39 protein-coding genes and 1 tRNA gene are annotated in these 42,402 nt (G+C 65.5%); 24 read left to right on the top strand and 16 right to left on the bottom strand.

All coding sequences use genetic code 11. The annotated features are described in order from the left end of the window. Positions 1-153: 153 nt before the first annotated feature. Both NA11_RS38125 and NA11_RS38120 read left to right on the top strand, forming a co-directional pair. The gene (locus NA11_RS38125) at positions 154-672 is read left to right on the top strand and encodes a low molecular weight protein-tyrosine-phosphatase (protein ID WP_069166957.1); all 519 of its coding nucleotides are present in this window, start codon (positions 154-156) and stop codon (positions 670-672) included. After that, on the top strand, positions 672-1,538 hold the full coding sequence (locus tag NA11_RS38120; protein ID WP_069166956.1) for an SURF1 family cytochrome oxidase biogenesis protein: 867 nt from the start codon (positions 672-674) through the stop codon (positions 1,536-1,538). The genes NA11_RS38125 and NA11_RS38120 overlap by 1 nt, the downstream gene beginning before the upstream one ends. 318 nt (positions 1,539-1,856) lie before the next feature. Here NA11_RS38120 and NA11_RS38115 read toward each other — a convergent pair whose 3' ends face one another. Then, complete coding sequence (locus NA11_RS38115; RefSeq protein WP_069166955.1) at positions 1,857-2,795, bottom strand: cobalamin biosynthesis protein; 939 nt, start codon at positions 2,793-2,795, stop codon at positions 1,857-1,859. A 230-nt stretch (positions 2,796-3,025) separates the two neighbouring features. Here NA11_RS38115 and sigJ point away from each other — a divergent pair, with 230 nt between their 5' ends. Next, positions 3,026-3,988, top strand: coding sequence for an RNA polymerase sigma factor SigJ (gene sigJ / locus NA11_RS38110; RefSeq protein ID WP_069166954.1), 963 nt, complete (start codon positions 3,026-3,028; stop codon positions 3,986-3,988). A 417-nt stretch (positions 3,989-4,405) separates the two neighbouring features. On the opposite strand, the gene ald is transcribed toward sigJ, so the two are convergent. Then, positions 4,406-5,521 (bottom strand): alanine dehydrogenase, encoded by a 1,116-nt coding sequence (gene ald / locus NA11_RS38105; protein WP_069166953.1) that lies wholly within the window; start codon positions 5,519-5,521, stop codon positions 4,406-4,408. A gap of 201 nt (positions 5,522-5,722) precedes the next feature. Next, positions 5,723-6,493, bottom strand: a complete 771-nt coding sequence (locus NA11_RS38100; RefSeq protein WP_069166961.1) for an MBL fold metallo-hydrolase — start codon at positions 6,491-6,493, stop codon at positions 5,723-5,725. A 71-nt stretch (positions 6,494-6,564) separates the two neighbouring features. Between NA11_RS38100 and NA11_RS38095 the strand changes: the two genes are divergently transcribed. The 3 genes from NA11_RS38095 to NA11_RS38085 all read left to right on the top strand — a co-directional run bounded on the left by NA11_RS38095 (position 6,565) and on the right by NA11_RS38085 (position 8,532). After that, positions 6,565-7,554: a GlxA family transcriptional regulator gene (locus tag NA11_RS38095; RefSeq protein ID WP_069166952.1), complete on the top strand. Its 990-nt coding sequence runs from the start codon at positions 6,565-6,567 to the stop codon at positions 7,552-7,554. Between the two features lie 102 nt (positions 7,555-7,656). Beyond that, positions 7,657-8,172 carry a gamma carbonic anhydrase family protein gene (locus tag NA11_RS38090; RefSeq protein WP_069166951.1) on the top strand — a complete coding sequence of 172 codons (516 nt, stop codon included), beginning with the start codon at positions 7,657-7,659 and terminating at the stop codon, positions 8,170-8,172. Between the two features lie 150 nt (positions 8,173-8,322). Then, positions 8,323-8,532, top strand: coding sequence for a hypothetical protein (locus tag NA11_RS38085; RefSeq protein WP_245746514.1), 210 nt, complete (start codon positions 8,323-8,325; stop codon positions 8,530-8,532). Positions 8,533-8,556: 24 nt separating this feature from the next. Here NA11_RS38085 and NA11_RS38080 read toward each other — a convergent pair whose 3' ends face one another. Then, on the bottom strand, positions 8,557-9,552 hold the full coding sequence (locus NA11_RS38080; protein ID WP_069166950.1) for a GAF domain-containing protein: 996 nt from the start codon (positions 9,550-9,552) through the stop codon (positions 8,557-8,559). Between the two features lie 111 nt (positions 9,553-9,663). Further along, on the bottom strand, positions 9,664-9,840 hold the full coding sequence (locus tag NA11_RS46015; protein ID WP_167837820.1) for a hypothetical protein: 177 nt from the start codon (positions 9,838-9,840) through the stop codon (positions 9,664-9,666). 84 nt (positions 9,841-9,924) lie between these two features. Here NA11_RS46015 and NA11_RS38075 point away from each other — a divergent pair, with 84 nt between their 5' ends. After that, positions 9,925-10,551, top strand: coding sequence for a TetR/AcrR family transcriptional regulator (locus tag NA11_RS38075; RefSeq protein WP_069166949.1), 627 nt, complete (start codon positions 9,925-9,927; stop codon positions 10,549-10,551). Here the strand turns inward: NA11_RS38075 and NA11_RS38070 are convergent. After that, complete coding sequence (locus NA11_RS38070) at positions 10,548-12,296, bottom strand: Eco57I restriction-modification methylase domain-containing protein (protein ID WP_069166948.1); 1,749 nt, start codon at positions 12,294-12,296, stop codon at positions 10,548-10,550. The two genes, NA11_RS38075 and NA11_RS38070, sit on opposite strands and share 4 nt — an antisense overlap. Before the next feature lie 139 nt (positions 12,297-12,435). On the opposite strand from NA11_RS38070, the gene NA11_RS38065 reads away from it, so the two are divergent. Then, positions 12,436-13,131, top strand: a complete 696-nt coding sequence (locus NA11_RS38065) for a nitroreductase (protein ID WP_069166947.1) — start codon at positions 12,436-12,438, stop codon at positions 13,129-13,131. Here NA11_RS38065 and NA11_RS38060 read toward each other — a convergent pair. The 8 genes from NA11_RS38060 to aceE form a co-directional block, all read right to left on the bottom strand. Then, positions 13,104-13,595: a winged helix-turn-helix transcriptional regulator gene (locus NA11_RS38060; RefSeq protein WP_069166946.1), complete on the bottom strand. Its 492-nt coding sequence runs from the start codon at positions 13,593-13,595 to the stop codon at positions 13,104-13,106. The genes NA11_RS38065 and NA11_RS38060 overlap by 28 nt on opposite strands. 26 nt (positions 13,596-13,621) lie before the next feature. Beyond that, positions 13,622-15,022: a C4-dicarboxylate transporter DctA gene (gene dctA / locus NA11_RS38055; protein WP_069166945.1), complete on the bottom strand. Its 1,401-nt coding sequence runs from the start codon at positions 15,020-15,022 to the stop codon at positions 13,622-13,624. Positions 15,023-15,177: 155 nt separating this feature from the next. Continuing rightward, positions 15,178-16,611 (bottom strand): acyl-CoA carboxylase subunit beta, encoded by a 1,434-nt coding sequence (locus NA11_RS38050; RefSeq protein WP_069166944.1) that lies wholly within the window; start codon positions 16,609-16,611, stop codon positions 15,178-15,180. Between the two features lie 117 nt (positions 16,612-16,728). Next, positions 16,729-17,979, bottom strand: coding sequence for a KasA/KasB family beta-ketoacyl-ACP synthase (locus NA11_RS38045; protein WP_069166943.1), 1,251 nt, complete (start codon positions 17,977-17,979; stop codon positions 16,729-16,731). A 10-nt stretch (positions 17,980-17,989) separates the two neighbouring features. Then, positions 17,990-18,289, bottom strand: coding sequence for a meromycolate extension acyl carrier protein AcpM (gene acpM / locus NA11_RS38040; protein WP_069166942.1), 300 nt, complete (start codon positions 18,287-18,289; stop codon positions 17,990-17,992). 123 nt (positions 18,290-18,412) lie between these two features. After that, complete coding sequence (locus NA11_RS38035) at positions 18,413-19,327, bottom strand: ACP S-malonyltransferase (protein WP_084655429.1); 915 nt, start codon at positions 19,325-19,327, stop codon at positions 18,413-18,415. Positions 19,328-19,455: 128 nt separating this feature from the next. Beyond that, complete coding sequence (locus NA11_RS38030; protein WP_069166940.1) at positions 19,456-20,790, bottom strand: PucR family transcriptional regulator; 1,335 nt, start codon at positions 20,788-20,790, stop codon at positions 19,456-19,458. A gap of 11 nt (positions 20,791-20,801) precedes the next feature. Further along, entirely contained in the window at positions 20,802-23,714 is a 2,913-nt protein-coding gene (gene aceE, locus NA11_RS38025) for a pyruvate dehydrogenase (acetyl-transferring), homodimeric type (RefSeq protein ID WP_084655432.1), read from the bottom strand. A gap of 338 nt (positions 23,715-24,052) precedes the next feature. Here aceE and NA11_RS38020 point away from each other — a divergent pair, with 338 nt between their 5' ends. The 13 genes from NA11_RS38020 to NA11_RS37955 all read left to right on the top strand — a co-directional run bounded on the left by NA11_RS38020 (position 24,053) and on the right by NA11_RS37955 (position 38,137). After that, positions 24,053-24,610, top strand: a complete 558-nt coding sequence (locus NA11_RS38020; protein ID WP_069166938.1) for an Rv2240c family protein — start codon at positions 24,053-24,055, stop codon at positions 24,608-24,610. A gap of 126 nt (positions 24,611-24,736) precedes the next feature. Further along, positions 24,737-25,159, top strand: coding sequence for a DUF3052 domain-containing protein (locus NA11_RS38015; protein WP_069166959.1), 423 nt, complete (start codon positions 24,737-24,739; stop codon positions 25,157-25,159). Between the two features lie 72 nt (positions 25,160-25,231). Then, positions 25,232-25,696, top strand: coding sequence for a peroxiredoxin (locus NA11_RS38010; RefSeq protein WP_069166958.1), 465 nt, complete (start codon positions 25,232-25,234; stop codon positions 25,694-25,696). Positions 25,697-25,714: 18 nt separating this feature from the next. Then, positions 25,715-25,786 (top strand) — tRNA-Val (locus tag NA11_RS38005). Between the two features lie 392 nt (positions 25,787-26,178). Then, positions 26,179-26,688: a DUF4365 domain-containing protein gene (locus NA11_RS38000; protein WP_069166937.1), complete on the top strand. Its 510-nt coding sequence runs from the start codon at positions 26,179-26,181 to the stop codon at positions 26,686-26,688. Between the two features lie 10 nt (positions 26,689-26,698). Next, positions 26,699-27,763, top strand: a complete 1,065-nt coding sequence (locus NA11_RS37995) for a hypothetical protein (RefSeq protein WP_069166936.1) — start codon at positions 26,699-26,701, stop codon at positions 27,761-27,763. Between the two features lie 22 nt (positions 27,764-27,785). After that, a complete protein-coding gene (locus NA11_RS37990) occupies positions 27,786-28,391 on the top strand; it encodes a hypothetical protein (RefSeq protein WP_069166935.1) in 606 nt (201 codons plus the stop codon). Further along, a complete protein-coding gene (locus NA11_RS37985) occupies positions 28,388-31,513 on the top strand; it encodes an ATP-binding protein (RefSeq protein ID WP_069166934.1) in 3,126 nt (1,041 codons plus the stop codon). The genes NA11_RS37990 and NA11_RS37985 overlap by 4 nt, the downstream gene beginning before the upstream one ends. A gap of 666 nt (positions 31,514-32,179) precedes the next feature. Further along, the gene (locus NA11_RS37975) at positions 32,180-32,512 is read left to right on the top strand and encodes a hypothetical protein (protein WP_069166932.1); all 333 of its coding nucleotides are present in this window, start codon (positions 32,180-32,182) and stop codon (positions 32,510-32,512) included. Continuing rightward, positions 32,490-33,017 (top strand): DUF6879 family protein, encoded by a 528-nt coding sequence (locus tag NA11_RS37970; protein WP_069166931.1) that lies wholly within the window; start codon positions 32,490-32,492, stop codon positions 33,015-33,017. Before NA11_RS37975 ends, NA11_RS37970 begins: the two co-directional genes overlap by 23 nt. Further along, positions 33,014-33,850 (top strand): helix-turn-helix domain-containing protein, encoded by an 837-nt coding sequence (locus tag NA11_RS37965; RefSeq protein WP_069166930.1) that lies wholly within the window; start codon positions 33,014-33,016, stop codon positions 33,848-33,850. The genes NA11_RS37970 and NA11_RS37965 overlap by 4 nt, the downstream gene beginning before the upstream one ends. A gap of 354 nt (positions 33,851-34,204) precedes the next feature. Next, positions 34,205-36,601 (top strand): TOTE conflict system archaeo-eukaryotic primase domain-containing protein, encoded by a 2,397-nt coding sequence (locus tag NA11_RS37960; RefSeq protein WP_439957140.1) that lies wholly within the window; start codon positions 34,205-34,207, stop codon positions 36,599-36,601. A gap of 93 nt (positions 36,602-36,694) precedes the next feature. After that, positions 36,695-38,137: an ATP-binding protein gene (locus tag NA11_RS37955; protein WP_069166929.1), complete on the top strand. Its 1,443-nt coding sequence runs from the start codon at positions 36,695-36,697 to the stop codon at positions 38,135-38,137. 255 nt (positions 38,138-38,392) lie between these two features. Here NA11_RS37955 and NA11_RS37950 read toward each other — a convergent pair whose 3' ends face one another. Next, positions 38,393-39,091, bottom strand: a complete 699-nt coding sequence (locus NA11_RS37950; protein WP_141718077.1) for a hypothetical protein — start codon at positions 39,089-39,091, stop codon at positions 38,393-38,395. Between the two features lie 231 nt (positions 39,092-39,322). After that, the gene (locus tag NA11_RS37945; RefSeq protein WP_069166927.1) at positions 39,323-40,216 is read right to left on the bottom strand and encodes a M24 family metallopeptidase; all 894 of its coding nucleotides are present in this window, start codon (positions 40,214-40,216) and stop codon (positions 39,323-39,325) included. A gap of 132 nt (positions 40,217-40,348) precedes the next feature. Here NA11_RS37945 and NA11_RS37940 point away from each other — a divergent pair, with 132 nt between their 5' ends. The 3 genes from NA11_RS37940 to NA11_RS46460 form a co-directional block, all read left to right on the top strand. Further along, positions 40,349-40,948 (top strand): TetR/AcrR family transcriptional regulator, encoded by a 600-nt coding sequence (locus tag NA11_RS37940; RefSeq protein WP_069166926.1) that lies wholly within the window; start codon positions 40,349-40,351, stop codon positions 40,946-40,948. 528 nt (positions 40,949-41,476) lie between these two features. Further along, on the top strand, positions 41,477-41,938 hold the full coding sequence (locus NA11_RS37935; RefSeq protein ID WP_069166925.1) for a hypothetical protein: 462 nt from the start codon (positions 41,477-41,479) through the stop codon (positions 41,936-41,938). A 222-nt stretch (positions 41,939-42,160) separates the two neighbouring features. Next, on the top strand, positions 42,161-42,402 hold a 242-nt coding region (locus tag NA11_RS46460), incomplete at its 3' end, for a hypothetical protein (protein ID WP_218023462.1).

Raw genomic sequence — 42,402 nt, 5'->3', positions numbered from 1 at the left:
GTGGCGGAGCGGCGGGCCGCGCCCACGGCTCGTCGCGGCCGCGGGGCCTTGTTGCGGGTGGATGCAGCCGTCGGCGCCTCGACCCGCAGGCGGGTCGTTCTCGATCGTCGCGAGCGGGACCCTCCGTGGCAGCGCTTGCGGCGACCGGCAAGAATGGCTGTCGTGGGTGAGCTGCACGTGTCGTTCGTCTGTACCGGCAACATTTGTCGTTCGCCGATGGCCGAGAAGATCTTCGCTGCGCATCTGGTGCGCGCGGGACTCGCGGATCGGGTGCGCGTGAGCAGTGCGGGCACCGGTTCCTGGCATGTCGGCGACGAGGCTGATTCGCGCACGAACGCGACCCTGGTCAAGTACGGGTATCCGACCGGGCATGCCGCGGCCACCTTCGGTGACCCGCATCGGGATGCCGATCTGGTGATCGCCCTGGACACCTCGCATGAGCGGGAATTGGCGCGCCGCGGTGTGCCGTCGGAGCGGCGCAGGTTGCTGCGTAGTTTCGACGAGGACGCGGACGGTCCCGATGTGCCGGACCCGTATTACGGCGACATGGCCGACTTCGAACTGGTCCGTGAGCAGATCGAGGCGGCGGTGCCCGGCCTGCTCGACTGGGTGCGCGATGCGCTCGCCGCCAAGTCCGCGCCGCCCGACCCGGTTCTCGACGGACACGCATGATGCGACGGCTGACGTTTCTGCTCCGCCCGAGCTGGGTGATCCTGGCGGTGCTCGTCGTCGCCTTCGCCTACCTGTGTTTCACGGTGCTCGCGCCATGGCAGCTCGGCAAGAACAACTCCACGTCGCACCGCAACCAGCTGATCGCCGATTCGGTGCGCGCCGACCCGGTCGACGTCACCACGGTGCTCAACAGCCCGAGCGACACCCACACCGAATGGCGCAAGGTCACCGCCTCGGGTAGCTACATGCCGGATTCGACGGTGCTGGTCCGGCTGCGGCACCTCGACGGCGCCCCTGGCTATTCGGTGCTCGGCACGTTCCGGCTGGACGACGGCCGCCTGCTGCTGATCGACCGCGGGCTGGTGGCAGCGGTCGACGGTTCCCGCCCGCCGCAGATCGCGGAACCGCCCGCCGGACCGCAGCGGCTCGAGGCGCGCGTCAGGATGTCCGAAGGTGTCACGCCCGGCAAGGATCCGTCCGTCCAGGACGGCTACCGGCAGGTGTATTCGATCGACACCAACCAGGAGGCAGGCTTCCTGCAACAGCCGCTCACCCCGATCCCCACCGGCGAGCGCCCCGGCTACCTCCAGCTCGACGACAAACAACCCGGCGCCTTCACCCCCACTCCACTCCCCCAACTCGACGCGGGGCCTTACCTCTCCTACGGCCTGCAATGGTTGGCCTTCGGCATCATGGCTCCCCTCGGCCTCGGCTACTTCGTGTACGCCGAGATCCGCGAGCGCCGCAAGGAAAAGGTAAGCAGCCCAACCACACCCGCCGCATCGGCGACCACGCCGACCCCGGCTCCGGCAGCCCCGACAACCGAAGCCCGCCTGGCAGACCGCTACGGCCGCGGCCGCGACTGACCCGGGACGCTCGTATACGCGCCGACGAACAGCGACCCCAACCCGGATCGCCCCCGAACAACCGCCCCGGTGCGTGAAAAGGTCGGCACCACACCGGCATGGCGGGATGTTCGCCGATGAAGAAGTGACCGCCGGAAGACGTTGCACGGTCGAAGCTTCCGCTGGTGAACGCACGCCACTCGTCGGCCTGCCCCGGAACCCCGACTTCGGGAATCGATTCCGCAATTGCCGCCCGGCGGATCGAAGACGACGGCACGAACGGGCACTGTCCCGACGTCCGTCAGCAGACGTGTGCGAACCACGCGTGCGCGTGGCGACTCAGTTGGCTTGCCGCCGAAAGCGATTGCGGGTCAGCGACCACAGCGCCACCACCGCGACCGACGCGAGTTGCACAGCTTCTGACATCCGCACTGCGCGTTGCAGATCGCCGATCGCCGGGGCCGGTCCCTCGCCGAGCGTGGGACGCAGCTCCGTGCCGTGGCGATACTCGGTGACACCGCCGAGCGTGACACCCAGCGCTCCCGCCATAGAAGCCTCGACCACACCGGCGTTGGGGCTCGGGTGTTTTGCCGCATCGCGCCGCCACGCACGGAAGGCGGCCGCGGATCGCCCGCCGATCATTGGGGCGAGGGCGACGGTGAGCAGACCTGCGAGTCGAGCAGGGAGGAGATTCGCGACATCGTCGACACGTGCTGCGGCCCAGCCGAAGTTGCGGTACCGCTCATTGCGATACCCGATCATCGCGTCGAGGGTGTTGATCGCACGGTAGCCCAACAGGCCTGGCACACCGGCGATCCCGCCCCACACCAGCGGGGCCACCGTCGCATCCGAGGTGTTCTCTGCGATGGATTCCACTGCGGCGCGGGCCAATCCGTCCGCATCGAGCACCTCGGGGTCGCGGCCGCACAGCGAAGGCAGCAGCGCACGCGCGGCCGTGAGATCACCCGCCTCCAGCCGATCGGCCATGTCCCGGCCGACCCGCGCGAGGCTGTGTCCGCCGAGCACCGTCCACGTCGCGAGCGCCGTCGCGGGCCAACCACCCCGCCGAACCCCGAGTCCGAGCCCGACCGCCGCCCCCACCAGCAGCACCTCGTGCGCCACCCCGGCCACCCGCCGATCCGCATACGTCACCGATTCGAGCGCGCCTGCCGCCGAACCGAATCCGGCCACCGGATGCCACCGCCGCGGGTCACCGAATGCCCGGTCCAGCGCGAACCCGAGCAGCACACCGACTGCGGTGGAAGTCCCCTTCTGCACCCGGCGAGAGTAACCGACCCAACTCGAAACCGGACACCACCGAGACCTCTCGCCGGTTCCGGGGGCGATCATGTGGCGCCGGAATGGTTCGTGACCAAGAACTCGCCGAGGACAGGCATCGGGCGGGGCCGCGTGGTCGGCGTGTCACACTCTGAAGTCCTGCGTCGTCAACCAGGTGACGTACCAATGGACTCGCCCCGCCGGGGCGCAACGACCGAACGGCAAACAGCGTGACTTCCGAACAGCCTTCACCTCAGGAGCCCCTCGACCAGGCCGAATTGGCCAGGCGGTTCGAGGAGCACCGGTCGTATCTGCGCAGGCTCGCCTACAGCACGCTCGGCAGCTTGACCGACGCCGACGATGTCGTGCAGGAGGCGTGGCTGCGGCTGCAACGCCAGTACGAGGCGGGCACCGCGGGCGAGATCGAGAACCTGCGCGCCTGGCTCAGCACCGTCGTCGGCCGCTTGGCGCTCGATCAGCTCGGGTCGGCCCGCGCCCGCCGGGAACAGTATGTCGGCGAATGGCTGCCGGAGCCGGAGGTCACCAGCTGGGACGACCCCGCCGATCGGATCACCCAGGACGAACGGGTCACCACCGCGCTGCTGGTCGTGCTGGAATCCCTGTCGCCCGCCGAGCGCACCGCGTTCGTCCTGCAGGACGTGTTCGGGATGAGCGGACCCGAGGTCGCCGAGGTGGTCGGCCGCACGCCTGCGGCGGTGCGCCAGCTCGCATCCCGCGCCCGCAAGCGCGTCGAAGACGGCACCCCTCGCTTCCCCGCCTCGCCGGACGAACAGGAAAGGGTCGTCTCCGCTTTCGCGGTCGCATGGCGGTCCGGTGATCTGAGTGCGCTGCTCGGCGTGCTCGACGCGAACGTCAGCCTCACCGCCGACGGCGGCGGCAAGGTTCCCGCGATCCGGCAGCCGGTGCACGGCGCCGAGCTCATCGCGAAGATGCTGCTCGGTTGGTACCACGCGCCGTCCGCCGCGAACGGGTGGGGCCGCGCGGTGCTCGTCAACGGCGCTCCCGGCCTGGTCGTCTTCGACGGCAACCACACCGGCGTCTTCTCCTTCACCATCGACAACGGCCGCATCGTCGCGATCTCCGTCGTCCGCAACCCCGACAAGTTGCACGACCTCCCCACCACCGGCGAGCCGGACTGGTACCTCGGCGCAGGCCACACCGACGACAACTAGCTCGACGCCTGAGTCGGCCACACATCCTCCGACGATGTGCGGCCGACTCGCGGCACCTCGGCCGCCCGACCCAACCAGCCCGGCAAGCCCCGTACGGCCAAGCTCCGCGTAAGAGTGCGGCCCCAGCATGCCGAAATTCGCACCCTTTCTAGGGATCCGCACCCACTGCGGGGGATCCGCCACCACTGCGGGCCCAGAGACGGTGCGGATCCCTAGAAGGGGTGCGAATTTCGGCGGCGTGCGTCGGAGTCGGCCAACTCGCGCGCCTCAGCCGCCCGGCCCGGCCAGCCTCCGCGCAAGAGTGCGGCCCAGCATGTCCACATCCGCACCCCTTCTGGCGATCCGCACCGTCTACGGCCGTCCGCAGTGGGTGCGGATCGCCAGAAGGGGTGCGAATTTCGGCGGCGTGCGTCGAGGTCAGCCTGCGATGCCTACTGGGTGTGGCGTCGTATATCCGTGTGCTGCAGCCACTTCGGAGGACAGCAGGCTGCCCGCGTCGGCAGTGAGCCCCTGCGCGAGATCGGGGTGGGTGGCACATGCTTCGCGCCAGCCGACGGCGGCAATCGTGCGAACGTACGGCAACGTGGCGTTCGTGAGGGCGACGGTGGCCGTGTGCGGCACCGCGCCCGGCATGTTCGCGACGCAGTAGAACAGCGAATCGTGCACGCGGTAGGTGGGATTCGCGTGGGTGGTCGGGTGCGAACCGGCGAAGCAGCCGCCCTGGTCGATGGCGATGTCGACGAGCACCGACCCGGGCCGCATGCCGGCGACCAGCTCGTCGGACACCAGTTTCGGCGCCCGCGCACCGGGAACCAGCACCGAGCCGATGACGAGATCGGCTGCGGGAACGGCGCGTTGGATCTCGGCGGCATTCGACGCGACGGTGGTGATCCGGCTGCCGAAGCGAGCATCCAGTTCGCGGAGCCGATGCAAGTTGGTGTCCAGCACGGTAACTCGCGCACCCATCCCGGCGGCGACGGTGGCGGCATTGGTTCCGGCGACCCCGCCGCCGAGCACAACCACCTCGACCGGCTGCACGCCAGGCACTCCGCCGAGCAGCAGCCCCGCACCGCCCAACGGCGCCATCAGGTGGTAGGCACCCACTTGGGCGCCGAGCTTGCCTGCGACCTCGCTCATCGGCGCGAGCAGCGGCAGCGAACCGTCTGCCGCGCGCACGGTTTCGTAGGCGATCGCGGTGATGCCGGACCGCAGAATGGCGTCGGTGCATTCGCGGGACGCGGCGAGATGCAGATACGTGAACAGCACCTGCCCGCGCCGTAGCAGCGAGTACTCCTCGGCGATCGGCTCTTTCACCTTCAACACCAGTTCGGCGTCTCCCCACACCTGGTCGGCCGCGGCGACCACCTTCGCGCCGACGGCGGCGTAGTCGGCGTCCGTGAATCCGGACCCGAGGCCAGCGTCCGCCTCGATCAGCACCTGGTGTCCGTGCGCGGCCAGTTCCCCGGCGCCCGCCGGTGTCAGGGCCACCCGGAATTCTTGTTCCTTGACCTCTCGTGGAACTCCAATCCTCATACCGCCATCGTGGACCCCGCACCATGGTCTCGCCACGAACGACGCGCGGGTGACACATGATGATCACGAGACGCCCCGCCGACCGCAGGTTTTCTGCGCATGTTGATCAGTCCACCACCACACCTACCGGGCGGTTTCATGATCAACGGGAACGGTGGCGGCACGTCGACCGGTGCCGCCCCTGCGTCCCGTCGATCTCGACTAGACGGCAACCGTTTTGCCGAGTGGCGGAATCCGCAGCTGGCCTGCGCGCCCGCCGTATTCGAACTCCCGCTCCAGCCGCTCGAGGGTCTCACTGAAGTGCGCCCACCCTTCGCCGTGCACCGGCACGACCACCGCGTCGCCGAGCAGCTCGGCGGCCTTCAGCGCGGTGTGCGCGTTCAGGGTGATGTCGATGTCGCCGAAGCGGTCGACGTTCGCGGCGCCGACGAACAGCACGGCGATGTCGATCCGGCCGATCCGCTCGACGATCTGCCCGACCAGATCGACCGACGCGTTGTCGCCGGAGACGTAGACGGTGGGCTGCCCGTCGGCCTGCAACACGAACCCGGTGACGAACCCGGTGAGCGGTTCGCATCCTTCCGGCCCGTGCAACGCGGGCACTGCCGTCACCCGGATGCCGTCGATCGTCGCCGTCTCCCAACTCTCCAGCCCCCGAACACCTTCGATGCGCTCGGCGGCGCCGGGGGTGGACAGCACCGTCGGCACCGTCTTCAAGAATTCGCGCCCGCTGTGGTCCAGGTTGTCGTCGTGCTCGTCGTGCGAAAGCAGCACGATGTCCACCGGGCCGACCTCGGCCGCGGATACCGCGGGACCGACGAGCTTGTGCAGCGTGACCGGGCCCGGGTAGACGCCGGGCTCGTCGAAGGTGGGATCGGTCAGGAAGGTGCGGCCCGCGTAGCGGAGGCGCAGCGTTGGTCCGCCGACGAGCAGGGCTTCGAGCTGGGTGGTGCGTTCGATTGTCTCGGTCATGACATTGATCTTGTCGTCGGGACGACCCACCCAACAGTGGCCCGCGAGCCGCCTATCGCTAAAATCGGGCCATGCAGTCTCACCCACCCGCGACCGGCAAGCGCACCGTGGCCGTGCTCGCCTTCGAGGGCAACAGCCCCTTCCACCTGTCCGTGCCGAGCCTCGTCTTCGGCCGGATCGGCATCGGCGGGAAGGCGCCCTACCAGGTGGACGTGTGCGCCGAGCACCCCGGAACCCTGCACACGCCAGCCGGTTTCGACATCCAGGTACAGCACGGACTCGACCGGCTGGTCCGCGCGGACACGGTGGTGATCCCGAGCTGGGAGTTCGGCATGACGATGTCGGAGGAGCTGCGCGCCGCCCTGCACGAGGCGCACACCGCAGGCGCCAGGATCGTCGGCCTGTGCCTCGGCTCGTGGGCGGTCGCCGCCAGCGGACTGGCCGACGGCAGGGAGGTCACCACGCACTGGGCATCGGCGGACAAACTGGCCCGCGCCTATCCCGCGGTTCGGGTCCGCGCCGACACCCTGTGGACCGATCTCGGCGACGTCGTCACCTCCGCCGGCGTCGCCGCCGCCCTCGACTGCTGCCTGCACCTGGTGCGTGGCGATCTCGGCAGCCGGGCCGCCACCGAACTGGCAAGAGAATTGGTGACCGCACCGCATCGCAGCGGTTCGCAGGCCCAGTACATCCCGGTCGCAGTTCCCGAGCCCGCCGACGACGATTCGATCGAACGCGCAATGGTCTGGGCGCGAACACATCTCGGCGAGCCGATCGATCTCGACGGCTGGGCGCGCGTCGCACTGATGTCGCGACGCACCTTCACCCGCCATTTCCGCGAACGCACCGGAAGCAGCCCGCAACAATGGTTGCTGCACCAGCGGGCGGACCGCGCCAGACTGCTTCTGGAAACCACCGACGACACGATGGAACGCATCGCCGCCGAAACCGGCTTCGGCACCGCGGTCAGCCTGCGCCATCACTTCCATCGCATCCTCGGCACCAGCCCCGCCGCCCACCGCAGCCTGTTCGCCCCACGCGACGCCGCCCACGTGGGCTGAAGCAGGTTGCCGAGCACGCGGGTTGCTCGACCAGGCAGTCCACGCGCGCACAAGAACAGACCGGGAGCCCCGCATTCGATCGGCACCCGCTACGTTGCCACCATGAGGATTCAGATCGGCGAGTTCGTGCCGGAGATCGATGACGCTGCCTGGGTTGCGCCCAACGCAACCGTGATCGGGCAGGCGCGGCTCGCGGCCGAGGTGAGCGTTTGGTACAACGCGGTGATTCGCGCGGATCTGGAGGCGATCAGCGTCGGCGCGCGGACGAACATCCAGGACGGCTGCGTGTTGCACGCCGATCCCGGCTTCCCGCTCACCGTTGGCAGCGGAGTTTCAGTGGGGCACAACGCGATCCTGCACGGCTGCACGATCGGCGACGATGTGCTGATCGGCATGGGGGCCACCGTGCTCAACGGCGCGGTGATCGGGGCGGGCACGCTCATCGCGGCCAACGCGCTGATCCCCGAGGGCGCGCAGATTCCGCCCGGCTCGCTCGTGGCGGGCGTCCCCGGCAAGGTCCGGCGCGAGTTGAGCGAAGCCGAGCAGGACGGCATTAGACTGAATGGGGCTGTGTACCTTCACAACACGGCCAATCACCGGGCTGCCAAGGTGGTGTGACACAGCGCACACTGATCAAGCGTCCAGTAGGAATCGCTGATAACATTTTGCCAGCGTGCCCGGTGACTCGGGGTCTCCTGCCGAAACGGTAGTCGTGCGGCTTGTAGCGCAGTGGTGAGCCCACCTCGGGTCGGTGGGTGTGCGAGCAGCGTGCAGGCAGGAGGTAACACGGTGGTGGCGTACGTGCAGTCGAGTATGCACCGGCCGAAGGGGCGGATCAGCGTGGCCGACATCGCGGCCCAGCCGGGCGGCATCGAGGCATTACAGCGACGAGTCCACGAATTACGGTCCAGCGGCGTCGATTTCGCCGCGAACGCGATCGAGCAGGAAATGGCGGCATTGGATTTACCCCGCCGCTGACCCTCGGCAGGCGGTCACCGCGCGTCAGGACGCCGCGGTGACCGTGGCCAGTCCGGCCGTGGTGTGCTGATCCAGCACCATCAACGCGGCCCGCACGCGCACCGACTGCCAACCACCATCCAGTCGACGCAGCCGCACCGTCCCTTCGGTGCGCTGCCGCGCCAACTCTCGCGACATGGTCTTCGCGGTCACCAGATCGTCCGGATGAATCTGCGGCGGCGGCTCGCCGGGCAGCGCCGCCCACGCGATCTCCGGCATCGGCGGCCCGATCCAGCGAATCAATTGCAGCGAACGCAAATTGACGATCGCACGGTACTCCCCCGGCGCGGTCGCCGCCTCCAACAAGAGGTATTCCAGGATCACCGGCGGTGGCGCCGACGGCACCGCTACGGCCGCACCGATATCCTGTGTCACCCCGCGGAACAGCACCGCACGCGCACCCGACGCATCGACCTCGACGCTGATCCGGCAGGCGAAATGCCCGGCACGCAAAGCGTTGTCGTCGCGTCGGATGGTCCACACCGCCTGATGCTCGGTGCCAGGGGCCGAATTCACGATCTTCGCCAGCGCCTCGCTCTCGTCCCGGTTGGTGACCAATCGGGTGAAGGCACCAGCGATGGCCAGCTCGGCCGCCCGATCCTCGGGGGCGACGCCGTAGAGGTCGAGCAGCTCCACGCTGCGGACCGAGCGATTGGTGGTGAGGTTGAAATACCACGCGCCCACCGGTTCTCGCGGCGGCAACGGTTCCTGCTTCGGCCCGACCCACAGCCGAATCGCGTGCGCCCGTTCCGGCGTGATCAGCACCGGCTCCGCCCGCACGGTGCGCCGTCCGTCCGTCGAAGCGCGCACCACCAGCCCTCGCGTCCGACAGGCCTGCGCCAGCGCAGCTTCCGCGTCGGCAAGCGACGCCGGATTGCGCAGAATATTACTCAGCGGCACGAACGACTTCGGCGCGGCACCGAATGCGATCACTTTCCCCGGCATACCCGAGAAGCATTCGACCAGTAGCCATTTCGCCATCAATCGCACCCGACCGATCGCATCCGGTCGTTCACAATAGTGAGAAGTGTTCGACCAGTTAACATTTCAATCATCCATTCCGCACCGGTCAGCCGTACGCCGACCGTACGGTCAGGAACGAAATACCATGTCCAGCAGCCGTTCGTGCGAGGACCCGGCAATTCTTGTGACCAGCTCCACAAGAAGGGCGTCCAGTCCGACGAGCACCTTCGCGTGCCCGCGTTCGACCCCGCGCAGAATGGTCGCGGCCGCGCTAATCGGGCGATCCTCGGCCGCGCCGACCAGCACCGATGAAATAATGAAGGGCCATCACCCGCACCGTCGCGACGCAACCCGTACGCCCGGCGTCCGCGCGAATCGACTGGAGATTAGATGCCAACCGTCCCATCCATGCTGCAACGCATCCTGGACAAGCCCATCGCCGACGGCGAGAAGCTCCTGGAAAGCGCGCTCTCGGCCTTCTTGGACTTCGGCATCAAGCGGACAAGCATGGGCGAGATCGCCCGCCGTGCCGGCATCAGCCCCGCCACCCTGTATCGCCGCTTCGAATCGAAGAACGAGCTGGTCGAGGCGGTGAGTGTGCGGGAAGCGCAGCGCTTCGTCGCGATGATCGACAAGCAGGTGCAGGCGGTCTCCGGCACCGAGGATCAGCTGGTGGAGATCTTCGTCGCCTTCATCACCGCCATCGCGAACAACGAGCTGCTTCGTCGCCTGCTCCGCACCGAACCCGATCTGATCCTGCCGAAGCTGACGACCGACGCGGGCCCGATCGTCGCCGTCGGCCGCGGCTACCTGGCCGAGAAGTTACGCGAACTCCGCGCTACCGAGGTCACCCACGACTTCGACGCCGACCTGGTCGCCGAGATCATGGCCCGCCTCGCCCTCTCCCTTGCCCTCACCCCCGACGGCCTGATCCCGGTCAGCGACCGCGACTCGGCCCGCGAGTTCGCCCGCCGCACGCTGCTCCCCATGGTCGGCGTACACGTCAAGGTCTACTAGCCGCCGCACACTCCGAACGCCGCCGCCACCCGCTCATCCAATTCGACCGAAGCCGACACCCCCGACGCCCGGCCGTCGACGAACTCCCGCGCGAGCTCGATGATCGCGCGCGCCGCCGTCGATCCCGGATCGGGCAGCGGTAGTCGGGACACGTACTGGGTGATCCACCGACGTCGGCCCGAGTACAGCCGATTACCGCACACCGCATCGTAGAACCGCAGGCCGAGAGCCGAATTCGCCACGCCCATCAGCAGATACGCGAGCCGTTCCGCGTCGGCGGGCAGCTCGGCCAGCTCGGGCACCGCGATCCAGTAGCAGTCGCCGTTCACCACCGCGCCCGACCGATCGAGCGCGAAGCGCGGGCGGTCACTGATGTCGGGGAACACCAGCTTCGGCTCCTGCCACAGCTGCGGACGCTGCGGCACCCAGATCTCGAACCATTCGCGGCCGCTCGCGCCGACGTAGCTCCTAGCGGCCAGCGTGTCTTTGTTGGCACGCAGATATTCGGCGGCGCCGGGGTATTCGTGCAGGTCGATCGGCGTGCGCTGCGACTGAGTGCGATCGTAGGGGTACAGCACGCGCACGTCGCGCGACCGGGTGATCCGCCACGGCTCCAGATCGTGGTGGGTGATCAGGTCCAGCAGCAACTCCGGTTCCGGCGCGGGCTCGACATCGCACCACCGGTCCGAAATGAACACCCGATCGGCAGTGGTCTTGATGCCCACCCGGATTCGAGCGACCTCACCGAACGTCCGCCAGGTCGCCGCACCGATCTCGGCCAGCCAGCGATCGACCCCGGCATGCGACATCCGCCACACGGTTTCCGGTTCCCGCGCGCGACGCCGATTCGTCGCGCGCCGTTGCCCAGCAAGATCCGTCGCCACGACCCCGATTTCGAGCGACCGCCCGGCAGTACTCGTCACCAGCGTGCCGACTTCGATCGCGAATGTCCGCCCGTTGTGCAGGACCACGCCACCGTGCTCGCCGAGCAGCGCCGCGAAAAGGTCGGTCTCCTCGGCGATCTCGTCCCCCGCGGTCTCATAGGCGGAGACATAGCGGCAGTTGTCCACTCCTCCGCCGCGTCGCGCGATGGTGATCGCGGGCAGCACTGCGGCCTCGAACAACTTGGTGTCGCCCAGGTCGTACAGTTCGACCGGCACCAGCTCGGCGAGTAACAGCCGCCGGATATTCGCCCCCGCCTTCGTCGTGAGAAAGCGGTTGGCGCATAACAATCCGAGCACCCCGCCGGTAGCGAGTAATCGAGGCAGCGTCGCGACGAACGGATGCGTCAGGTCGATCCGCCCACGCAACCCGAACTGCTTGCTGAGCAGCTGCGCGGTCACCCCGCCCAGCTGCTGAGTGCGCACATACGGCGGGTTGGTGATCACCGCGTCGAACGACGCCGCCCCGAGTTCCGCTGCGACGGTGAGGAAGTCGCCGACATGCCAGTCGGCCCCGATCCCCGCCGCTTCGTCCCGCGCCCGCGCAACGGCCAGCGCCGTGGCGTCCAGGTCGTACCCGGTCAGCGCGACCCGCACTCCGGGCAGCACCGCCGCCGCTTCGGTCCGCAACGCGAACAGCAGCTCGCCGTCGCCGCACGCCGGATCGAGCACCCGCAACACCCCGGAATCCGGCCGCGGCACCTGCGCGAGCAGCCGTCCGGCCAGGAAGCGCGCCAGCGCGGGCGGCGTGTAGTGCCTGCCGTGCCGTTTGCGATCCCGCGCGGCGGGGGCTGCGGAAGCCATGGATCGGATTCTGCCCTGTCGGCGCGCAGTATTCCCGACAATGCAGCGCAACCCGACGGCGACCGAAAGACAACCGTTTCGCATCGCGCCGACGGCTGCTAGCGTTCAGTCTCATAATGGAACCAAGCTGGGAGCCGGTATGACCACAGCCGACGTACACACCGAGCAGTACACGACCCTGGCCCGGATACTCGACGAGCGCTGGACGTGTCGGCAGTTCCGGGCCGACCAGGTGCCGAGGGACGTCATCGAGTCGGTGCTGCGGCTGGCCCAGCGCTCCGCCTCCTGGTGCAACACCCAGCCGTGGCAGGTCGTGATCACCGAGGGCGCGGCCACCGATCGGTTCCGCACCGAACTGCTCGCCCACGTCCAAACCACCGCGCCCGCGCCGGATTTCGCGTTCCCGGCGCAGTATGCGGGCGTGTACCGGGAACGCAGGCGCGAGTGCGGCTTTCAGCTGTACGACAGCGTCGGCATCGCGAAAGGCGACTACGCGCAGTCGATGCGCCAAACGGTCCGCAACTTCGAACTGTTCGACGCACCGCACGTGGCGATCGTGACCACGGAGGCCGACCTCGGCGTCTACGGCGCCGTCGACTGCGGCCTCTACATCGGCAATTTCCTCCTCGGCGCACAGAGTCTCGGCCTCGGAGCGGCGGCACAGGCCGCACTGGCGTCGTTCGCGCCGTTTCTGCACTCCTACTTCGATATTCCCGAGCATCGCCGGGTGGTCGCCGGAATCTCCTTCGGCTACCCCGACACCGCGCACCCGGTCAACGGATTCCGCACCACGCGCGCGGATCTCGATCAGGTGGCGACCTGGTTCACCGACTGATCCGGTACCGCCGCCGCACCGAGCATGCCCGGCCCCGGGGCCGCAAGCACGTCCCGTGCGGTGAGTTCGCTGCCGCACCCGTCACATTCGAGTTTCGTGTGCGCCTCGCCCGTGCAGCCCTCGTGCCGGTAGTGCACGGGCGGGCCGTCCGGCGCCATGTAGGTATCGCCCCACTCCCGGATGGCCATCAGGATCGGGTAGATGTCGTGGCCCTTCTGAGTGAGCCGGTACTCCTCGTGCGCGCCGACCGCGGCCTTCTGCTTGACCAGGATCCCGTGCTCGATCAGTCGATCGAGCCGGTCGTGCAGCCTGCTGCGGGAGATGCCGAGCGCGGTCTGAAACGCGTTGAAGCGGCGCACGCCCGCGAACGCGAACTTCAGGATCAGCAGGGTCCAGCGGTCGCCGAAGATCACGAGCGGGCGCGTGATCGAGCACGGCACGTCTGCGAGCTCTTCATAACGCACCTATCGATGTTACCGACACAGCCTGCTCACGAGGTCACCTTGTCCATGGCAGCACTGGCCTCGTCCAGCGGCGGGATCGCCACACCATCGAGGACCTTGCGCATCCGGTCGACGTCCAACTGACCTTCCCAGCGAGCGACGACAAAGGTGGCCACGCAGTTTCCGAGCAGATTCACCGTCACCCGCATCGAATCCATGATCCGGTCGGCGCCGAGCAGTAGTGCCACCGCGGCCACCGGGATCGAGCCGTGCCCGATCGCGCCGATGGTGGCCGACAGCGCGAGGAACGACGACCCCGGCACGCCTGCCATGCCTTTCGAGGTGAGCATCAGCACACCGACCGCAGTGATCTGCTCACCGAGGCTCAGGTCGACGCCGAGCGCCTGAGCCAGAAACAGCACGCAGATCGACAGATACAGCGTCGCACCGTCCAGGTTGAACGAATACCCGGTCGGCACAACGAGTCCGGTGGTCGCCCTGGAGCAACCTGCCTCGGTCAGCTTGATCATGATGCGCGGCAGCACCACCTCCGTCGACGCGGTGCCGAGGGCGAGAAACAGCTCGTCCTTGATGTACCGCACGAACTTCCACAGGTTGACCCCGGCGAACACCCGCGCCAGCACCGCGAGGATCAGCAGAAACAGCAGTGCCGCACCGTAACAGCAGGCGATGAGCTTGCCGTAGTTGCCGAGCGAGGAAAGCCCGTATTGACCGACGATGTAGGCCATCGCCCCGAACGCGCCGAGCGGCGCAAGCCGCATGATCCAGCCGATGAGGGTGAAGAAGATCTGGCCGAGGTAGTCGACGCCATCGAGGATGAGCGCAGGGCCTGCCCGCCCCGCCTCGCCGGCCACCGTTCCCCTGCTCTCCCTGAACTTGGCCAGCGCCAACCCGAACAGCACCGCGAAGAACAGCACCTGCAGCAGTGCATTCTCGGCGAACGCCGAAACCACCGAGGCCGGAATGATATTCAGCAAGAAGTCGACGGCATGGGGCAGTTCGCCGTTGTTGGTCTTCTGTGCGATCTTCGCCGCGCCCGTCGCCAGCGTCTGCGGGTCGATCGCGAAGCCGGCACCCGGTTTCACCAGATTGCCGACCACCAACCCGAAGACCAGTGCGAAGGTGGTGACGACCTCGAAGTAGATCAGCGCCTTCACGCCGATCCTGCCCACCGCCTTCATGTCCCCGACATGGGCGATGCCGAGCACCACGGTGCAGAAGATGATCGGTGCGATCACCATCTTGATCAGCTTGATGAACCCGTCGGCGAGTGGCTTCAGATCGGCCCCGAGGCTCGGCCACAGCGCACCGACCACGATGCCCGCCACGATCGCGACCATGAGCTGCACGAACAGCGAGCGGTACCAGGGTGGTGTCCGGACGCCCTCGGTCGGCGGTGCGGCAGCGGGGTCGATCGTCGCGGTCATCCGCGCACCGTACGAATCCCCGGTATCGCACCTGTGTCGCCGGTGTTGCCGCGCGAAAACGCAAAAGATATATCGCCGCGGCCGCGCGACGGAACCACTTGCCCCACAACGACAGTAGGCCCCGGGAAGTCCCGGGGCCTACTGTGCCGCTCAGCTCAGAGCGGGATGTTCTTCAAATGGCTGGCCCGCGCGGGGGCGGACGCCAGCGCGGCGGCGATGATGCTCCGCGTCTTCGCCGGGTCGATCACCTCGTCGACCACGCCGATCGCGACGGCACGCTCGACACCGCCCGCGATGCGCTCGTGCTCGGCGGTGAGCCGCTCGTGCAGCGCTTCTCGCTCTTCCTCGGGCGCAGCGGCAAGTGCCTTCTTGTGCAGGATGCCGACCGCGGCCTTGGCGCCCATCACCGCGACCTCGGACCCCGGCCAGGCGTACACCGCGGTCGCACCGAGCGAGCGGGCGTTCATCGCGATGTAAGCGCCACCATAGATCTTGCGAGTCACCAGCGTCACCCGCGGCACTCGCGCCTCGGCGAACGCGTGCAGCAGCTTGGCGCCACGGCGCACGACGCCCTCCCACTCCTGGCTGACACCGGGCAAATACCCGGGCACGTCGGTGACCACGATGATCGGGATGCCGAACGAGTTGCACAACCGCACGAAACGCGCTGCCTTCTCGGCACTTTCGGAGTTGAGGCAGCCACCGAGGCGGATCGGGTTGTTGGCGAGCACGCCGACGGTGCGTCCACCGAGCCGACCGAGGCCGGTGACGATGCTGCGCGCGTAGCCGCCCTGCAGCTCCTCGAACGAGCTCTCGCCGTCCACATTGTCGAGCAGCTCGTGGATGATCGGCTTCACGTCGTAGGCGCGCTTGGCCGATTCCGGCAGCATCGCCTTGAGGTCGACGTCGCCGTGCGCGGCCGCGACCAGATCGAACTCGCCCTGCTCGGCGAACATCGACACCAGGCGCCGCGCGCGATGCATCGCGTCGGCCTCGTCATCGGCGACGATGTGGGTGACGCCGGACTTCTTGCCGTGCGTCTGCGGTCCACCGAGGGTGGCCATGTCGACCTGCTCGCCGGTCACGCTGCGCACGACGTCGGGGCCGGTGACGAAGATCCTGCCCTCGGGGGCCATGATCACGATGTCGGTGAGCGCAGGCCCGTAGGCGGCGCCACCGGCGGCGAAGCCGACAACCACGGAGATCTGCGGGACCAGGCCGGACGCGCGGACCATCGCCTCGAAGACCAGGCCGACCGCGTGCAACGCCTCGACACCCTCGGCAAGGCGAGCGCCACCCGAATGCCAGATGCCGACAACGGGAATGCCGGAGTCGATCGCGGTGTCGATCGCGTCGACGATATGCCTGCAGCCCTCGACACCCATCGCGCCACCCATCACGGTGGCGTCGGAGCAGTAGGCAACGGTGCGGACACCGTCGACCTCACCGATCGCGGCGAGCACACCGGACTTGTCGCGGGGATGCAGGGGAAGAACCGTGCCGGGATCGAAGAATCGCTGTAGTCGACCGAGCGGATCACGCGGATCGGTCGCCGTCTCTTGATAGGACGCGGGAGCCATGATTGTCATCGCGCTCTCTCCTCGCTATGGGTTCGCCGCAACCGCGGCTGCCGTAAATCGAAACGGCGGGATCGGACCACAAGTGGCCGACCCCGCCGGATCGTTGAGCAGTCTTGGTCGGAGCGGTTATGCCCGACCGAAGGCGAGCGCGACGTTGTGCCCACCGAAACCGAAGGAGTTGTTGATCGCGTACTCGATTTCCTGGCGGCGAGCCTCGCCGTGAACCACATCCAGATCGATGGCCGGATCCTGGTTCTCCAGGTTCAGCGTCGGCGGGACGATGCCGTCCCTGATGCTGAGCACGGTGAGCACGGACTCGAGGGCGCCGACAGCGCCGATCGAGTGGCCCAGTGCGGATTTCGGTGCGTACACCGAGGCGTGCTTGCCCACCGCGAGGGTGATCGCGTTCGCCTCGGCGGTGTCACCGATCGGCGTCGCGGTCGCGTGCGCGTTGACGTGGGTGATGTCCTTGGCGGTCAGACCCGCGGTTTGCATCGCCCTGGTCATCGCCCGTGCCGCACCGACACCGTCGGGTGCAGGCGCAACGAGGTGGAAGCCGTCCGAGGTGATGCCGGCACCGAGCAGGCGGGCGTGGATGGTGGCTCCACGTGCCTTGGCGTGCTCCTCGGTCTCGATGACCATCAGCGCACCCGCCTCACCGAAGACGAAACCGTCGCGGTCCTTGTCGAACGGACGCGAGGCACCCTTCGGGTCGTCGTTGCGGGTGCTCATGGCACGCATCATGCTGAACGCCGCGATCGGCACCGAGTCGATGTAACCCTCGACTCCACCGGTGACGACGATGTCGGCGTCGCCCATGACGATCATGCGCCATGCGTTGGCGATGGCCTCGGAGCCCGACGAGCATGCCGAGACCGGAGTGACCACTCCTGCCCTGGCCTTCAGTTCGAGGCCGACAACGGCCGAAGGACCGTTCGGCATGACCATCTGCACTGCCAACGGCGAAATCTTGCGATAGCCACCGTTCTTCAGCTTGTCCACCGAGTCGATGAGGGCGTCGCCGCCACCAAGACCGGTGCCGATGGCCACACCCAGCCGCTCCGGGTCGACTTCCGGGCTGCCCGCGTTACGCCAGACTTCGCGACCGAGCACGGTCGCGAGCTGCTCGACGTAGGCCATGCGCCGGCACTCGACTCGGGTGAGCAGGGTCTCGGGCCGAACCTTCAGGTGACCGCCGATGCGGACCGGAAGGTCGTATTCCTCGACGAAGGAATCCTCGAGAACGTCAATGCCGCTCTCGCCGTTGAGGAGTCCCTTCCACGTCGCATCGACGTCACCCGCGATCGACGTGGTCGCCGCCAGGCTAGTGACGACGACGTTGGGGAAATTCCCGTTCAAAGTGGAAGGAGTGGTCACAGTGTCGGCCCTACTCGGCGTCGAACTTGGCCTTGAGCTCCGCGGCGGCTTCGCTGTTCTCCGCCTCGAGCTTCTGGATGTAGGCGACTGCGTCGCCAACCGTCTTCAGGCTGGCCAGATCCTCGTCCGGGATCTTCACGCCGTACTTGTCCTCGGTCTGAACCGCGATCTCGACCATGGACAGCGAGTCGATGTCCAGGTCATCGACGAAGGACTTCTCGATCGTCACCTCAGAGGGCTCGATGCCCGTGACCTCTTCGATGATCTTGCCGAGTTCCTCGACGATTTGTTCCTGGGTCAGAGCGGCCACTTCGTGGCTCCCTTCTTGTTTCCTTTGTAGGGCTCGTACTTGTATTTTTCGGATCGAGACGGCCGGAAGTTACCGTCCGCTCGGTCACAACCGTGCATACCGATGCATGGCTGCGGAGGAAAGCTAGCCGGAGATGGTGAGCCCGGCCAACGCGGGGATGTCTTCCGGGGTCTTCAGGGCAAGTGTGCGCGTGCCCTTCAGCTCCCGTTTCGCAATGCCGACCAGGGTGCCCGCCGGCGGCAACTCTGCCACCATGGAAACCTCTGCCTGCCTTACGGTTTGAGTGCACAGATCCCACCGGACGGGCCGGGTGACCTGCGCAGCAAGCTTGGCGACCGCGTCGCGTCCCGAGGTGACCGGCTTGCCGTCGAAGTTCGAAAGCAGGGTCCTGGTCGGGTCGTTCGGCACGATCTGCGCTATGGCTTCGGTCACAGCTGCCTGTGCCGGGGCCATATACGCGGTGTGGAAAGCACCCGCGACGGGCAGCGCGCGAACCCGCGCCTTCTCCGGCGGGTTCGCGGCGAGTTCCGCCAGCGCGTCCAACCGGCCTGCGGCCACGATCTGGCCGGCCGCATTGCGGTTGGCCGGAATCAGATCGAGTTCCGCGAGCCGAGCGAGCACGGTGGCCTCATCGCCACCGAGCACCGCGGACATGCCGGTCGGCTCGAGCGCGCACGCCTTTGCCATCTCCGCACCGCGGATGGCGGCCAGCTTCACCGCGTCATCCGAGGAGATGACTCCGGCGACCGCCGCGGCGGCGAGCTCGCCGACCGAGTGTCCGGCGATGATGCTATCGGCCGGAATCGAATCCGCGGGGATTTGCGCGTAGGCGAGCAGGGCGGCGGCCACTACGAGTGGCTGGGTTACGGCAGTGTCGGTGATCTCTTCGGCCGTCGCGGTGGTGCCGAGACGAACCAGATCCAGGCCGGAGGCCATGGACCAGAGGATGAGCCGATCTGTCGCGCCGGGTACTTCGAGCCAAGGCGCGAGCATGCCAGGTGTCTGGGACCCCTGTCCAGGGGCGAACAACGCGATCACGTCTCTAAGAAAACACTGTGAGGCGGGCAGGACGAGATGTCGACGCGAATGAAGCTTGTCTACGCATTTTGTAAGGATCCCACAAACGGCCATGTGGGTCGACCGGATCGAACCGCCGACGATTTCCGTTACACGCCCTCGTGACCCAGGGCGTAATGAGTGGCCTCTGGGGTAGGTGTTGACGGTTCGTTACGGGTTCGTGTCAATCGGCCCACGGTAGCGGCGATTCTCAGCACATACGCGTCCCGCGGGTTCATCGGATCTCGACCCGTGATTTCGGCAATCCGTTTGAGGCGGTAGCGAACGGTATTTGGATGGACGTACAACTGACGCGCGCACGTCTCGACCGCTCCACCGCAATCCAGATAGGCCTCAAGAGTGTCGGCCAGCGACGACCCTGCCGCAGCCAACGGAAGCACAAGATACTCGTTCAACGCGTCGACCGCAGCTCGATCTCCCAACAATGCGCGTTCTGGGAGCAATTCGGTCGCATGCACCGGGCGTGGCGCGCCCCGCCAGCCCACAACGGCCTCCATTCCGGCCAGTGCTTCGACCGCGCTGGCGTGCGCGGCGCCCAGCGTGCGGGTGGTCGGGCCGATCACCACCGGTCCGTCGGAGAAGACCTCGGCGAGCAGGTCCGCCAGAAATGGCGATATATAAGAGGACTCGCCGAGATGCCCGCTCACCACCATCACCAGCCTGGTGCCCTGCACGACCGCGAGCGCCGCCCTGCCGTGCCTGGCCGCGATGGCGTGCACCGACCCCACCGACGACACGCCCTGCTCCCCCGGCGGGGTGCCGACCAGCACGGTCGCCGGCGCGGTGGCATCCCAGTTCAACGTCGCGGCCCTGGACAGCATGTCCGGGCCGGTGTCGCCGCGGACGACGGCGTCGACGACGAGCGCCTCCAGCCTGGTATCCCAGGCGCCGCGCGATTCGGCGGCGCTGGCGTACACCGAGGCGGCCGCGAACCCGAGCTCACGCCCGTATCGCAGCACCGCCTCGGTAAGCGCCACCAGCTGCCGGTCATTGCGCGCCAGCGCGGGCAGCCACTGTTCGAAGAACTCCATGGCCACCCTGACCATGTCCACGGTCTGGCGCAGCGTCAGCCGCCGCGCCAGATCCTGCGGAATCACTTGGAAGGCATCGAGACTGAACCGGATATCGCTATCCGGGTCCTGCAGCCATTCCAGGAAGTTCACCACCGCGGTCTGCACCAGCATCTGGACACCGGCGCGCTGCGCGGCATCCAGATCGGCGAAGAACGGCAACCGATCCTGCATCGACCCGACCGCCTCCGTGGAGAGGCGGCCCGAGAACTGCTTCACGCGTTTGAGCAGCGTGTCCGGAAGTGGGTCGCGGGTTTGCCGGTTCGGGGAGAGCGCGCCCGTCGGCAGATACACCTCGTGCTCGGACGAGCCCTCGGAGATCCGTCGCGGCCGCGGCGGTTTACGTTCCACCATGCAATCGTCCGCTACTCGCCGTCCCCATCGGAACTCGACGCGTTCTTCGGCGCGGCGTCGACGTCATCGATGCGGTACTTGGACGCGGCCTCGATCACCTTCTTGGCATCGATCTTTCCGGCCTTGGCGAGCCCGGAGAGCGCGGCGACCACGATCGACTGCGCGTCCACGTTGAACACGCGACGAGCGGCCGCCCTGGTGTCGGAGAAGCCGAAGCCGTCCGTGCCGAGGGTGATGAAGTCGCCGGGCACCCACTTGCGTACCTGATCCGGCACCGCGCGCATCCAGTCCGTCGCGGCGATGTAGGGGCCTTCGACCCGCGACAGCGCCTCGGTGATGTACGGAACGCCGTGGTCCTCGTCCGGGAAACGCAGCGCGGCGATCTCCTTGTGCAGCGCCTCCTTTCGGAGCTCGCCCCACGAGGTCGCCGACCAGACATCGGCCTGCACGCCCCAGTCCTCGGCGAGCAGCGCCTGCGCGCGCAGGCCGTCCGGCACGGTGACGCCGGACACCAGGATCTGGGCGCGCACGTCGCCCTCGCCCCCGCGCTTGTACAGGTAGATGCCCTTGAGCAAGCCCTCGATATCGAGCTCGGCGGGCTCGGCAGGCTGCTGGTACGGCTCGTTGTAGAGGGTGATGTAGTAGAAAACGTCCTCGCCGCCGAAGCCGCCGTCCGCCTTGCGGGTATCGGTGCCTGGCACCGAGTACGCCACCGGGTCGGGCGAGCCGCCGCCGTACATCCGGCGCAGGCCGTCGCGCACGATGTGCGCGATCTCGTAGGCGAAGGCCGGATCGTAGGTGACCACCGCGGGGTTGGTCGCGGCGAGCAGCAACGAATGGCCGTCGTTGTGCTGCAGGCCCTCACCCGTCAGCGTGGTTCGCCCTGCGGTCGCTCCGAGCACGAATCCGCGCGCGAGTTGATCAGCAGCAGCCCAGAGTCCGTCGCCGGTGCGCTGGAAGCCGAACATCGAGTAGAAGATGTACAGCGGGATCATCGGCTCGCCGTGCGTCGAGTACGCGGTGCCCGCGGCCGTGAACGACGCGGTCGACCCCGCCTCGTTGATGCCCTCGTGCAGGATCTGCCCGACCGAGCTCTCTTTGTAGGCAAGCATCAACTCGGCGTCGACCGACGTGTACAACTGGCCGTTGCGGTTGTAGATCTTCAACGAAGGGAACCACGAGTCCATACCGAAGGTACGGGCCTCGTCGGGGATGATCGGGACGATCCGCTTGCCGATCTCCTTGTCCCGCAACAGTTCCTTCATCAGCCGGACCAACGCCATCGTGGTCGCGACGTTCTGCTTGCCCGAACCCTTGCGCACCGACTTGTACGCCTCGTCGCCGGGAAGTTGCAGCGGCTTGGCCGTGGTGCGGCGTTCCGGCAGGTACCCGCCGAGCGCCTTGCGGCGATCCAGCATGTACTGGATCTCCCGCGATTCCATGCCGGGGTGGTAGTACGGGGGCAGGTACGGGTCCTTCTCCAATTCGGCGTCGGAGATCGGAATCCGCTGCAGGTCACGGAAGTCCTTCAGATCCTGCAGCGTCAGCTTCTTCATCTGGTGCGTGGCGTTGCGGCCTTCGAAGTGCTTGCCGAGGGTGTAGCCCTTGATGGTCTTGGCCAGGATCACCGTCGGCTGACCCTTGTGCGCCATCGCGGCCGCGTAGGCGGCGTACACCTTGCGGTAGTCGTGACCGCCGCGCTTGAGGTTCCAGATGTCCTGATCGGACAGGTCCTGCACCAGGGCCTTGGTCCTCGGGTCGCGGCCGAAGAAGTGATCGCGGACGTACGCGCCGTCGTTGGCCTTGTACGTCTGGTAGTCGCCATCGGCGGTGGTGTTCATCAGGTTCACCAGCGCGCCGTCGCGGTCGGCGCCGAGCAGCGCGTCCCACTCACGGCCCCAGATCACCTTGATGACATTCCAGCCCGCGCCGCGGAAGAACGACTCCAGCTCCTGAATGATCTTGCCGTTGCCGCGCACCGGGCCGTCGAGACGCTGCAGGTTGCAGTTGACGACGAAGGTCAGGTTGTCCAGACCCTCGAGCGCGGCGACATGCGCGAGACCACGCGACTCCGGCTCGTCCATCTCACCGTCGCCGAGGAACGCCCACACATGCTGATCGGAGGTGTCCTTGATGCCGCGGTCGTGCAGGTAGTGGTTGAACCGCGCCTGGTAGATGGCGTTCATCGGGCCGAGACCCATGGACACCGTCGGGAACTCCCAGAAGTCCGACATCAGCCGCGGATGCGGGTACGACGGCAAGCCGTGGCCGGGGCCACCGTGGCTGTATTCCTGCCGGAAGCCGTCGAGCCGGTCGGTACCGAGCCTGCCCTCGAGGAAGGCGCGCGCGTAGATACCCGGCGAGGCGTGACCCTGGATGAAGATCGAATCGCCGCCGCCGGAGTGATCCTTGCCGCGGAAGAAGTGGTTGAAGCCGACCTCGTACAACGCTGCCGAGGAGGCGTAGGTCGAAATATGGCCGCCGACACCGATGCCGGGGCGCTGGGCGCGATGCACCATGATCGCGGCGTTCCAGCGGATCCAGGCGCGGAAGCGCCGCTCCACCTCTTCGTCGCCGGGGAACCACGGCTCGTTCTCGGTGGGGATGGTGTTGACGTAATCGGTCGAAGTCAACGCGGGGATGGCGACACGACGTTCACCGGCCCGCTCCAACAGACGGAGCATGAGGTAACGCGCTCGGCCGGGACCCTCACGGTCGAGCATTTCATCGAACGACTCGAGCCATTCGCTGGTTTCCTCCGGGTCGATGTCCGGTAGGTAGGACGCCACCCCTTCGCGGATTACCCGAACGCGCCCGGCCGGCTGAGCAGACTGCGATCCGTTCGGGTCGCGGCCGGCGGCAGGTGCGGCGGTGTCGGATCCAGCGGGTTGCGCTGGAGCGGAAGAGTGGATCAGGTCGGTCAAATCTGCTCCTCGTGCAGGGGTGGACATGCTGATGGCGTCGGTATCCCCGGGTGGTCGCGCGTGGGTTTGCGCACCACCCGTTTCTACGAAAGGTTCTGGCGCACCCTCCATCCTCGCGGATGGTGTGCCCCAGGTCATCATGTCAGGGGCAAATCCAGTACGGTGCGACGGGCAACATGAGTCGAGGCCGCTGCATTTTCAACAAGAGTCGGCGCGCGATAGTTCCAGCGTCGGGCTGCGCGTTGGCCGGGCCAGCCAATCCAAGTTATAGCGCTTGCGCATGAAACTGCCACGTGCAGTGAAGCGTAGACATGAGTTAGCGGAGCGAGCGGAGGACGATGAGAACGCTGGACCCCCGCGGGTTCGGATTGATGTGCGCGACCGGCGCGGTCGCGATCGGCCTGGTCCTGGCGGGCTGCGCCAACCGGGTCGAGGGCACGGCGAATCCCAACAACGCTGATCTAGCGGCCTACAAAACGGAGGCCGCGGCCTCCTCCGTGGCGGCAACCTCGTCCAAGCGCGCGGCGGCGCAGGCGAAATCCGTCGCCGACAACTGCACCCAATTCCCGACAACCACGGGAGTCGGCGTCTCCAAGTACAACGAGTTCGTCGACGCGCACGACGCCAACGCGCCCGACTACGCCGCCAAGCGCGAAGCGGCCGTGTCAACCCTCGAAGACGCCGCCAACAAAGTGGAGGCCGGACTCAACCTCGGCAGAGACACGCTGCCGCCGGATCTTGCCGGAAAATTTACCGACTACGTCACAGCGGCGCGCGCGCTCGCCGACGAGACACGCAAGATGAGCTACACCGCGCCTGTCGGGCCGCTCAACGAGGCAAGTAAGCGGGTCAACGACGCGCGCAACGCCGTGCGGGACGCGTGCCCGAAGCGCTGAAACGGTCCGTGACACGACATTGTCACGCGACATTCCGGGCCTATTTCTGCGGATCGGCTTGCGCTGGAGGCCATAACCATGTTCGCTTGCAACTACCTATTGTCGGGAGTTGAGGAGGACACCACCGTGGTCGCCGCGGCGGACGCGCAGAACTACGCTCAGAAGCTTGGCATTACACACGGCTTGGTTGTCCAGGAATTGGGCTGGGACGAGGACGTCGACGACGACTTGCGGGCCGACGTCGAGGAGTCGATCGGCAGCGAAATTGTCGACGAAGATTCCGACGAAGTAGTCGACGTTGTGCTGCTGTGGTGGCGCGACGGAGACGGTGATCTGGTCGACGCACTGATGGATGCGATCGGGCCACTCGCCGACGAAGGCTTCGTCTGGGTCCTCACGCCCAAGACCGGACATCCGGGCCACGTCGAACCGAGCGAAATCGCTGAATCCGCACCGACCGCCGGTCTGACTCAGACCTCGGCGATCAGCCTGGGAACCTGGGCGGGCAGCCGCCTGGTGCAACCGAAGGCGCCCTCGAAGCAGCGCTGACCCACTTCGCTATGGTGTCGCCGGGCGGTGATTGTGCCGCCCGGCGAAACCCGACACGATGGAGGATTTGCGATGCCGCTCGAAGTTGGCACTGTCGCGCCGGATTTCACGCTCAAGGATCAGAACAACCAGGACGTCAGCCTGTCCGACTATCGGGGCAAGAAGAACGTCCTGCTCGTCTTCTACCCCCTCGCGTTCACCGGCATCTGCCAGGGCGAGCTGTGCAAGGTGCGGGACGAACTGCCCAAGTTCCAGAACGACGACGCCGAAATCCTCGCCATCTCCGTCGGCCCACCCCCCACCCACAAGATCTGGGCCGCCGAACAGGGCTACACCTTCCCCCTCCTGTCCGACTTCTGGCCGCACGGCGCCGTCGCCCAAGCCTACGAAGTCTTCAACGACAAATCCGGCTACCCCAACCGCGGCACCTTCGTCGTCGACCGCGACGGAACCATCCGCTTCGCCGAGATGAACGCCCCCGGAGAGCCCCGTGACCAGGCGGCTTGGGAGAAAGCGCTCGCCGCGCTAGATTCATAACCCGGCCGACAAGGTCGAGGGCGTATAGCTCAGCGGTAGAGCTCTGGTTTTACACACCAGCGGTCGGCGGTTCGAACCCGTCTGCGCCCACCCCTCTCATTGGGCGAATCCCGCTCGCGGAAAGCGCTCGCAGGATTCGCTCCGTCTGTTTTGTGGGGGTGCAACCCCCACGTCCCCGCCCCGGCGTGCTTCGCCCCCGGACCCCTCCCCTGGGGCGCCAGTCCCAAAGCCGTGCCCCCGGCCTCCCCCTCTCCACCGAACGCACCAAGCGGCATCAGGGTGATCGAGGAACTGCCGCAGCGTACTGGACGGCATGTGACGTACTGGACATACATTTGGAGTGAAAGAGGTTCTCCGCCAAAGGCTCTCGCTTCTCCAGAAATGGGACAAACCGGCCGAAATGGCCGCTTGCCAGCTGCCGCCTGGCTACAGTACAAGTGACACATCGTGGGCCGGTCGACACTTGCACAAGGGGGATTCCGGTGCTCGATCAGAACAATCACCAGGGAAAGTTCGGTGCCGACTATATTCGCGTTCTGGCGTCGGCAGCGGGGCTGCTCTGGTCGCAGGACGACGTAGACCTCGACACGGTAGATCTGTGCCTGAAGCTTCCTGGTCGGACACCACGTGGGTTCTCGCCGCGGATCGACGTTCAAGTCAAGACCGTACGCAACCCCGAGGCAAGCGACGGACTGATCAAATACAGCAGGCTCAACTACGCCCAGTTCAACAACCTCGCAGGCTCCGGCTTCACCGTGCCGAGGTACCTGTTTGTGGTGCACGTCCCTCCCGAAACCGATCGCTATACCGATCTGAGCACCTACGGACTGCTGCTGCGCCACATCGGGTACTACCTGTCGCTGAGCGACCAGGCACCTATGCCCACCCATGACCGAAACCGGCACACCAGCGTGAAGATACCGCTAAGCAATGTGCTGACTGTGGAAAGCCTGCGGCGCTTGGTAACCGACGACGCCGTGGTCTCGGTCTAGGACCAATGTGATGACGCTGCCGCCGCGAGTCGACCAGGTGACCGCATATCTGGCGGCGCGTGGATGGCGGGTAAGTGGCCGTTGGCGCAACGCGAGCGTCTGGAGCCAAAGCGAATTCGAGGTCCTCGTCCCTCCGGCAGACACTATCGCGGATGCCGCACCACGGCTGCGCGAGCTGGTGCAGTGTGTCGCCGATGCAGAAGGCCGCTCGCCGCAGGCAATTTGGCTCGATATGACAACTCCCGATTTCGATATCGTCTCCTATCGGACCCAAGATCACTCGAGCACCTTTACGCTCCCGATGGGCGCCGGCTTGCTGGTGGCCGTGCAGGATCTGATTGCGATCAGTGCCCGAGAGTCATTGGGAGACAATCGAACAACCCTACAGGGAAGACCGCCCGAAGCAGTGCGCCTGCTACTGGAGCGTTCATTGCTGTCGTTGAGCCAGGAGACTGTCGGACTCGATATCAGGCTTCCTTTCGACAACGACCCGGCACCCCTTGGGCGGCGCACCGCGCTGCGTGTCATGCATAGTTCGATGGCTGTGCTGCAGGCGGCGCGCTCGACCGACGAGGATGCCTTCCAACACGTACTTCAGCAAGGTATCTCCGAAGCGGTGTGCACTGCGCTGGCCGGGTTGGCCGGACCCGACCACACCGCCGCATTCGAATTGGGTTTCCGCTGGTCGCATTTGGCCCCGCTGGACGATACGACCGTGCAGTTCCCAGGTGAGGCAGGTGCGCTCATCCTGGCGCGCAGCCGAAACGCCGACCCGGCACCTTCCGGCACCGGTGTCGTCGAAGGTCTGGTAACCAGCCTGTCCGACGATGAGTCCGGTGACCGCTGGCGGATCAAGGTTCGCGGCATCCTGACCGTGAACGACAGTGAGTCCGAGAGGCGGCGGCAGCTAGTTGCGGTGCGACTCGCTAACGACGCGGACTATGCGTCCGCGCTGGCTGCGCATCGGGACGGCCGTATCGTGCGTGCGTCCGGCGCTCTTACGCGCACCAGAAGAACGAGCGAAATCACCAGCACGGCAAAGGGATTCGCTGCTATTGACCAGCCTGAACCATGATCGTGACAGAACGGGAACAAACATGTCCGACGACCAGCTGACCCTGACCGAACGGTGCGTAATGCTCGTGCTGATGGCGGAGGCGCGCGAGCTCACCAATGCCGAGCTGCTTGCCCTGGCCGGCATCAAGCTCGATGGCAAGTACCGTATTCGCCTGAACAGACTTGGACTGGTCGAGAGCACAAAGGTGAAACGTGCCTTCGTACACGAACTCACCGAGAAGGGCACGACGTGGTGTGCTGCAGAGCTTTTCAAGTCCCGTCCCGCTCGGTCCGGTGGTGTGGGTGGCGCACTGTATGTGGTCTTGGCCGGCTTGGGCCGGTACCTCGACGACACCGAGCACACACTCGTCGAGGTCTTTCGGCCTGATGTTGCGGGTCAGATGGCGGCGGCCTATGCCGATCTGACACGAGGTAGCGGCGCTCCGGTGCGGCTCGCTGTGTTGCGGGATCGGCTGAACGTGCCAGACAGCGAGTTCGACCGAGCCTTGAAGCAATTGGCCCGGCGCGAGGACGTCGATGTGCATGCCGAAGCCGACCAGAAGACGCTCACTGACCGCGATCGCGAGGCCGCAGTCGTACTTGGCGGCACGGCGCGGCACCTGCTGACCATCGAGGTACCGCAATGAATGAGGAGCAGCGTAGAGCCCTTTCGGCTATCCAGTTCAGCAGCGCACTCGGCACCGACGCGATCTGGAGTCCGCTGAGCTATCACGTCGAGGGTTTGCACGGACCCGCGGTCGCAGCGATCAAACGAGCAGTGGGGGCAGCCAAGGATCGACCGCGTAGCCAGCCGATCGGACTGGTGCTGAGTGGCGAACGCGGAGTCGGCAAAACTCATCTGCTCGGTTGGCTGCGACAATATGTACAGCAGCAGGGCGGCTCGTTCTTCATGCCCAAGTTGATCGTCGGAGCATCGTTCTGGTCTGGTGCGGTGCACGGTGTAGTCAACCAAATGAGCGGAGCTGATGGCGGACAACTCGGACGAATGATCGACGGGCTGAGCGAGTACACCAAATGTAGCAAGGAGCTGCGGATCCGGCTGCGCGGCAACATCCAGGTAGGCAAGGGTCAGCTCGACGAATTCGTCGACCGCGTCAAACAGTTCGATACGGAGTCGAGGCGAGACTACGACGATACTTTGCGGGCGCTCGTACTTTTCCGCGCCAATGACCGCGACCTGCGCGATATCGGGCACTCCTTCCTTCTGCTGGAGGAGGGAATCGACGAAGCGGACCGAACCACTTGGGGTTTTCGTAGTCGTCATCGCGATCCGCAGAAGATATTCAACGACTTGAACTGGCTGTTCGCGCTTACCGGACCAGTGGTGCTCGCGCTGGATCAAGTAGACACCGTGATAACGCAATCCGCGCGCGCGGACGAGGCTCTGCTGGTCGACAAACTGGCTGACGGTCTGATGAATATGCGCGAGGAGACAACCCGCACCATTATCGTAGCCGCCTGCATCCCGACGTCGTGGAGGCTGATCACGCAACAGGCAGTGAACTCGGCAGCCGACCGCTTCACCGTGCTCAGGCTGTTAACCAGGATGCCCGACGCGCAGGTGGCGCAAATGATTGTCGAGCGTCATCTCGCGAGTCAGTACGAGGAGATCGGTTTCGAGCCGCCGCATCCATCCTGGCCGGTGTCGTCCGGAGCTTTCCGTGACCGCGAAATCGACGACTACACTCCGCGGAAGTTGTTGAAGCAGGTTGAAGCACATGTATCGCGGTGCCTGGACAGCGATGCGATCAGCGAGCTCGCACACTTCGGCGACGCAATCGACGACATTTCGGTGGCGCTGCCACCACCTTCTACGGAGGACTTGGCCACCTTCGACGCCGAATTCGAGCGTCTGCGTGCAGCAGCGGACGTGATAGGTCCCCTCGATCCCGGGTGCGAGGACGAGCGCATGTTTGCCGTGCTCAACGCGGCACTGCACTGTTATGTAGCCGAACGAGGCGGCAACGGCCGGGATCTGACGATCGATCAACGAACGCAAGTTCAGCCTGCGTTGCATGCAAGGCTTCGTCACACCCTCGACGAGGCAAGCGAGGACGAGGAGCACTGGAGCTTTCGCGCCATAGGCCATACCCATGCCCGCGCTGTGCTGACTCGGTTACGTTCGGCCCGTTTGGAATCCGATATCCAGCCCGATCTCGACAAACGGCATCTCGTCGTGGTGCGCAACATTCCGTTCTCCGCAGGGCCGGTCACCACGCGAAGCCTTGGCGAGTTCGAGGCGGCAGGTGGTCATGCGTTGCCCATATGCGAGGACGATCTATGCACCTTCTCGGCGCTCGAGGAAATGGGGACCACTGCCCGGCAAGGGTTCATCAGCTGGCTGATCTCACGCCAACCCGCCAGTCGATCCCAACTGTTCAGCAAGACACTCGGCGCATTGACTGACACTCTGCAGTCAGAACCGGCAGGCAACCGGGACTCGGCGATATCAACGAGGGCCACCGAACCGCTCTCTGCAGAAGCAGCGCAACGCGACTCTGCTTCTCCCGACGATGGTGCTCTATCGCTTTGCCTGGGCCGAAACATTGATCACGGTCAGGAATTCCGGATCCCGTTGGCGTTGCTGCGCAAACACACGGCGGTATTCGCGGGTAGCGGGTCGGGGAAGACAGTCCTACTTCGCCGAATTGTGGAAGAAGTTGCACTGCAAGGGGTTTCATCGATTCTTATCGACAGCAACAACGATCTGGCGCGCCTCGGTGATCGATGGCCACAGCAGCCGAACGGATGGGGAACCGGCGATATACAACGCGCCGAGGAATACTTCGCTGGCACGGATGTAGTCATCTGGACACCGGGCCGACAGTCGGGTAGGCCGGTTGCATTGAATCCGCTGCCCGATTTTGCGGATGCAGGCGATGATCCCGACGACCTGCGGACCGTCGTCGCCGCCACTGTCGCGGGGCTGCTTCCGAAAGCGGGATTGCCTCGCACGAAACAGGATCGAGGTAAGGCGGTGCTCACCGAGGCCATGACGCACTTTGCCGGCCTGGGGGGCGGCGGGCAGTTGGAGGATTTCGTTGCCCTCCTCGCCAGCCTGCCGCAAGGCGTGAGCGCCATTCGTCGAGCAGGCGAGTTGGCCGGGGACATGGCCGATGCACTGCGTGCTGCGATGATTATCGATCCGGTCTTCAGTGGGGTCGGTGATCGGACAGATCCGGGCACCTTGCTAGAGCCCGTGTCTGGTAAGCGGGCAAGGGTTTCGGTGATCAGTTGTATCGGTCTTGCTGACGGGCAGGCCGAAACTTTCGTGAATCAACTGCAATTGGCGCTCTTCGCCTGGATCAAACGTCATCCGGCGAATGATCGGCCGCTGGGCGCTCTGCTTGTGCTCGATGAAGCGCAGACTTTCGTTCCGGCGCAGCAGACGACAGCATCGAAGCAGAGCACGCTCAAACTCGCCACCCAGGCGCGCAAGTACGGACTTGGCATGGTCTACGCCACCCAAGCGCCGAAGGCGCTACACAACCAGGTCAGCGGCAATGCAGCGACGCAGTTCTACGGAAGACTGGGAGCATCGGTGCAGATCCGTGTGGTCGAAGAACTTGCGCGGGCTCGAGGTGGGCGAATTGATGACATCTCCAGTCTGAATGCCGGCCAATTTTACGGCGCAACCGAAGGCGCCCCCTTCGCGAAGATCCAAACCCCGATGTGTCTGAGCCACCATGGCGCTAGTGCTCTGACCGAGGAGGAGGTGCTTGAGCGGGCGCGTTCGACAATTCACTGACCGGTCGACGCCGGTCTTTCGGGATCCGCTCGGGCAAGCAGATCGCGTAGATGCACACGATCAGCGGCAACCCGATTGCGACCGCGAACCCGACTGCGCCCCATCCGCCGTCAACCATCGTTATCGACCACCCGTCGGTGCCCAGCGGTGCAGCACCGCGACCGCGCCGAGCCCGAATGCCTGCCACCGCGTCATGCTGTTCCTCGATGTTCCGTGTCTATGACCGAGATCGGTTTTACGTCAATAGGTTCGGTGCTCACGATGGCAATCGCAGCGAACATGTCGGCGTACAAGGTTTCGGCACCGACAGGCCATCCGTCCGAGCTGACCACAGCCCACGACCCGTCCTCATGCTGGAGATACACCGGGCCGTCGTCATTCGCCGCCACTGCGAGCTTGTGGAGGTCTTCCTCATCCCATCGCACGGGTGACGCTTCCGTTCGGCCCACGGCCTCGCCCCTTCCGTCGCTCGGTTGGCTTGCACCCGATGCGGAGGACTCGACTACCCCGCATCGGGGCATGAATGCACGTTAAGCGTGTGCAGTTTGATGCTGGAACAAAAGTGCGCGTGAGTGCGCGACTGATTGCCAGAGTCCGTGTACGACAGTGAGAATCAGTCCGTGGACGCGCACTTGGCCCACACTCGCGCTACGAGAGGACCCCACAATGCGAGTTCGATTGATCGGCGGAGAATCCGGCGGCGACGGATCGCCCCGCGTCTATGTCACCGAGAGCGAGCCGCCTCGCTACGCCGTACAAGGCTGGCTGACCAACGACCCCGATACCGTCGAAATCCCGCACAGGCTGCTGTGGTTCACCGAGCCTGGTACCTGCATATCGGGACTACGCGACACTGGGCACGGGTCGTTCCTGCTCTCCGGCGAACCGCTCACCGATGCGGAAGCACTGGAAACAATGCAGATTCCTGCCCACGAAACGGCCGTGCTGGTACCAATCGGTCAGGAGGTACGTCAGGATGCGCCTGCTTCACGGCGCTGATGAGCTGCGGCCGGTGTTCGGCACCGCACAACGGTCCGCCTTCCACCTGGAAACGCACGACGACTACGCCAGCGAATCAGAATCCGAATCGCTCGCCGCGTTCCGTGCCGACGAAACCACCGACCCAGGCGGGGAATGGTTTTCGGGCTGGATGAACCACGTTGCCGCTACGGTGGCGCGCGGGGTGACGGTGCGCCGTGCTCGGGTCGTCACCGAGCCGCACACGCTCTACACGCGGTACCTGCTCGCGCTGAGTCGCCACAATGTCGCAGCCGGTGAGGACATCCGCTATCTAGCACGACACGATGCCGACTCCTCCGACGCGGTCACCGAAGATTTCTGGCTGTTCGATGAGCGGGCGGTGGCGTTCTCCCTGTTCGATTCGCACGGGTTCTGGGTCGGCGCAGCGCTGACCGGCGAACCCGCGATCGTCGCGCACGCGGTCGCAATTCGTGATCGCGTGTGGTCGGCGGCGATTCCGTTCGGGGAGTACGCGAACCGGTGAACGGAGCAGCACGAGCGAAGGCAGCTCTCGGGGCACGGCTCCGAGAGCTGCGCAAAGACGCCGGGATGGACGGGCGGCAGTTGTCCACTGCGGCAGGGTGGCATTGGTCCAAGACATCCCGCATCGAGCACGGCAAACAGATGCCGAGCGAATCGGACCTGGCAGCGTGGTGCCAGGTGTGTGACGCCACGCTTGTGCTCCCCGATCTGGTGGCGTCGCTGCGCAACGTCCGTGCGCAGTGGGCGGAGTGGCGGCGGATCACCGCATCCGGGCATACCCGCCGACAACAGCGCGGTCAGCAACTCGAATCTGAGACGCGGCAACTTCGCATCTACAACCCGACAATTGTGCCCGGCCTACTCCAGACCGAGCCGTACGCCCGCGCGGTACTCACCCAGTGCATCGGGTTTCTCGGCACCCTGGACGATCTGAACACCGCCGTCGCGGCGCGCATGGCGCGACAGGACATCTTGCGGACCGGCGGAACACGGGTAGCCGTGCTGGTCCACGAAGCGGCGTTACGCACCACGCTCGGCGACGACGAGGTGACCTCCGGGCAACTGCGGCATCTGCTCGACGTGGCATTCGGTAATCCCCGCCTGCACTGCGGTGTTGTCCCACTGCAAGCCGAGTTCGTGTACCTCTCCGGGAGCTTCCACCTGTTCGATCGTCGGCAAGCCCTGATCGAAACTGCCAGCGCCGAACTCAGCATCACCGCGCCGAGCGAGCTGGAGTTGTACGAACGGCTGTGGAACGGGCTGCACGGCCATGCCGTCTACGGCAGCGCCGCCCGCGCACTGATCGCGTCGGCGCTGGAGCAGCGCAGCGGGTAGGCGTCGCGCCCGCGCGCGAGCAACACACGTAATCCGTTGGTAGGCAGATGATTCCGAAACACAAGAAACCCGCATCTCGAGGCGGACGCTGTTTGTCGAAGGCAGCGGAGGCTGCGATGCCTACCGGATCGCCTTTCCCCAGGTCAGCGCATCTATCCAGCGTGCCGACAGTGTGCCAAGAAGCGCACGCACAGGCCGATATCAGTTGGAATGGCCGGACTGCATCATGCCCGCGACCTGCACAGGAAAGACGTTGACACACAAGGCAACACAGTTCGGTTCGGCTCTACACACCAGCGGTCGGCGGTTCGAACCCGCTGCGCCCACAGATCCCATTAGGTCCCCGTAGATGCCATAAGGTATCTACGGGGATCTCGTGATTGGGCCGCACTCGCAACTAACGGCACACTGGTTGGCTGTGGAACGCTTCCCTGGCGAATTGGATTCCTTGCGCACGGACAACGCGCGGCTGCGACGGCTTCTCGACCTCACCGAACAACAGGCGCGCGCTGCCGAACCGGATCAGACCGCGGCGGGAACACCGGTCGACATGAGCTCCTGCCCGGAAGACAAGGTGCGGTTCTGTTCCGATGCCGCCACGACGTTTACGCGATCCGCTGGGAGAACCAGCGAGACGGCCGATCTGGCTGGATGCCCGCGATCCGGGGTCGGTGGAGCAAGGGAATGTCCCGATCCGAGGCGCCCTACCTGCCGTTGACCGACGATGTCATCGCCGCCCATTTACGCGGGAAGCATCACGTTGGCCTGTATCCGCTCGCTGACGACGACACCTGTTGGTGGGTGACAGCGGATTTCGATAAGGACACCGCGATGCTCGACGCGCTGGCTTATCTGAAAGCCGCTCGCGCCAAGGACATTCCCGCCGCCCTCGAGGTCTCTCAATCGGGCCGGGGCGCGCACGTGTGGATTTTCTTCGCACAAGCCACCACCGCGCAGGCGGCACGCCGCATAGCCACAGGCCTGATCGCTGAGGCGATCCAATTGCGCGGCATCATGAACCTATCCAGCTACGATCGACTCTTCCCATCCCAGGACACCCATACCGGCCGCGGCATGGGCAACCTCATCGCTGCGCCCTTGAACGGAACCCGACGCCAACACGGCACCACCCTGTTCCTGGACCCAGCTACCCTCGAACCCTTCGACGACCAATGGGCATATTTGTCGAGCATCCCGCGGTTGTCCCCCAAACAGATCGGCTCACTCACAGCCACAGCCCCAGAGCCAAAGGTCGGACACGACGTCCGGCGCCTACAACTGCCGACTTCCTCGAAGATCGTGCCGAGGCCAGCACCCATAGTGCGTGCAGCGTTCGGCGCCCGTATCCAGCTGACATCAGCGGATCTGGGCCCTGCGATGATCTCGGCGGTCAAACACGCCGCATCCATCCCGAATCCGGAGTTCTACACTCGCCAACGCGCCCGCCGAAGCACCTGGGACACACCACGATTCCTGCGCAGCTACGACGAAACCCTCGACGGTGACCTGATCCTGCCCCGTGGACTTCTGCCGCTGCTGACGGCACTCGTCGATTCCGCAGGCAGCACACTGCATTTCGACGACAGCCGAATCGAAGGCAGCCCACAACAGTTCACGAACTCGGCGGAGCTGCGACCCGAGCAGTGCGGCGCTTTACACGACATCGAAACCGAGGACACCTGCGTACTGGTCGCCCCACCCGGAACTGGGAAGACCGTCATTGCCTGTGCCGTAATCGCTTCGCGCGCTACCACGACATTGATCCTCGTCGACCGCAAAGCCCTTGCCGATCAATGGCGGACCCGAATCGCTGACCACCTCGGCATCAAGTGCGGGCAGATCGGTGGCGGACGATCCAAAACCACCGGAATCGTCGACATCGCCCTGCTCCCCACTCTGGCCCGTCGAGCAAACGTCGACGAGCTCACCAGCGCTTACGGATTCGTCATCGTCGACGAATGCCACCACATCGCAGCCTCTGCCTTTACCGAGGTACTCAACCAGATCTCCGCGAAATACTGGCTCGGTCTCACCGCCACTCCGTACCGGCGCGATCAACTCGACGACCTGATCTACCACCAACTCGGCGCACGAACCCACACCATCGACGTACCAGAGCCAGGCCACCTTCCTACCGACGGCGACACACCCGCCCCACATCCCGTCCTGCATGTACACCCGACCGAGTTCACCTACAACGGCGATGCCGACCCCGCCCAGCCCGGTGGAATCGCCGAGATCTACCGCGCACTCATCGCAGACGACGCTCGTCTGCAGCAGATCGTCACCGACGTACTGACCGCGCACCGCGCCGGGGCCAACGTCCTTGTCCTCACCACCTGGGTGAAACACCTCGAAGCGCTCACCGAGCACCTCACCGCCGCCGGCTGCAACGACATCACCGTGCTCCGCGGCGGCATGAAAGCCCGAGACCGCAACGCACTTTCGGAAAGGCTTGCCACCGGCGCAGACAACCAACTACCGCTCTTGCTCGTGGGGACAGGCTCGTTCATCGGCGAAGGCTTCGACTGCCCCGCCCTCGACACCCTGTTCCTCGCAGCTCCAGTGTCCTTCAAAGGCCGCCTCGTCCAATACGTCGGACGCATCACCCGATCCCACCCCGGCAAGACCACCGCCACCGTCCACGACTACCACGATGTACTGACCCCGGTCATCGCCTCCTCGCTCTCGAAACGCGCACCTGGGTACACCTCCCTCGGATTCCCCGACCCGCGCAAACTCCGGAACTGACACCGGCAGGCTGTCCTGCCACGCCAGTCCGAACTAATGTAGATTCAATCTATGTAGATCTCATCTACATAGATTGCTACCGCTGGGAGTGAGATGACATCAGGGTTCGTCGGCCGAACTGTCGAGCTGGGACTGCTGCGGACTCGCTTGCAGCGTGTCACAGAGTCTCGCAGGGGTGTCGCCGTTGCCATCCGAGGACGCCGACAGGTCGGAAAATCGCGACTGGTTCAGGAGTTCTGCGACACGACACAAATGCCGTACCTGTACTTCACCGCTACCAAAGGCATGCCGGTCTCCGAATCACTCGCAATGTTTCTGGCGGAATTGAAGAGATCGGGGATCGCAGCTGATCCCGAGACCCTCCCCGAGAGCATCGGCGGCTGGCCCGACGCTTTGCGATCGCTCGCCACCGCGCTCGCTGACACACCGACCATCGTCGTGATCGACGAATTGCCTTGGCTGGCAGAACAAGACATCGTCTTCGATGGCGCGTTGCAAACGGCATGGGACAGGTTGCTGCAGCAACGCCCGGTTTTGCTGCTGCTCCTGGGCAGTGACATCCACATGATGGAACGACTCACCGCCTACGACCGCCCGTTCTACGGGCGTGCCGACAACCTTGTCCTCGATCCGCTCAACCCGGCCGAAGTCGGTCGCGCTCTCGGACTCGACGCAGCCGAGAGCATCGACGCACATTTGATCACCGGCGGACTGCCAGGCATCTTGCGCAGCTGGCCGCAGGGGCTGTCACCGCTCGAGTTCGTGCGACGCGAATGCGACGACCCTGCCGCACCGCTGTTCGGAGTGCCCGAGGCCACCCTCCTCGCCGAGTTCCCCGCACCCGACCAAGCGCGACGCGTGCTCGAAGCGATCGGCAACGGGGAGCGCACCCACGCCACCATCGCAGCCACGGCGGGCAGCCGCAGCGGCGCGTTACCCTCCGGAACGCTATCGCCTCTACTACACCGGCTTTCGGCAGATAAGCAGGTTCTTTCAGTAGACCAGCCACTGTCGGTCAAACCCGGGAAGCCAGCACTCTATCGTGTCGCTGACAGCAATCTTCGGCTCTACCTCGCCGCCATGCGCTCGGTTCAGGACCTGGTTCGACGGGGGCGAAGCGATGCGGCCTACGAGTTGTTCGCTCGGCGCTGGACCTCCTGGCGCGGCAAAGCAGTCGAACCCCTCGTGCGAGATGCGCTCGAACTGACCGCCCTCGCGGGAGCCCTGCCCTGGAAAGACGTCACCGCGGTCGGCGGCTGGTGGAACCGCGTATTCAACCCGGAGATAGACCTCGTCGGCGCCGACCGCGCTCCCGTCGCCGATCGGGTGATCTTCGCCGGATCTATCAAATGGCTCGGCACCCCGTTCGACCGCCACGACCTCGCCGAACTCACTCGCGGAGTCGCCAGTGTTCCAGGCGTCGTCCCGCACGAAACCGCATTGGTCGTAGTGTCATCAGCCGACATCGAACCCACTCTCACCGACACCGTCGACCTGGTGTGGAACGCAGTTGACGTGCTCGCTGCATGGAGTTGAAAGAAGCGTGCTACGGCGGCCTGCAGCGCGGTGGATGCTGCTTGCAGGGAATCTGATCAGCCTGCTGCAGGAGACCAGGGCTGGACCGTCGAGGGAGAGCTGTTCGGCGCGGTCGACTCAACTCCTCGACCACAGACTCGGACAACCGACGTTCGAGCCGCTGAGGGGTTCGGCAGGTGCGCGACCTTGTGGTGGTCGAGGCCGATTTCTGGACCCAGGTGGTGTTGGCGGCCAGGTGGCCGCTGCGAATCGGCGCTATTTGCTCAATCCAGGTTTCGACCAGTCCACCCTGAACGCCGCCTTGGCAGCCATTGCCTCAACGGCGTCGGCTTGCAGGCGCTCATCCAAGGTGTCGTTTTTACTCATATCCTGACCGCTCTCATACGCGGCCACCGCCCTGGACTTGAGCTCCTGCCACTTCATGGGCAGTTGGCTGTCATCGTGGATCAGGCCGTCACTTCTGGAGCCGCCGGCTTGGAATTCACACACGGCGTCTGGGTGGTCGTCCTTACAGGGAAAGCACAGGCTTCCCCCATGCTCTACCAACGCGAAGCAGTGAACGTATACCACTTCAGACGCCAAGGCCGCGTAGGCGTCTGCTCGAGAATCAAACACGGACTTGCGCGGCCTCCCGGTTACGCCCATAGTCCCTTCTATCTCGTAGGGTGAACGATCCCGCAGTTTCGCTGCGTTGGGTACGTTGTCGAAGCGAGCCTGAGCGCTGGCGAGACGCTTGTTATGACAGGCATCCACATCCTCCTGCTTGCCGTCAGCGGCTCGTTCCTCCTCCTCGGTGCACACCTCGGGCGCCGCGGCCGGAGCGGCGGTGACGACAGCCGAGGGGGTCGGCATCCCTGAACCGACACCAACAACACAGACCACGGCGGCAAGAACACGAGAACGAGCGAACATGGATCCTCCGGATTCGATGTCGAAGTTCCGTACCTGCGCCATCTGAGCACAGGAGCGCGCACCACCAGACAGGACACGCGGCGCCGCGACACAGTTGACATTCGTTCCGGTAGCACTGCCCGTGCGGCAACGCCGATGAGCCGTGCTCACGTGGTGACCGGAGGAACCTCCATCCCGAGCGGGCGCGTCCGAATCCAGCTGCAGGCGTTGAGGATTGAACTTGCTGTCGAGGAGCGGCAGTGGCTCGCTCGGTGGTGGGGCAGGTCGGCAAGGTCAGGGGCGGATGGTGATGCGCTGCTGGCTGATGTCGTCGAGCCAGTAGGCCTTGCCCTGCTCGACTACGAGCAGTTCCTCGAACTTGGCGCCGAAGCCGTCCGCGCGAATGTGCGGTTCGATGGCCCAGATGCCGGTTTTCGGCGCGCGATGCTTAGGTCCGAGCACTTCCGGGAAGATCATGCGCCTGATCTGCGTGCCGAGGAACCCGAGACTGTGCCAGCTCAGGACATAGCCGACGAGTCGTTCGGGCAGGAACCATGGGAGCCGGTCGTTGAGCCGACCGTGGTGGTAGACCCGGTGTCCGAGAACGTTTTCCGGGTAGCCTGCAGCGGCATTGCCGTAACCGGCGGCCCGGATCTCGTCGTCGACCCACTCGAATACGTTCCTGACTCGTTGCGGATCGGCGAAGCATGCGGGGATCTCGGCGCGCAATTGGGCGAGGAAGTCCAGCGCCTTGTCGACCTCAGGGTTGTGGCCGACGGTCACGGTATAGGCAACGTCGCCGGTGTAGCCCTCGACGACCGGGGCGCAGTCCAGGATGACGACGTCGGTGTCCTGCAAGATCGCACCGGCTCCCTTGGTTACCGGTCCCCATTGGCCGTCGGGGGCGATACTCCGCTCGTGGAATACCGCGATCGGCTTGTGCAGCATGGTTTTTACGCCGCGGTCGTAGAGCCACCCGATCATCCACTGACCGGTCTGAGCCTCGGTCCAGCCCGGGCGCATCTCGGCGGCCACCGCCCGGGCACAGTCGAAGCTCAGGCGTTGCGCTCGCCGGAACCCCTCGACCTCCTCGGGTGTCAGCATCTTCGCCGACGCCGTCCGGCGGCCGGACAGCCAGCTGGTCAGGAAATCGGTGTCCTTGGGTAGCGGCGCGGTGAGCTGAGGCATTGCTGCGACCTCCTCGTATCGGCACAGCAGACAAGGGCTTACGTCTGCCGAAAAGACTGGGCATTTGCCCAGAGTATGACCAAGGCTGGGCATATGTCCAGGATTAGCTGCAAATCGATCTACGATGAATTCATGGCCTTTCGTCCCGACACCCATCGCACCGCCACCCTGGATCGACGCGATGCGGTGCTGGACGCAGCGATCGCCCTGATCGGCGAAGGCGGAATCGAGGCGGTCACCCATCGCGCGGTCGCCGCGCGGGCAGGAGTTTCGAAGGCAACGACCAGCTACTTCTTCGCATCGATCGATGCGTTGATGATCGCCGCGATGCGCCGCGTCGCCGACACCATCATCGGCGAGTTCCAGCAGCTCACCGCCCAGACCGCCGGTGCCATACCGGATCTCGGCGCCGCGTTCGAGCTGATCACCGATGTGCTACGGGCCGAAGCCACAACCAGCACCATCGCCCAATTCGAGACCTACCTGCACGCAGCACGCCGACCGGAGCTGCGCCCCGACGTCGAACGAGTACTCGACGCGTTCGAACAGCTCGCCGGAGACCTGCTGGAATCGGTCGGCGCCGCACGCGCAGCCGCGCCCGCTTTCATCGCGCTCGCGGACGGATTCGCGCTCCACCGGATCGCCACCAACCGATCCAGGGGCGACGCCACGATGCTGCAGGAGGCATTCCTGGCGCTCCTGCGCGGCTACCACCCTTCCCTCATCCAGTAACGGCGGACTCCCAAGGCGACGGGCCCGGCTGCTAGTTCACGGAACCGAGCCCCCGTCCGTACGCCTCGCCCGAGGATCGCATCGACAGAACCTCTCCACCTGGGAGCAGACGTAACCCAGCCACCTCCGCGGACGTCCGGAAAGCAGCCGATTACGGATGCATGGCAGAGCGAAGCACGCTCAAACCCGGACGGCACTAACATGTGGCAACTTTATGGCAATCGATATCCCGATAGTGCAAATCTAACTATTCTCTAACCATCCGCTATCTATGGCTGAAAAATCTGCCTCTACCATGAGCTATGACCGGAAGCTCCGGTTGCGTCGAGTAAAACAACCGCACCCAATTGAGATAGCTGAATGTTCTCTGCTTGGCTTGTCGGAGCGTTCCGCGCGGGAATTCTCTTCCGGCGGTGCGCGATGGGCTTGTTTCGCGGCTGACCGAAGGAAAGACCGGCTGCACAACGCAGGGTTCGCACCACAGGACATGCCTACATGCGGCATCTCGAACACGTGAAGGAGAGCTCTATGCGCAGTATCGCGAAATTTTCCGCCGGACTAGCCGCCCTGGTTGCCGTGGCACCGATCACGCTCGCCGCCACGGCGCACGCTGCCGACGCCACCGCCGACGGTGCCGTGTATTTCAGCTACGGCACCCACAACTGCGCGATCCTGGCCAACGGGACCATCGGTTGCGACCGACCCGTGCTCACCATGGCCGCCAGCGGGTACGGCTTTTCCACCCCGCAGCTGCGATCACCGCAGGTCATCGCCGATCCGCAGGCGCGCGACGGGTTCGACTACTTCGGCAAGCCGTACACACTGCCGGGCGGTAACCCCCACTTCGACCAGGTCGTCAACGCCACCGATCACTACGGCTTCCCCGCACTGGCGCATGCGGGGAGGATGTGCAGTATCGGCCCCAAGGGGATATTCATTTGCGGTACCCCCAGCTCTGGTGGCGGGTACTACGACCGAATCATTCTGTAGTGACGACCGAGACCGATAACGCCGGGCATATCTTGAGGATGGGGTTCGCTGTCGCGAGATGATGGCGCACCACCTCGACGTGGTCGGTGTGAAGCGCCGGACGCCGGGCCGAGGGTCACCAGTGGAGCATGTGCAGGGTAGCGATGTGGGCGCCGTGCCGGGATTCCAGGTCGGTTCACATCCACTGCCAGTCATCGCTGCAAGTGACTCGCCGAGTGGCTCATGTTCGACGAGCGCCTGATCGCCCACAATGATCCCGACAATCAGGAGCGGATGGCGGGAGAATCGCCATCCGCTCCTGGAGAATCAACGACTCCCCAGCGCAAACCGTGCACCTTCGGACCGGAGTCGTGCACGCACAGTCGATTGTTCGCGTTCAAGTCCACCTATGGTTGCGAAACCAGCTTCCTTCGCTGGCTGGTTGAGAACAGGGCCCCCGCTCTCAAATCGGGGACGCGATCCCT

It is taken from the genome of Nocardia altamirensis NBRC 108246 (assembly GCF_001612685.1).
Classification (GTDB): Bacteria; Actinomycetota; Actinomycetes; order Mycobacteriales; family Mycobacteriaceae; genus Nocardia; species Nocardia altamirensis.
The sequence above is the reverse complement of the archived record's forward strand: the minus strand, read 5'-3'. Positions and strand labels throughout refer to the sequence as shown.

What these genes read in the sequence shown, in the direction of transcription:
- NA11_RS37935 (WP_069166925.1), top strand. Translation starts at nt 41,477, where the DNA reads ATGCGCAGTATCGCGAAATTTTCCGCCGGACTAGCCGCCCTGGTTGCC.
- NA11_RS38065 (WP_069166947.1), top strand. Translation starts at nt 12,436, where the DNA reads ATGACCACAGCCGACGTACACACCGAGCAGTACACGACCCTGGCCCGG.
- NA11_RS38070 (WP_069166948.1), bottom strand. Translation starts at nt 12,296, where the DNA reads ATGGCTTCCGCAGCCCCCGCCGCGCGGGATCGCAAACGGCACGGCAGG.
- NA11_RS38050 (WP_069166944.1), bottom strand. Translation starts at nt 16,611, where the DNA reads ATGACAATCATGGCTCCCGCGTCCTATCAAGAGACGGCGACCGATCCG.
- NA11_RS38120 (WP_069166956.1), top strand. Translation starts at nt 672, where the DNA reads ATGCGACGGCTGACGTTTCTGCTCCGCCCGAGCTGGGTGATCCTGGCG.
- NA11_RS37990 (WP_069166935.1), top strand. Translation starts at nt 27,786, where the DNA reads ATGTCCGACGACCAGCTGACCCTGACCGAACGGTGCGTAATGCTCGTG.
- NA11_RS37940 (WP_069166926.1), top strand. Translation starts at nt 40,349, where the DNA reads ATGGCCTTTCGTCCCGACACCCATCGCACCGCCACCCTGGATCGACGC.
- NA11_RS38095 (WP_069166952.1), top strand. Translation starts at nt 6,565, where the DNA reads ATGCAGTCTCACCCACCCGCGACCGGCAAGCGCACCGTGGCCGTGCTC.
- NA11_RS37995 (WP_069166936.1), top strand. Translation starts at nt 26,699, where the DNA reads ATGACGCTGCCGCCGCGAGTCGACCAGGTGACCGCATATCTGGCGGCG.
- dctA (WP_069166945.1), bottom strand. Translation starts at nt 15,022, where the DNA reads ATGACCGCGACGATCGACCCCGCTGCCGCACCGCCGACCGAGGGCGTC.
- NA11_RS38030 (WP_069166940.1), bottom strand. Translation starts at nt 20,790, where the DNA reads ATGGTGGAACGTAAACCGCCGCGGCCGCGACGGATCTCCGAGGGCTCG.
- NA11_RS38080 (WP_069166950.1), bottom strand. Translation starts at nt 9,552, where the DNA reads ATGGCGAAATGGCTACTGGTCGAATGCTTCTCGGGTATGCCGGGGAAA.
- NA11_RS37985 (WP_069166934.1), top strand. Translation starts at nt 28,388, where the DNA reads ATGAATGAGGAGCAGCGTAGAGCCCTTTCGGCTATCCAGTTCAGCAGC.
- NA11_RS37975 (WP_069166932.1), top strand. Translation starts at nt 32,180, where the DNA reads ATGCGAGTTCGATTGATCGGCGGAGAATCCGGCGGCGACGGATCGCCC.
- NA11_RS38090 (WP_069166951.1), top strand. Translation starts at nt 7,657, where the DNA reads ATGAGGATTCAGATCGGCGAGTTCGTGCCGGAGATCGATGACGCTGCC.
- NA11_RS38075 (WP_069166949.1), top strand. Translation starts at nt 9,925, where the DNA reads ATGCCAACCGTCCCATCCATGCTGCAACGCATCCTGGACAAGCCCATC.
- NA11_RS38125 (WP_069166957.1), top strand. Translation starts at nt 154, where the DNA reads ATGGCTGTCGTGGGTGAGCTGCACGTGTCGTTCGTCTGTACCGGCAAC.
- ald (WP_069166953.1), bottom strand. Translation starts at nt 5,521, where the DNA reads ATGAGGATTGGAGTTCCACGAGAGGTCAAGGAACAAGAATTCCGGGTG.
- NA11_RS38100 (WP_069166961.1), bottom strand. Translation starts at nt 6,493, where the DNA reads ATGACCGAGACAATCGAACGCACCACCCAGCTCGAAGCCCTGCTCGTC.
- NA11_RS37945 (WP_069166927.1), bottom strand. Translation starts at nt 40,216, where the DNA reads ATGCCTCAGCTCACCGCGCCGCTACCCAAGGACACCGATTTCCTGACC.
- NA11_RS37955 (WP_069166929.1), top strand. Translation starts at nt 36,695, where the DNA reads ATGACATCAGGGTTCGTCGGCCGAACTGTCGAGCTGGGACTGCTGCGG.
- NA11_RS38020 (WP_069166938.1), top strand. Translation starts at nt 24,053, where the DNA reads ATGAGAACGCTGGACCCCCGCGGGTTCGGATTGATGTGCGCGACCGGC.
- NA11_RS37970 (WP_069166931.1), top strand. Translation starts at nt 32,490, where the DNA reads ATGCGCCTGCTTCACGGCGCTGATGAGCTGCGGCCGGTGTTCGGCACC.
- NA11_RS38010 (WP_069166958.1), top strand. Translation starts at nt 25,232, where the DNA reads ATGCCGCTCGAAGTTGGCACTGTCGCGCCGGATTTCACGCTCAAGGAT.
- NA11_RS37950 (WP_141718077.1), bottom strand. Translation starts at nt 39,091, where the DNA reads ATGGCGCAGGTACGGAACTTCGACATCGAATCCGGAGGATCCATGTTC.